The 55,836-nt window shown below is 72.8% G+C and carries 55 protein-coding genes (1 of these 55 only partly in view); 13 read left to right on the top strand and 42 right to left on the bottom strand.

Going from position 1 to position 55,836, the window contains the following annotated elements; genetic code table 11:
- The 4 genes from ACFQUZ_RS09400 to ACFQUZ_RS09385 form a co-directional block, all read right to left on the bottom strand.
- Positions 1–190, bottom strand: partial view of a serine/threonine-protein kinase gene (locus ACFQUZ_RS09400; protein WP_377440250.1) — the 5' end (the start) only. The gene continues 1,283 nt to the left of window position 1, outside the view; only the first 190 of its 1,473 coding nucleotides appear in the window; its start codon is at positions 188–190; its stop codon lies beyond the left edge, outside the window.
- 100 nt (positions 191–290) lie between these two features.
- Positions 291–869: a dihydrofolate reductase family protein gene (locus ACFQUZ_RS09395; protein WP_377440247.1), complete on the bottom strand. Its 579-nt coding sequence runs from the start codon at positions 867–869 to the stop codon at positions 291–293.
- Positions 870–997: 128 nt separating this feature from the next.
- On the bottom strand, positions 998–1,462 hold the full coding sequence (locus ACFQUZ_RS09390) for an OsmC family protein (RefSeq protein ID WP_377440244.1): 465 nt from the start codon (positions 1,460–1,462) through the stop codon (positions 998–1,000).
- A 79-nt stretch (positions 1,463–1,541) separates the two neighbouring features.
- The gene (locus tag ACFQUZ_RS09385; RefSeq protein WP_377440241.1) at positions 1,542–2,384 is read right to left on the bottom strand and encodes a LysR family transcriptional regulator; all 843 of its coding nucleotides are present in this window, start codon (positions 2,382–2,384) and stop codon (positions 1,542–1,544) included.
- A 72-nt stretch (positions 2,385–2,456) separates the two neighbouring features.
- On the opposite strand from ACFQUZ_RS09385, the gene ACFQUZ_RS09380 reads away from it, so the two are divergent.
- Positions 2,457–3,671, top strand: coding sequence for an MFS transporter (locus ACFQUZ_RS09380; protein ID WP_377440238.1), 1,215 nt, complete (start codon positions 2,457–2,459; stop codon positions 3,669–3,671).
- A gap of 66 nt (positions 3,672–3,737) precedes the next feature.
- On the opposite strand, the gene ACFQUZ_RS09375 is transcribed toward ACFQUZ_RS09380, so the two are convergent.
- Positions 3,738–5,999 carry an ATP-binding cassette domain-containing protein gene (locus tag ACFQUZ_RS09375; RefSeq protein WP_377440235.1) on the bottom strand — a complete coding sequence of 754 codons (2,262 nt, stop codon included), beginning with the start codon at positions 5,997–5,999 and terminating at the stop codon, positions 3,738–3,740.
- Between the two features lie 72 nt (positions 6,000–6,071).
- Here ACFQUZ_RS09375 and ACFQUZ_RS09370 point away from each other — a divergent pair, with 72 nt between their 5' ends.
- On the top strand, positions 6,072–6,866 hold the full coding sequence (locus tag ACFQUZ_RS09370) for a TetR/AcrR family transcriptional regulator (RefSeq protein ID WP_377440232.1): 795 nt from the start codon (positions 6,072–6,074) through the stop codon (positions 6,864–6,866).
- 65 nt (positions 6,867–6,931) lie between these two features.
- Positions 6,932–7,264, top strand: a complete 333-nt coding sequence (locus ACFQUZ_RS09365) for a YnfA family protein (RefSeq protein WP_377440229.1) — start codon at positions 6,932–6,934, stop codon at positions 7,262–7,264.
- A gap of 177 nt (positions 7,265–7,441) precedes the next feature.
- On the opposite strand, the gene ACFQUZ_RS09360 is transcribed toward ACFQUZ_RS09365, so the two are convergent.
- On the bottom strand, positions 7,442–7,924 hold the full coding sequence (locus tag ACFQUZ_RS09360; protein WP_377440227.1) for a DUF1992 domain-containing protein: 483 nt from the start codon (positions 7,922–7,924) through the stop codon (positions 7,442–7,444).
- Between the two features lie 176 nt (positions 7,925–8,100).
- Between ACFQUZ_RS09360 and ACFQUZ_RS09355 the strand changes: the two genes are divergently transcribed.
- Positions 8,101–9,264, top strand: coding sequence for a hypothetical protein (locus ACFQUZ_RS09355; RefSeq protein ID WP_377440224.1), 1,164 nt, complete (start codon positions 8,101–8,103; stop codon positions 9,262–9,264).
- 65 nt (positions 9,265–9,329) lie between these two features.
- Here the strand turns inward: ACFQUZ_RS09355 and ACFQUZ_RS09350 are convergent, their stop codons facing one another.
- Positions 9,330–10,811 carry a peptide MFS transporter gene (locus ACFQUZ_RS09350; RefSeq protein ID WP_377440221.1) on the bottom strand — a complete coding sequence of 494 codons (1,482 nt, stop codon included), beginning with the start codon at positions 10,809–10,811 and terminating at the stop codon, positions 9,330–9,332.
- Positions 10,812–11,066: 255 nt separating this feature from the next.
- Here ACFQUZ_RS09350 and ACFQUZ_RS09345 point away from each other — a divergent pair, with 255 nt between their 5' ends.
- Complete coding sequence (locus ACFQUZ_RS09345) at positions 11,067–11,408, top strand: RNA polymerase-binding protein RbpA (protein ID WP_377440218.1); 342 nt, start codon at positions 11,067–11,069, stop codon at positions 11,406–11,408.
- A gap of 70 nt (positions 11,409–11,478) precedes the next feature.
- Here the strand turns inward: ACFQUZ_RS09345 and ACFQUZ_RS09340 are convergent, their stop codons facing one another.
- The 12 genes from ACFQUZ_RS09340 to ACFQUZ_RS09285 form a co-directional block, all read right to left on the bottom strand.
- Positions 11,479–12,060: an FxsA family protein gene (locus ACFQUZ_RS09340; RefSeq protein ID WP_377440214.1), complete on the bottom strand. Its 582-nt coding sequence runs from the start codon at positions 12,058–12,060 to the stop codon at positions 11,479–11,481.
- Positions 12,061–12,133: 73 nt separating this feature from the next.
- Positions 12,134–12,928, bottom strand: coding sequence for a polyprenol monophosphomannose synthase (locus ACFQUZ_RS09335; protein WP_377440211.1), 795 nt, complete (start codon positions 12,926–12,928; stop codon positions 12,134–12,136).
- Entirely contained in the window at positions 12,909–14,606 is a 1,698-nt protein-coding gene (gene lnt, locus ACFQUZ_RS09330) for an apolipoprotein N-acyltransferase (RefSeq protein WP_377440208.1), read from the bottom strand. The genes ACFQUZ_RS09335 and lnt overlap by 20 nt, the downstream gene beginning before the upstream one ends.
- A gap of 92 nt (positions 14,607–14,698) precedes the next feature.
- Positions 14,699–15,622 carry an aminoglycoside phosphotransferase family protein gene (locus ACFQUZ_RS09325; protein ID WP_377440206.1) on the bottom strand — a complete coding sequence of 308 codons (924 nt, stop codon included), beginning with the start codon at positions 15,620–15,622 and terminating at the stop codon, positions 14,699–14,701.
- Between the two features lie 106 nt (positions 15,623–15,728).
- Positions 15,729–16,340: a dihydrofolate reductase family protein gene (locus tag ACFQUZ_RS09320; protein ID WP_377440203.1), complete on the bottom strand. Its 612-nt coding sequence runs from the start codon at positions 16,338–16,340 to the stop codon at positions 15,729–15,731.
- 73 nt (positions 16,341–16,413) lie between these two features.
- Complete coding sequence (locus ACFQUZ_RS09315) at positions 16,414–17,256, bottom strand: DUF6597 domain-containing transcriptional factor (RefSeq protein ID WP_377440201.1); 843 nt, start codon at positions 17,254–17,256, stop codon at positions 16,414–16,416.
- A 504-nt stretch (positions 17,257–17,760) separates the two neighbouring features.
- A complete protein-coding gene (locus tag ACFQUZ_RS09310) occupies positions 17,761–19,089 on the bottom strand; it encodes a glutamate mutase L (RefSeq protein ID WP_377440700.1) in 1,329 nt (442 codons plus the stop codon).
- A gap of 119 nt (positions 19,090–19,208) precedes the next feature.
- Positions 19,209–19,601, bottom strand: a complete 393-nt coding sequence (locus ACFQUZ_RS09305) for a hotdog domain-containing protein (RefSeq protein WP_377440197.1) — start codon at positions 19,599–19,601, stop codon at positions 19,209–19,211.
- Complete coding sequence (locus tag ACFQUZ_RS09300; protein WP_377440698.1) at positions 19,598–20,362, bottom strand: OAM dimerization domain-containing protein; 765 nt, start codon at positions 20,360–20,362, stop codon at positions 19,598–19,600. The genes ACFQUZ_RS09305 and ACFQUZ_RS09300 overlap by 4 nt, the downstream gene beginning before the upstream one ends.
- A 5-nt stretch (positions 20,363–20,367) precedes the next feature.
- Positions 20,368–21,927 carry a lysine 5,6-aminomutase subunit alpha gene (locus ACFQUZ_RS09295; RefSeq protein ID WP_377440194.1) on the bottom strand — a complete coding sequence of 520 codons (1,560 nt, stop codon included), beginning with the start codon at positions 21,925–21,927 and terminating at the stop codon, positions 20,368–20,370.
- Complete coding sequence (locus ACFQUZ_RS09290) at positions 21,924–23,528, bottom strand: amidohydrolase (protein WP_377440191.1); 1,605 nt, start codon at positions 23,526–23,528, stop codon at positions 21,924–21,926. Before ACFQUZ_RS09290 ends, ACFQUZ_RS09295 begins: the two co-directional genes overlap by 4 nt.
- Positions 23,529–23,532: 4 nt before the next feature.
- Positions 23,533–24,609, bottom strand: a complete 1,077-nt coding sequence (locus ACFQUZ_RS09285) for a zinc-binding alcohol dehydrogenase (RefSeq protein ID WP_377440189.1) — start codon at positions 24,607–24,609, stop codon at positions 23,533–23,535.
- Between the two features lie 314 nt (positions 24,610–24,923).
- Between ACFQUZ_RS09285 and ACFQUZ_RS09280 the strand changes: the two genes are divergently transcribed.
- Positions 24,924–26,249, top strand: coding sequence for a KamA family radical SAM protein (locus ACFQUZ_RS09280; protein ID WP_377440696.1), 1,326 nt, complete (start codon positions 24,924–24,926; stop codon positions 26,247–26,249).
- A gap of 60 nt (positions 26,250–26,309) precedes the next feature.
- Here ACFQUZ_RS09280 and ACFQUZ_RS09275 read toward each other — a convergent pair whose 3' ends face one another.
- Entirely contained in the window at positions 26,310–26,504 is a 195-nt protein-coding gene (locus ACFQUZ_RS09275; protein ID WP_377440186.1) for a CsbD family protein, read from the bottom strand.
- A 261-nt stretch (positions 26,505–26,765) separates the two neighbouring features.
- Between ACFQUZ_RS09275 and ACFQUZ_RS09270 the strand changes: the two genes are divergently transcribed.
- On the top strand, positions 26,766–27,344 hold the full coding sequence (locus tag ACFQUZ_RS09270; protein WP_377440183.1) for a histidine phosphatase family protein: 579 nt from the start codon (positions 26,766–26,768) through the stop codon (positions 27,342–27,344).
- 69 nt (positions 27,345–27,413) lie between these two features.
- Entirely contained in the window at positions 27,414–28,721 is a 1,308-nt protein-coding gene (locus ACFQUZ_RS09265; protein ID WP_377440180.1) for a serine hydrolase domain-containing protein, read from the top strand.
- Positions 28,722–28,824: 103 nt separating this feature from the next.
- Here the strand turns inward: ACFQUZ_RS09265 and ACFQUZ_RS09260 are convergent, their stop codons facing one another.
- Positions 28,825–29,301, bottom strand: a complete 477-nt coding sequence (locus ACFQUZ_RS09260; protein ID WP_377440178.1) for an Lrp/AsnC family transcriptional regulator — start codon at positions 29,299–29,301, stop codon at positions 28,825–28,827.
- Between the two features lie 125 nt (positions 29,302–29,426).
- On the bottom strand, positions 29,427–29,819 hold the full coding sequence (locus ACFQUZ_RS09255) for a MerR family transcriptional regulator (protein WP_377440176.1): 393 nt from the start codon (positions 29,817–29,819) through the stop codon (positions 29,427–29,429).
- 122 nt (positions 29,820–29,941) lie between these two features.
- On the opposite strand from ACFQUZ_RS09255, the gene ACFQUZ_RS09250 reads away from it, so the two are divergent.
- Entirely contained in the window at positions 29,942–30,982 is a 1,041-nt protein-coding gene (locus ACFQUZ_RS09250) for an aldo/keto reductase (RefSeq protein WP_377440173.1), read from the top strand.
- 47 nt (positions 30,983–31,029) lie between these two features.
- On the opposite strand, the gene ACFQUZ_RS09245 is transcribed toward ACFQUZ_RS09250, so the two are convergent.
- The 5 genes from ACFQUZ_RS09245 to ACFQUZ_RS09225 form a co-directional block, all read right to left on the bottom strand.
- Positions 31,030–32,610, bottom strand: a complete 1,581-nt coding sequence (locus ACFQUZ_RS09245; protein WP_377440166.1) for an asparagine synthetase B family protein — start codon at positions 32,608–32,610, stop codon at positions 31,030–31,032.
- 3 nt (positions 32,611–32,613) lie between these two features.
- Positions 32,614–33,546: a hypothetical protein gene (locus tag ACFQUZ_RS09240; protein ID WP_377440163.1), complete on the bottom strand. Its 933-nt coding sequence runs from the start codon at positions 33,544–33,546 to the stop codon at positions 32,614–32,616.
- A 195-nt stretch (positions 33,547–33,741) separates the two neighbouring features.
- Positions 33,742–34,380 carry a hypothetical protein gene (locus ACFQUZ_RS09235; RefSeq protein WP_377440160.1) on the bottom strand — a complete coding sequence of 213 codons (639 nt, stop codon included), beginning with the start codon at positions 34,378–34,380 and terminating at the stop codon, positions 33,742–33,744.
- Positions 34,314–35,051 (bottom strand): hypothetical protein, encoded by a 738-nt coding sequence (locus tag ACFQUZ_RS09230; RefSeq protein ID WP_377440157.1) that lies wholly within the window; start codon positions 35,049–35,051, stop codon positions 34,314–34,316. The genes ACFQUZ_RS09235 and ACFQUZ_RS09230 overlap by 67 nt, the downstream gene beginning before the upstream one ends.
- Positions 35,023–35,772: a hypothetical protein gene (locus ACFQUZ_RS09225; RefSeq protein WP_377440154.1), complete on the bottom strand. Its 750-nt coding sequence runs from the start codon at positions 35,770–35,772 to the stop codon at positions 35,023–35,025. Before ACFQUZ_RS09225 ends, ACFQUZ_RS09230 begins: the two co-directional genes overlap by 29 nt.
- Positions 35,773–36,087: 315 nt before the next feature.
- Between ACFQUZ_RS09225 and ACFQUZ_RS09220 the strand changes: the two genes are divergently transcribed.
- A complete protein-coding gene (locus ACFQUZ_RS09220) occupies positions 36,088–36,834 on the top strand; it encodes an SDR family NAD(P)-dependent oxidoreductase (RefSeq protein WP_377440150.1) in 747 nt (248 codons plus the stop codon).
- Positions 36,835–36,923: 89 nt separating this feature from the next.
- Here the strand turns inward: ACFQUZ_RS09220 and hpnH are convergent, their stop codons facing one another.
- From hpnH to ACFQUZ_RS09170, 10 genes are all read right to left on the bottom strand, one after another.
- Positions 36,924–37,928 carry an adenosyl-hopene transferase HpnH gene (hpnH, locus tag ACFQUZ_RS09215; protein WP_377440147.1) on the bottom strand — a complete coding sequence of 335 codons (1,005 nt, stop codon included), beginning with the start codon at positions 37,926–37,928 and terminating at the stop codon, positions 36,924–36,926.
- Positions 37,925–38,860, bottom strand: coding sequence for a hypothetical protein (locus ACFQUZ_RS09210; protein ID WP_377440144.1), 936 nt, complete (start codon positions 38,858–38,860; stop codon positions 37,925–37,927). Before ACFQUZ_RS09210 ends, hpnH begins: the two co-directional genes overlap by 4 nt.
- Positions 38,857–40,932, bottom strand: coding sequence for a squalene--hopene cyclase (gene shc / locus ACFQUZ_RS09205; RefSeq protein WP_377440141.1), 2,076 nt, complete (start codon positions 40,930–40,932; stop codon positions 38,857–38,859). The genes ACFQUZ_RS09210 and shc overlap by 4 nt, the downstream gene beginning before the upstream one ends.
- A complete protein-coding gene (locus ACFQUZ_RS09200) occupies positions 40,932–41,975 on the bottom strand; it encodes a polyprenyl synthetase family protein (RefSeq protein ID WP_377440138.1) in 1,044 nt (347 codons plus the stop codon). Before ACFQUZ_RS09200 ends, shc begins: the two co-directional genes overlap by 1 nt.
- Positions 41,972–43,327: a hydroxysqualene dehydroxylase HpnE gene (hpnE, locus tag ACFQUZ_RS09195; RefSeq protein ID WP_377440135.1), complete on the bottom strand. Its 1,356-nt coding sequence runs from the start codon at positions 43,325–43,327 to the stop codon at positions 41,972–41,974. Before hpnE ends, ACFQUZ_RS09200 begins: the two co-directional genes overlap by 4 nt.
- Entirely contained in the window at positions 43,324–44,208 is an 885-nt protein-coding gene (locus ACFQUZ_RS09190) for a phytoene/squalene synthase family protein (protein ID WP_377440133.1), read from the bottom strand. The genes hpnE and ACFQUZ_RS09190 overlap by 4 nt, the downstream gene beginning before the upstream one ends.
- On the bottom strand, positions 44,205–45,107 hold the full coding sequence (gene hpnC, locus ACFQUZ_RS09185; protein ID WP_377440130.1) for a squalene synthase HpnC: 903 nt from the start codon (positions 45,105–45,107) through the stop codon (positions 44,205–44,207). The genes ACFQUZ_RS09190 and hpnC overlap by 4 nt, the downstream gene beginning before the upstream one ends.
- A 164-nt stretch (positions 45,108–45,271) precedes the next feature.
- Positions 45,272–46,114, bottom strand: a complete 843-nt coding sequence (locus tag ACFQUZ_RS09180; protein WP_377440127.1) for a DMT family transporter — start codon at positions 46,112–46,114, stop codon at positions 45,272–45,274.
- Between the two features lie 7 nt (positions 46,115–46,121).
- On the bottom strand, positions 46,122–47,510 hold the full coding sequence (locus tag ACFQUZ_RS09175; protein WP_377440124.1) for a glycosyltransferase: 1,389 nt from the start codon (positions 47,508–47,510) through the stop codon (positions 46,122–46,124).
- Positions 47,511–47,604: 94 nt separating this feature from the next.
- Positions 47,605–48,003: a ChaB family protein gene (locus ACFQUZ_RS09170; RefSeq protein WP_377440121.1), complete on the bottom strand. Its 399-nt coding sequence runs from the start codon at positions 48,001–48,003 to the stop codon at positions 47,605–47,607.
- A 138-nt stretch (positions 48,004–48,141) separates the two neighbouring features.
- Here ACFQUZ_RS09170 and ACFQUZ_RS09165 point away from each other — a divergent pair, with 138 nt between their 5' ends.
- Both ACFQUZ_RS09165 and ACFQUZ_RS09160 read left to right on the top strand, forming a co-directional pair.
- Positions 48,142–49,239, top strand: coding sequence for an acetate/propionate family kinase (locus tag ACFQUZ_RS09165; protein ID WP_377440118.1), 1,098 nt, complete (start codon positions 48,142–48,144; stop codon positions 49,237–49,239).
- A complete protein-coding gene (locus ACFQUZ_RS09160) occupies positions 49,236–49,727 on the top strand; it encodes a DUF6766 family protein (RefSeq protein ID WP_377440115.1) in 492 nt (163 codons plus the stop codon). The genes ACFQUZ_RS09165 and ACFQUZ_RS09160 overlap by 4 nt, the downstream gene beginning before the upstream one ends.
- A 34-nt stretch (positions 49,728–49,761) precedes the next feature.
- On the opposite strand, the gene ACFQUZ_RS09155 is transcribed toward ACFQUZ_RS09160, so the two are convergent.
- The 5 genes from ACFQUZ_RS09155 to ACFQUZ_RS09135 all read right to left on the bottom strand — a co-directional run bounded on the left by ACFQUZ_RS09155 (position 49,762) and on the right by ACFQUZ_RS09135 (position 53,716).
- A complete protein-coding gene (locus ACFQUZ_RS09155; RefSeq protein WP_377440112.1) occupies positions 49,762–50,415 on the bottom strand; it encodes a DUF3618 domain-containing protein in 654 nt (217 codons plus the stop codon).
- Complete coding sequence (locus tag ACFQUZ_RS09150; protein ID WP_377440110.1) at positions 50,415–50,864, bottom strand: phage holin family protein; 450 nt, start codon at positions 50,862–50,864, stop codon at positions 50,415–50,417. The genes ACFQUZ_RS09155 and ACFQUZ_RS09150 overlap by 1 nt, the downstream gene beginning before the upstream one ends.
- Positions 50,861–51,922 (bottom strand): hypothetical protein, encoded by a 1,062-nt coding sequence (locus ACFQUZ_RS09145; RefSeq protein ID WP_377440107.1) that lies wholly within the window; start codon positions 51,920–51,922, stop codon positions 50,861–50,863. Before ACFQUZ_RS09145 ends, ACFQUZ_RS09150 begins: the two co-directional genes overlap by 4 nt.
- 335 nt (positions 51,923–52,257) lie before the next feature.
- Positions 52,258–53,331 (bottom strand): NAD-dependent epimerase/dehydratase family protein, encoded by a 1,074-nt coding sequence (locus tag ACFQUZ_RS09140; RefSeq protein ID WP_377440104.1) that lies wholly within the window; start codon positions 53,329–53,331, stop codon positions 52,258–52,260.
- Positions 53,332–53,527: 196 nt separating this feature from the next.
- The gene (locus ACFQUZ_RS09135) at positions 53,528–53,716 is read right to left on the bottom strand and encodes a hypothetical protein (protein ID WP_377440101.1); all 189 of its coding nucleotides are present in this window, start codon (positions 53,714–53,716) and stop codon (positions 53,528–53,530) included.
- A gap of 189 nt (positions 53,717–53,905) precedes the next feature.
- Here ACFQUZ_RS09135 and ACFQUZ_RS09130 point away from each other — a divergent pair, with 189 nt between their 5' ends.
- Positions 53,906–55,723: an acyltransferase family protein gene (locus tag ACFQUZ_RS09130; protein WP_377440098.1), complete on the top strand. Its 1,818-nt coding sequence runs from the start codon at positions 53,906–53,908 to the stop codon at positions 55,721–55,723.
- Positions 55,724–55,836: the final 113 nt, after the last annotated feature.

Here is a 55,836-nt window from a genome sequence, read left to right as displayed (position 1 = left end):
CCGCGGCCTTGGCCTCGTCCAGAATTCGCCGGCGTGCGACAGGGTCCGTGGCACCCGGGCCGGAGACCACCTTGACGGCGACACCACGATCGAGCACCACGTCGTGGGCTCGGTAGACCACGGACATGCCGCCGCTGCCGAGGGCGCCCTCAACGCGGTAACGGCCGCCGAGCAGTACGTGGTTCCGCATCGACATCAAGGGTGACAGAACGCCCGGCGGCCCGCACCTCAGCCTTTCGACCGGGACGGCCGGTGTCAGCGCGTGGTCTTCCCGGCCCGGTTCGGCGGCCTCACCCGGTCGACTCCCGCCCGTCGGGTGGACCGACCCGGTAGGTGAGGTAGGCGAACGGGCCGGCCTGCTCGGCGGCGGTGAGGGTCAACCGGGACGCGGGCAGCCGGCGCGGCAGCAACGGCGCGCCGGCCCCGAGGGTCACCGGCGCCACCCCGAGGATGATCTCGTCGAGCAGCCCGTGGTCGGCGAAGGTCCCCACCAGTTCACCGCCGCCGACGAGCCAGATGTTGCGGTCGCCGGCGGCGGCGGTCATCGCCTCATGCACCGGGCGGACGTCGCCGCTGACGACGGTGACGTCCGCACCGGGGACGACGGGCAGGTCCCGGTGGCTGAACACCCAGGCCGGGCGGTCGCCGTACCAATCCCGCCACTTCTCCGGCTGGTCGAGCAGCTTCTCGTGGTGGAGCACCCACTCGTAGGTGGTGGCGCCCATGGCGAACGCCCCGACGTCGGCGACAAACGGGGCGAACCGGTCCTCACCTCCGGTGTCGGCCTCGAACAGCCAGTCCAGCGAGTTGCGGTCGTCGGCGATGTAGCCGTCCACACTGGTCGCGGTGAAGTACTGCGTACGCGTCATGGTGGTGATCGTGGCACCGTTACCTGACATCCCATGACCGCTTTTCCGCGTTGTTCGTCGAACGAGGTCGGCCACGCCGACGGTCAGCGCCGGCTCACCCGCGGTCGGGACGGCGGTCGGCGCCCCGCTCAGCGGATGGTCGGTTCGTGGTGGACCGGGAAGTTCACCGACCTGGCGATGAAGCACAACTCGTTGGCCCGGGTGTGCAGGGCCGCCGCCCGCTCGGCCATGCCGGGCTCGGCGACGCTCACCTCGGGCCGCAGCGTCACCTCGGTGAACCGGCCGCCACCGTCCGGCGTCTGCGCCATCGTGCCCGACGCGACGTCCCGGTAGTCGGTCACCACGATCCCGTCGGCGGCGCACAGGTGCAGGTACCACAGCATGTGGCACTGGGACAGCGACGCGACGAGCAGTTCCTCGGGATTCCACCGGGCCGCGTCGCCCCGGAACGCCGGGTCCGACGAGCCGGGCAGCGCGGGTTTGTCACCGGCGGTTACCTCGTGGTCACGGTCGTATGAGCGGTAGTCGCTCGTCCCGCCACCCCGGTTGCCGGTCCAGGTGACGGTCACCTCGTAGCGGTGATTACTGGCCATCGTGTCGCCTCCCCATGAAGATCGACTTCCATAGTGGCACGGCGGGCGCGGGCCGGCGGTCGAGGCCCCCCTGCCGAACTCAGATCATTCGTCGCAGCGCGGTCTCCACGGCGTCGATAAGCGGATCACCGTCGGTGCGGGGGTGCCGGGCGAGGCCCAGTTCGACGTCCGGGAGGGTGGGCAGGGCGTCCGCGTCGTGGCGGGCCATGACCGGTTCGAGGTTCGCCGGCATGAGCGCCGCGACGCCCAGCCCGGCCCGTACCGCGGCGAGCACACCCACCAGGCTGTTGCTTTCGAACGCCACCCGCCAGGGCCGTCCGGCACGCTCCAGCGCCTCCAGCACCGAGGTACGCCAGAAGCACGGATCGGAGAACAGCACCACCGGCAGTGGATCGGCGGCCACGTCCACTCCCTGACCGATCGCCCAGACCAGCGGGCGGCGTACCGACCACCGCGGGGGGCCGGGAAGGTGCGGAACCTCGTCGAGCACGAGTTGGACGCGGCCCGTGTCGTACGCCTCCCGCATCGCGACGGTGGAGAAGGTGAGCACCTCCAGCGTCGCGCCGGGATGCAGCCCGGCGAGGTCGGCGAGGGCCTGGGCGAGTTGGGAGGCGGCGAGGTCTTCGAGCAACCCGACTCCGCAGCGGCCGGTGAGCACGCGCCCGGCCTCGGTGAGCGCCTGGGTGGACAGCGACAGGATGCGTTCGGCGTACGGCAGGAGTTCCTCACCCGCCCGGGTCGGCGAGACGCCGGACGGCGACCGGTAGAGCAACGGACGACCGACGGTGCTCTCGAGCTTGCGCAGCTGCTGGCTGAGTGCGGGCTGGGTGTGTCCGAGCGCGGTCGCGGCGCGGCTGATGCTGCCCGCCCGCACGGCGGTGACGAACGATCGCAGTAACACGGTCTCAAGATCTCTGGCCATAAGCATCCATTATGCCAAACCCAAGAAGTTGCCCACTTCCTATGACCCCCGGGGTCCCCTAACGTTCGCCGGGTGACCAGCTACCGACAGGTGCTCGCCGTGCCAGGGATGGCACCGCTGCTGGGCGTCTCGCTGCTCGCCCGCACCGCGATCACGGCCGACGTGATGGCGCTGACGTTGTATGTCGTGCTGGGTCTGGGCATGAGCTACGCGGCGGCGGGTGGGGTGGCCGCGGCCCTGACCGCCGGGCTGGCGCTGGGCGCGCCGTTGCTCGGCCGGGTCCTGGACAGGCGAGGACTGCGCACCGTGCTGCTGGTCACCGTCGCGCTGCAGATCGTGTTCTGGCTCAGCGTGCCGATGCTGCCCTACGTGGTCCTGCTGGGCGCCGCCTTCGCGGCGGGCCTGCTGATGGTGCCGGCCCAACCGGTCACCAGGCAGGCGATCGCCGCCATGACGACAACGCACCAGCGCCGGGCGGCGTTCGCGTTGGAATCGGTGCAGGGTGAGCTGTCGTACCTCGTCGGTCCGGCGGTGGTGGTCCTGTGCGCGGCGACGATGTCGCCCGGTGTGGTGGCATGGGGGGTGGGTGCCGCCATCGCGGCCGGTGGAGCCGGCATCGCCCTGCTCAACCCACCGCTGCGGGCCCTGCACGAGGCGGACGCCGGCACCGCCGGTCGGCCGCCACGTCGGCGGTGGCTGGGGACCCGCATGATCGCCGTACTGATCATGGCGTTCGGCATCACGACGCTGCTCGGCGGCGTCGACCTCGCCATCATCGCCACGCTCAGGGACGGCGGGCAGGTGTCCTGGGCGGCCGTGGTCATCGCGGTGTTCGGCGTGGCCTCCGTCGTCGGCGGACTGACCTACGGCGCGCTCCCCCGACCGCTGCCCAGTTGGCTGCTGCTCGGCCTGCTCGGGCTCGTGACGATTCCCGCCGGGCTCGCCCCCGACTGGCGCTGGCTGTGCGTGGCCGTCCTCGGCGCCGGGCTGCTCACGGCACCAGCCCTGTCCACGGTTGCCGACGCCGTCAGCCGACTGGCGCCGGCAACCGTACGGGGCGAGGCGACGGGACTGCAGTCCTCCGCACAGAACGCCGGTTTCGCGCTCGGCGCCCCGATCGCCGGGTTGGCGATCGACGTTTCCGCGCCCGCCGGCGGCTTCGCGGTGGCCGGACTGGCCGGTCTCGCCGCGGCGCTGACCGGATACCTGCTGTCCCGCCGCTCCCCTGCCCGGGTTCGCGGCCTCGTCGCCATTCCATCGGAGACGCCGGCGGGGACCCGTCGGTGACGCCGGCGGGACGTGCACCCGTGACGCCTGCGGGGAACCGGTGACGGTGCGACGAGGCCGCCGGTGTCACCGTCCCAGGTAGTCCCGCAGGTGCCGGGCCGTCAGCGTGTCGGCCGAGCCCACCAGGTCGGCGGGGGTGCCGGTGAATACCACCCGGCCTCCGTCGTGTCCGGCACCCGGTCCCATGTCGATGATCCAGTCGGCGTGCGCCATGACGGCCTGGTGGTGCTCGATCACCACGACCGTGTTGCCGGCGTCGACAAGCCGGTCCAGCAGGGCGAGCAGTTGGTCCACGTCGGCCAGGTGCAGACCGGTGGTCGGCTCGTCCAGGACGTACGTGACGGCCCGTTCGGCCATGTGGATGGCGAGCTTGAGTCGTTGCCGTTCGCCGCCGGACAGGGTGGTCAGCGGCTGGCCGAGGCCGAGGTAGCCCAGGCCCACGTCGGCCAGCCGATCCAGGATCGTGCGGGCCGCTCCGCCGGGGAAGAAGTCGCGGGCCTCGGCCACCGACATCGCGAGGACCTCGCTGATGTTCCTGCCGTGCAGCGTGTAGGTGAGCACCTCGGGGGTGAACCGCCGGCCCTGGCAATGCTCACACACCGACGCCACCCCAGCCATCATGGCCAGGTCGGTGTAGACCAGCCCGATGCCCTTGCACGCGGGGCAGGCGCCCGCGGAGTTGGCGCTGAACAATGCCGGTTTCACCCCGTTGGCCTTGGCGAACGCGGTCCGGATCGGGTCGAGCAGCCCGGTGTAGGTGGCCGGGTTGCTGCGCCGCGACCCCCGGATCGCCGACTGGTCCACGACCACCACACCGTCCCGGCGCGGCAACGAACCGTGGATGAGTGAACTCTTGCCGGAGCCGGCGACGCCGGTGACGACGGTCAGCACGCCGAGCGGGATGTCCACGTCGACGTCCCGCAGGTTGTGCAGGGTGGCGCCGCTGATCCGCAGGTGGCCGCGAGGGTTCCGGACACTGCCCCGGAGCCGGACCCGGTGGTCCAGGTGGTGGCCGGTGCGGGTGTCGGCGGCGCGCAGCGCGGCCACGGTGCCCTCGAACACCACCTGACCGCCCGCCGGGCCGGCACCGGGTCCCAGGTCGACGACGTGGTCGGCGATGGCGATGGTCTCCGGTTTGTGTTCCACGACCAGCACCGTGTTGCCCTTGTCCCGCAGCCGCAGCAGCAGGTCGTTCATCCGCGCGATGTCGTGCGGATGAAGGCCCACGGTCGGCTCGTCGAACACGTACGTGACGTCGGTCAGCGACGACCCCAGATGGCGTACCATCTTGACCCGCTGCGCCTCGCCACCGGACAGGGTGGCCGACTCGCGGTCCAGGCTGAGATACCCCAGTCCGATCTCGACAAGCGAGTCGAGGGTGCCGAGCAGGGTCTTCAGCAGCGGCGCCACCGACTCGTCGGTGATCCCGCGGACGAACGTGGCCAGGTCGCTGATCTGCATGGCGGCACAGTCGGCGATGCTGCGGCCGCTGATCGTCGAGGACAGCGCGGCCTTGTTGAGGCGGGCGCCGCCACACGCCGGGCAGGTGGTGAAGGTGACAGCGCGGTCGACGAAGGCACGGATGTGCGGCTGCAACGACTCCCGGTCCTTGCCCTCGAACATCCGCCGGACCCGGACCACCAGTCCCTCGTACGTGGTGTTGGTGGTGCCGATCTTGACCTTGGTGGCCGGTTGGTGCAGCAGGGCGCGCCACTGTTCGTCGGTGTAGTCCGCCAGCTTCGCCTCCGGGTCGAAGAGCCCGCAGGACGCGTACGCCTGCCAGTACCACGAGCCGACGGTGAAGTTCGGCACCGTGATGGCGCCGTCGTTGAGCGACAGGTCCCGGTCGACGAGCTGGTCGACGTCCAGGTCGGAGATCCGGCCGAGGCCCTCGCAGTCCGGGCACATGCCCTCGGCGTTGTTGAAGCTGAACGCGCTCGACGTGCCCACGTACGGGGTGCCGAGCCGGCTGAAGACGATCCGCAGCATGGCGTGCGCGTCGGTGGCGGTGCCCACGGTGGAGCGCGAGTTGACACCCATTCGTTCCTGGTCGACCACGATGGCGGCGCTCAGGTTCTGCAGGGCGTCGACATCGGGCCGGCCGAGGCTGGGCATGAAGGACTGTACGAACGCCGTGTAGGTCTCGTTGATCAGTCGTTGCGACTCGGCCGCGATGGTGCCGAACACCAGGGACGACTTGCCGGAACCGGAGACCCCGGTGAAGACCGTGAGCCGCCGCTTGGGGATGTCGACCGAGACGTTGCGCAGGTTGTTCTCCCGCGCCCCGCGTACCTCGATCATGTCGTGGCTGTCCGCCGCTGCCCGCATGTGCCCCCCTGATATCTTTACGCCGTAAGCGAATGGCCGGGCCACATTACTTTACGACGTAAGGAGAAGCAAGTGGTGGTGTTCGCCGCCCAAGGCGACCCGCGACGGTCGATGACGCTGCTCTGGCGGCCCCGACCCGAGCCCACGCGCAGTGCTCCCGGTCCGAAACCGGCGCTGAGCGTCGACGGGATCGTCGACGCCGCCGTGGCGCTGGCCGACGCCGAGGGAATGGCCGCGGTCTCCATGCGCGCCATCGGCGACCGGCTGGGCCGCACCGGCATGGCGCTCTACACGTACGTGCCGGGCAAGGGCGAACTGGTCGACCTGATGTACGACCGGGTGCACGCCGAACTGCCCACCCGATACCCCACCGACGCCCACTGGCGGGTCACCGTCCGCGCCTGGGCCGAGGACCTGTGGTCCTGCTACCTGCGGCATCCCTGGGTGCTCCAGGTGTCGCAGGCCCGGCCCGTGCTCGGTCCCCACGAGTTCACGATGCTCGACACCCTGGTCTCGATCCTGCGTGGCACCGACCTGCCGCCCACCCCGCTACGCCGGATAAGCGGCACGCTTGTGCAGTTCGTCCGCGCCACCGCCCAGACGGTGGCGGAGACCCGGCAGGCGCCGAACGCCACCGGCATGCCCGACGACGAGTGGTGGTACGCGCGCTCCGGCGTGCTGTCCGAGGTCGCCCCGGATTTCGCCACCCGGTTCCCGCACGTGAGCTGGCTGGAGTCCGAAGGCGCCTACCAGCTCGACGACCCCACCGTGCCGTACCTGGAGCAGGAAGCCCGGGAGACGTTCGTCGCCGGCCTGGACGCACTGCTGGACGGCATCGAGGTCGCCATCGACCGCACCGCCCGCTGACCGGCCACCTGGCCGCACCGTCCGCTGACCGGGCCACGGCGCTGGTCGCGGGTAGCGTGCCAGCCATGATGATCGTCCGGTCGATCGTGCTGTTCCTGCTCGCCGCGGTCGCCGAGATCGGCGGCGCGTGGCTGGTCTGGCAAGGGTGGCGGGAACACCGCGGGCTGTGGTGGATTGCCGGCGGCATCCTCGCCCTGGGCGCCTACGGCTTCGCCGCCACGTTCCAGCCGGACCCGAACTTCGGGCGGATTCTGGCCGCCTACGGCGGCGTCTTCGTGGCCGGGTCGCTGGCCTGGGGAATGGTCGTGGACGGCTTCCGTCCCGACCGCTACGACGTGGTCGGCGCGCTGGTCTGCCTGGTCGGGGTCGCGATCATCATGTACGCCCCGCGGGGCTGAGCGACGCCCGCGGGGCTGAGCGACGCCGGACCCGCACCCCTGCGCAGGGCTGACGCAGGCTGACCCCGAGGTGCCACTGTCCCTCCCCGCCGGTGCTCCCGTCATCTGCCCGACGTTCAGCGGGAGCACCGGCCGACACCGCGAGCCGACCCGGTGCCGGCGGAGCAGAATCGGCACTCAGCCGGGCCGCCGGCGGAACGGGTTCCACCGGCGGCGCCGCCCGGTCGGCGCCACGGTGCCCGGCCCGGCGCTGTCCGGGGCCGCCGGGGCCGCTCGGCGGGCCGCCCAGTCCCGCACCACCTGATCCACGTCGAGCGGGCGCAGCGCGACCGGCGGGCCGGACGGCATCCGCAGCCAGGCCCGGATCTCGGTGTTCAGCGCGTCGATCATCTCCCGCACGGCCGGCTCGCCGGCGAGCCGATCCAGATCGGCGGGTAGTCGCTCGATCCGCCGCCGCAACCGCAACGAGGCGGGCAGCAACGCCTCCGCGGGCAACCCTTCCCGGCGGACGTAGTCCTTGATCCACCACATGTCGTCCTCGGGGCTGTGCCGCTTGGGCAGCGGCTTGCCGGCACCCGGCAGATTGTCGAACTCGCCCCGCTCCTGCGCCTGCCGGATCTGGGCCTCGACCGCCCCCTCCCAGCGGTACGTGCCACCCATCGCGCCTCCTCCCACCCGGAGATCCTCCCAGCCTAGCCCTCGAAGCCCTGAGGCTCCGAGGTCGCCCGGGTGGCGGCGACCCGCGACGCAACGACCGGCCGACGGGGTGGCCGGGTGGCTGGTGTGACCGGGTGGATCTTCGGGCCGCCCCCGCGCAGCGCCTAGACTTCGCCGCCATGGACAGCGAGCCGACCACGGCGGAGACCCGCCCGTGCGCGCACTGCGGCCAGCCGGTGCCGCAACGGGCGGCGGCCGGACGACCGTTCCGCTACTGCCGGGACAACGACGGCGCCTGCCAGCGGGCGTCCCGGGCGACCCGGATGCGCCACCGCAACGCCCCCGGGCTCGCCGGCCAGGTCGCCCGCACCTGGGAGATCGTGGACCGGCTCGACCAACTCAGCGGCACCCTCGCCGAGGCGCTGCACGCTGAACTCTCCCCCGCGGGTGTGGAACGGCAGGTCGCGGAGGTCCGCGCCGAAGCGGCCGCCGCGGTGGCCGCCGCCCAGACCGAACGCGACGAGGCCCGCCACGAAGCGGAGACGGCCACCGCCGCCGTACGCGAGGCCCAGGTCGCGGCCACCACCGCCGCCGCCGACCGGGACGCCGCCCGCCGCGAGGCCGACGCCGCCACCCGCGCCGCCGCCGACGCCGAGCGTGCCCGAGGAGCCGCCGAGGTCGAGCGGGACGAGGCCCGCCGGGCGCTGGCTGCCGCCGAGGCACTGAGTACCCGGGCCGAGCAGGACCGGCACGCGGCCGTTCGGGAGGCCGGGCAACTCCGCACGGCCGTGGAAGTCGCCGAACGGGCGGCCGAGGCCGCCCGGCGGTCGGTGGCCGACGCCACCCGGGACCGCGACGCCGCCCGTGCCGACGCGACCCGCGCGACCCGGTCGGCCGCGGAGGCACTGGGCCAGGCCGACCGGTTCCGCGCCGACCTGGAACAGGCGCGTGCCGACCTGCGACGCGCCGACGAGGAGACCACCCGAGTCCGGGCCGAAACCGCCCGGCTCGCCGCCGAACTGGAGCGGGCCGAAACCGACCGGCTCGCCGCCACCGACCGGGCCGACGCCGCCGAGCGGGCCGACGCCGCGGTGCGCGCGGACCTGGACACGGTGCGGCGGGACCTGGAGAGCGCCCGCCGGGACCTGACGGCCGCGCGGGAACGGAACGCGGTGGCGGCCGACGAGCGGCGGCAGGAGCGGACGGCGCTGGCGGACCTGACGAGCCGGCTGTCCGCCGCGCTTGCCGACCGGGACGCCGCCCGGGACCGGGTGGCCCAACTCAGCGGCCAGGTCGGCGAGCTGGCCACCACCCTGGCGCGCCTCGCCACCCCCACCACCTGATCATGAGGTTAGCGTGCCTTTGATCTCCGTTTCGCGCTAACTTCATGATCGACCGAGGGATGGGGTCAGTGGATGCCGGCCATCAGGGACCGGATGTGCCGGCTGACCATCACGGCCGCCAGCCCCAGCACCACGGAGGCCAGCCCGAAGGTGAGGAAGTACGTCACCTCCGACCAGGCGGCTGCCAGCCGCGCCACCTGACCGCCGATCGCGTCGCCGACCGCGGTGGCCAGGAACCACAGACCCATCACCTGGCTGGCGTACTTCACCGGAGCCAACTTCGTCGTCACCGACAACCCGACCGGGCTCAACGACAACTCCCCGGAGACCTGGATCGCGTACACGGCGACGAGCCACAGCGGTGAGACGCCGCCACCACCGACGGCAGCCTGCGCGGCGGCGGCCATCAGCACGAACGACAGGCCGTTGAGCACCAGGCCCACCGAGAACTTCACCGGCGTCGACACCCGGTGGCCCAGTTTCAGCCACAGCACGGCGAACAGCGGCGCCGCGATGATGATCAGAATCGGGTTGACCGACTGCAGCCAGGAGGCAGGGAAGGTGAACCCCGCCACGTCCCGGTCGACGCGTTCCTCAGCGAACGTGTTGAGCACCGAACCCGCCTGGTCATAGATCAACCAGAAGGCCGCGGCGAAGACGAACAGCCAGGCGTACCCCTTCATCCGGCTGCGTTCGGTGCCGCTGATCTGCCGGTCGGTGAGAATCCGGGCGAAGTAGCCGACCGTTATCAGCACCGTGGCCGCGGTGAGCAGGTTGACCACGACATCGACCGTGAACAGGTCGGCGACGGCCAGCACCGCGACAACCAGCACCACCGCGGCGGTCACCAGACCGATCCGAACCAGCGCCCGCCGGCGCTGTTCACCCAGCAGCGGATCCGTCGGCCGCTCACCGGCCCGCCCGAGCTTGCGCCGGCCCACCACGTACTGGATGACGCCGAACGTCATGCCGATCGCGGCCGCCCCGAACCCCAGATGCCAGTTGATCTTCTCCCCGAGGAAGCCGGTGATCAGGGGAGCCAGGAAGGCACCCAGGTTGATCCCCATGTAGAAGATCGAGAAGCCGGCGTCACGGCGTGGGGAGTCCCGCTCGTACAGGTCGCCGACCATCGACGAGACATTCGGCTTGAGCAGCCCGGTGCCCAGCACGATCAGCGTCATCCCGGCGAACACGCTCCACCGCGTCGGGACCGCCATCACGTAGTGGCCGCAGGCGATCACCACACCGCCCCACAGCACGCTGCGCCGGGCCCCCAGCAACCGGTCCGCGACCCAGCCACCGGGCAACGCCATCAGATAGACCATCGCGTTGTACGTGCCGTAGAGCGCGTTCGCGGTCGAGTTGCCCATCCCCTGCCCACCGTCGGCCACCGCGGCGGTCAGGTACAGCACCAGGATGGCCCGCATGCCGTAGAAGCTGAACCGCTCCCACATCTCGGTGAAGAACAGCGTCGACAGGGCCCGGGGATGGCCGAAGAAGGACCGGTCCCCGGACGCCGCGTCGGCAGTCGGCACCCCGCTGGTCATGCGCTACCTCCGAACGGGCTCACCGGTACGAGCGGCCCCCACGGTCACCTCAACGGAAGAAAACAAACCTCGCGAATCACAACGAAACAACTGTAAATCGCCGGGCGGGACCGGTGAGCCCGATCACCCGTCCCCGGAGCCGGCTACCCTCGATATGGCTTCCCGCCCCGTCCCTCCACCCGAGGGCGGGAATCGCGGGCCCGACTCACGTCGTTAGCAAGAACAGACAAGCGTCAACCGAGGGGAAATTCGATCATGGGCGAGCGCATGCTGCGCGGAAGCCGGCTAGGTGCGGTCAGCTACGAATCCGACCGCAACACGGAACTGGCACCCCGCCAGACCCGCGAGTACCTGTGCGCCAAGGGACACCAGTTCGAGGTGCCGTTCGCCGTGGACGCCGAGGTCCCGATGACCTGGGAGTGCAAGTTCGACGGCAGCGTCGCGCGACTGGTCGACGGCAGCGAGCCGGAACAGAAGAAGGCGAAGCCGCCACGCACCCACTGGGACATGCTCCTGGAGCGCCGCTCCGTCGCGGAACTCGAGGACATCCTGGCCGAACGGCTGCAGGAGATCCGGACCCGCCGCGGCCGCGCCTGAACCACCCGCCCCGTCAGGCAGAACAGGGCCCCGTTCCGCACGTCACACGCGGAACGGGGCCCTGGCGTCGTCAACGATCGACGATCTCACCCTCGACCACACCTCCCGACGGACGGCCGTCCGGACCGGCGCCACCACCCGGCGCCAACGGACCAGCCGGCCCCGACGTGGACGTCGGACCCGCCGCCGTCGTCGGCCCTGACCCGGGTGGGGCCGACGACGGCGCACCCGGATACACCCGCACCCGACGCGGCCCGAACATCTGCCCGGCCATCATCGACGACACCCGCCGCTCGGCCCCCCGCTGCACCAGCACCCGCGCCGCCCGCCGCACCGGCGGCACCACCAGCAACACCCCAACCAGGCCACTGACCAGCCCCGGCATCGCCAGCAACAACCCCGCGAACAGACCCACCAGCCCCTCGGTCACCTGCCGACCCGGCGGCTGCCCCGCCTGCGCCGCGTCCCGGAACCCGCGCCACGCCCGCATCCCCTCGCGACGCAGCAGGAACAGTCCCGCCACCGACGCGACCAACACCAGCAGCAGCGCCAGCCCGAACCCGACGGCACGGCCCAGCAGCACGAACACCACGATCTCGACGACCGCGACGAGCAGCATCGCCAACGGTACGTACCTCAGGCGTAGGGGCATCTCACCTCACCAGCGAAACGGGTGACAACGGCCGGCACCCCAAGCATGACACGCCCCCGCCGCCCACCAACCGCTACGGCCACCGCACCTGCCCGCTCGCCGTGCCATTCACCACCCGCCGCACCGCCTGCCGCCGATCCCGCACCGCCCACGTCGTCACCCGCCACAACGCCTCACCGATGATCGTCGGGCTCATCTTGCTGTCCCCGTTCTCCCGCTCCGCGAAGGTGATCGGCACCTCCACCATGCGCAAGCCAGCCCGATGCGCCCGCCAGGCCAACTCCACCTGGAACGAATAGCCATGCGACGACACCGACTCGAAATCGATCTTCTCCAGCGCCGCCACCCGGTAGACCCGGAACCCACCGGTCGCGTCCGAGACCCGCATGCCCAACGCCGCCCGGGTGTACAGATTCCCCACCCGGGACAACACCAGCCGGTGCCACGGCCAGTCCACCACCCGCGCCCCAGGCACCCACCGCGACCCCAGCACCACATCAGCCTCGGCGGCCGCCATCAGCAACCGGGGCAGTTCCTCCGGCGCGTGCGAACCGTCCGCGTCCATCTCCACCACGACGTCGTACCCGTGATCACGAGCCCAGCCGAACCCCGCCACATAGGCCGCCCCGAGCCCCTGCTTACCGGGCCGGTGCAACACATGCACATGATCATCAGCCGCCGCCAGCCGATCCGCCACCGCCCCGGTGCCGTCCGGACTGTTGTCATCGGCGATCAACAACTCGGCCGCCGGCACCGCGGTCCGCACCCGCTGCACGATCCCGCCGACATTGCCCGCCTCGTTGTACGTCGGGACAACGATCAACACCCGGCCCACATCAGCGCGGCCGTCACACCCGAGATCGCTCACCAACTCGCCGGTCCCCCACCTCTGCCGCGTCCCGAGCGCCCACCGGACCCTCCCGCCGACGACGCGCCACGACCGCCGCCGCCAACCCGGCCACAGCAAACGCCACCATGACCGCCTCCGGCCACACCCCCAACCGGGTGGCCACCGTACGACCCTCGTACAGGCGCATATCCCGGACCACCACCGCGGCGGTGAAGAATCCGGTGGCACCATCTACCCGCCCATCGGGGGTAACGAACCCGGACACCCCGACCGTGGAGGCCATCAACGACGCCCGGCCATGCTCCACCGCCCGCACCTGCACCATCTGCAACTGCTGCCGCGCCTCGGCCTCGTTGAACGTCGCGTTGTTCGTCTGCACCACCAGCGCCTGCGCCCCACCGGCGACCGCGTCCCGGACCAGCCCGTCATAGGCCACCTCAAAGCAGATCACGTCACCGATCACCACCTCACCCGTCCGCACCACGCCGACCCGATCCCCGGCAACGAAGTCGGACCGCACCCGGTCCACCTCCTTGCTCACCCGACGGGCGATGTCCCGCAACGGCACATACTCGGCGAACGGCACCGGATGCCGCTTCACGTACAACTGCTCCAGATCCGGACCCGTCCCCGGCCGCCACAACAACCCCACATTGCGCACCCGACCCGCACCCGGCCCGATCAACACCGCACCCACCAGGATCGGCGCCCGGATCGCCGCCGCCGCGGCCGAGATCCGGTCCGCCGCGTCCGGATTACGCAACGGATCGATGTCGCTGGAGTTCTCCGGCCACACCACCAACACCGGCTGCCGCTCCCGACCCGCCGCCACCCGCTCGGCCAACGAGATCGTCTCCCGCACGTGGTTGTCCAGCACCGCCCGGCGCTGATCGTTGAAATCCAGACCCATCCGCGGCACGTTGCCCTGCACGATCGCCACCGTCACCAGCCGCCCCGAGCCCGCCCCGACCGGCACCGCCCACCCGACCACCGACACCCCCACCGCCGCCACCACCAACCCGGCCGAGACCACCCGGCGGCCCGGCCGCGCCGCCGGAGCCGCCCCGGCCGCCAGACCCGCCGCGACCCCCGGCTGCCACAGCCACCACACCGCCGTCACCAACAACCCACCGGCCAGCGCCACCACGAACGTCACAAGCGGCGCACCGCCCACCGCCGCGAACCGTACCGTCGGCGCGTCGCCCTGACTGAACGCCAACCGGCCCCATGGGAAACCCCCGAACGGGGTACGCGACCGCAACGCCTCCTGCGCCACCCACAACACACCCGTCAACACCGGCCACGACCACCGCCACCGGTCCGCCACCCGGCTCGTCACCGCCCCCGCCAACCCCAGCAGCGCCAGGTACCCCGCCTGCAGCGTCGACAGCAGCGCCCACGGCAGCACCCCGATGTCGACATCCGTCCAGCTCAACATCGGGACGAACAGCACCAGACCGGTCACCATGCCCAAACCCGCACCGGCACGCGCCCGCCGCCGATGCACCGCGGCGGCCAACAGCGCCACCCCCAGCGGCGCTACCCACCACCACCCGTACGGCGGAAACGCCACAAGCAACGCGCCGCCGGCCACCACCGCGAACCCCGTCGACAGCCACCACGGCAACGCCCCAGCCGCCCGACCAGCCACGGCAGCCGCAGGCGCCCCGCCCGGCCCGTCCGCCCTACCCACCATCCCAGTCCATCCGTCCGTCACGGCCACCCACCAGCGGGACGACCATCCCGCCGAAGGCTACCGGCCGCACGCCCTCCCCCGTCCTGTGGTGATCACCGCAGCTCCGGCCACAACCGCGACGCCACATCGACCGCCCGGGTCCGCGCCGGCCCGCCGTCCGAGACCGTCCACACCTCCGACAACACGGCGGCACAGAACCCCCAGGCGACAACCCGGTCCCGGTCCATCACCAACCCCTCCGCGAGCTGCTCCACCCGGGCCGGCACCAGATCCAGCAACGCCGGATCCCGATCATCCGGCTCCGGGTTGTACAGCAGCGGACCCACGTCGAAGCCCGGGTCACCGACCACCCCGTGCGGATCGATCGCCAGCCACGGCTCCCGCTCCGCCCGCAACACGTTGTCGTGATGCAGATCGCCGTGCAACACCACGGTCCGCGGCGCCGAATCACACAACTCGTCGAACAACCCGAGCGCCCGCACCACCAACCGCCGCGGCACCGGCCCGTCACCCGGCCACCGACGCAGGTGGTCGACGAAGAACCGGCGGTAGCCGCGCAGCGGCGGCACCGGCGAATCCGGCGGCGGCGGCGCATCCGGCGGCGGCGGCACATGCAACCGCCGCAGCACCGCCACCACCGCCTCCGTCGCCTCGGCATCCCGAGCCGGCACCAACTCCCGCGCCATCGCCCCCGGAGACGCCCGCTCCAGCAACAACGCGCCCCGGTCCAGGTCGGTGGCGAGCAACCGCACCGCACCCCGACCAGCGAAGGCGCGCAGGGCCGCCGCCTCCACCGCCAGATGCTCCTGCCCCGGCACGCCCAGCTTCAACACCACCGGATCACCGTCCGCCGACACCGCCGACACCACCCAGTGAAACGTGAGCCGGAACGTCCCACCCAGCCGCAGTCCCCAGTCCTCGGCCACCGCCGCGCTCAACTCCGGCAGCTCGGCCAACCAACGCCGGCCCTCCTCGCCCCACTCCGCCACCACGTTGCGCGCGAACTCGGAAGACACCGGGACCGTCATTATTCGATCTTCTCAGCACCCGCCCGCCGGCACCGGCCCACGTCCTGCCCACCACCGCCCCGCCCTGCCCCGCCCGAGGATCGATGACGCGGGCCTACCGGCGCACCGAGAACCTCAGGTGCAGCACACGCTCGCCCTGGACCACCAGGTGCGGATCCTCCAGCAGACGCTGACCAGCGAGGCGACCGAAGAACCTCTTGCCCGACCCGAACACCACGGGCACCACGTCCATCGCCACCTCGTCCACCAGACCGGCCCCGAAGATCTGGCCACCCACATCGCCCGCGGTCACGGCGACATCCCGCTTCCCGGCAAGCTTCCGGGCCCGGCTCACCGCGTCGGTCACGTCATCGACGAAGTGGTACGACGCTTCCGGGTGCCAGCCCTCCGGCTTTGGCCGGTGCGACACCACGACCACGTGGTCCCCCGTGGGCGGCTGCCCCTCCCAACCGTTCACCAGGTCGAACAGGTGCCGACCCATGACAATCGCGCCGATGCCGGCCCACATCGTCCGGACGTACTCCGCCGACGCGCGGGAGACCTTGAACCCGTTTCCGGTTCCGGAATGGTCGTACCGCTGGTCCGCGGCCTCGGCGATCGGCGTGTCCCCGTTGAAGTACCACTCGTGCAGGGGCCCGACATCGTCCGCCTCGTCGGCGATGAAGCCGTCGACCGACACCACGTTGTGCATGATCACGCTGCCCACGGTTCTCCTCGAATCTCCTCGTTCGTTGGCCTCCCGACCTTGTCGGACCACGGCTGACCGAGCTTGTAAATAATCAAACAGCGGGCATCGGACCGCTGTCCGGCGGGAACCCCCGCTGCGCCGGGAACCGGCGCCGCAGCGCCAGGTACGCCGTCGGGGTATGACCGGTGAAGTCCTTGAACTCCCTGATGAAATGGGCCTGGTCGAAGTAGCCCGCCGCGTGGGCGAGCCGCGACCAGTCGACCGGACGCCGTGCGTCGACGGACAGGATCAGCCGCGCGAACCGGTAGATCCGCGCCACCCGCTTCGGGGTCACCCCGACGTACGTCCTGAACTGCCCGGCAAGATGAGTGCCGCTCACCCCGGCCTCCTGGGCCAACGTACCGACCGGGACCGCACCGTGGATCGTCTCCAACCTCCCACCGGCGTGCCGCACCAGGTCGAGACCACCCGTGGGAATCTCAGCGAGCCGCGACAGCAACTCCCTCTCCAGCGACCGCAACGCCTCCGAGGCCGAAGCGACGTCGCCGACATCGTCGCGAATCCGGTCCACGGACCGCTGCCAACCGACCCCGACCGGCACCCACCGGTCCCGCAGCTCGGCCGCCGGGATGTCGACGAACGGTGACATCCCCCAAGGCTTGAAGTGCACCCCAACGATCCGCACGCGACTCGGGTACTCGATGAGGACTCGCCGGGTCCATACACCCGTGAACCACCCACCCGTGAACAGTGCCGGCGGCACCGATGGATCGGAATCCCACACCTGGATGGGTTCGCCTAGGTTGACGACCAGGTGCGCCGAGGGCATCGGCGGGACGTTCATGCGGCGATATCGCGGGGGCCCGGCCAGGCAGTAGATGTCGTCGACGAACCGGTCGAGCGGCGGGGCTGGCACCAGGCTGACGTACTCCACCGACTCAGTGTGGTGGACCACGCTGATGGGCGGCACCGGACAGACCGCCGCGCCAGCGGCTGGTAACCGTCACGGGATGGCCGGCCACCGGAGGCGAAAATCGGGGCGCGACCGGCATGGCCGCGCCCCGATGCTCCCAGGCCCCTCCCGGCCGGTGCGACAGGCATGGCCGCGCGACCTTCGGACCGACCGGACGCGAACTGGCTGTCCCCGCCCACCCGTTGTCTACTGGCCGCACGCACCACCCTGTCCCGACACCGGTAACCGCGGCCGGTTCGCGCCGCCCCGCCGACCCCCGCCCGCTGGACCTGGCCGTTGCGGCAGACACCGCTCGGCCAGCGGGCGAAGGGACGAAGCGAACAACAGCCGCTTCCCGTTGTAGGACTCAAAGACGGTACGCGGTGCACCCCGCACGCTGTCAACCCACCCCCGGCCAGTCGTCGCGATCACCTTCGGCGTGTCGGATCGAGGACTTGTGCGAAGCGTCACCACCTCTAAGTCATCCTAGGAAGCTAGGTGGTGGCGGAGTAGCGCCGTGGCCGCTACGGGATGTTCCTCCGCCAGCAGACCACCCGCCGCCAGGACGTAGTCCACGTCCACCGCCGCCCGGGCCGCTCGCGGCACCGGCCAGCCGCCCGAGTGGTCACCGAGCACTGCGGCGAGCACCCCGGTCGCCTCGTCCGTCGCCGCGTGCCGCAGCACCCCACCGGAACCAACCACTAACCGGACGTCCCGCAGGTCGCGGCCGGCCCGCTCCCCCGTCGCCCCGCCCCGGGCGTGCCGGCGCACCGCCACCACCGCCGCCAGCGCCGCGATCCGCGCGTCGACCGCCCGCTCCGCCGCGTCCACCGGCAGGAACCCCGGCTCCGCCGCCCGCGCCTCGGCGCGTACCGCCAACTCCTCGGCCTCCCCGGCGGCGAGCAACCGCTCCTCCGCCGCGGCCCGCACCACCCCCGGTGCGCTCCACCGCATCCCCAGGTCCCCCTCGACCGTGCGGGCCCGCCACAGCGGCCCGGCCACCTCGCGGCCCGGCCCGGTGGCCCGCTCGTCCGGCGTCAGCACCGAGTACACGTCGGTGGTGGCCCCGCCGACGTCCACCACCGCCAGGTCGCCACCCAGCGCGTCGGCCAGCAGCTCCACCCCGGTCAACACCGCGTCCGGGGTGGCCGCCCGGATCAAGCGGGCGAACCGGGTCCCCCGGGACAGCCGCTTACCACCGATCACATGCCGCAGGAACACCTCGCGGATCGCCGCCCGGGCCGAGGCAGGCGCCAGCACCCCGATCCGGGGCAGCACGTTGTCGGCGGGCGTCACCGGGACACCCGCCGCACCCAGCAACCTCGCCAGCTCGTCCCGCGCGTCCACATTGCCGGCCAGCACCACCGGCACCCGCCAGCGCGCCCGCGCCAGGCGGGCCGCGTTGTGCGCCAACACCTCGGCGTCCCCGCCGTCGGTGCCTCCGACCAGCAGCACCACGTCCGGCCGAGCGGCCCGCAGGGCGGTCAGCTCCGCCGCGCCCAGCCGACCGGCGGCGACATGCACCACCCGCGCCCCCGCCGACAACCCGACCCGGCGCCCCGCCTGCGCGGTGACCAGCTCCTCGTAGCCGACCACGGCCAGCCGCAATCCACCCCCGGCCGACGAACAGACGTACCAGGACGCACCCCGCGCCGGCAGCCCGGCGGTGGCCGCGCCGACCGCGGCGTCCAACCCGCGCAGCACGTCCGTGCCGACCGTGGTGGGGGCGGACGCGGCGCCGACCAGCCGGCCGGCCACCAGATCCACCACGGCGACCTTGGTGTACGTCGACCCGACGTCCGCGCAGACCGCCAGGGCCGGCGGCGAGGCCCCCGAACCGGCCGGGACGGAGTCCCCGCGGCGGCCGGCGACGCCACCGGTCGTCGGTTCGGCCCGGCGAGAGCCGGGCCGGGCCTTCGACACCGGCCCCGGACTCACGCCGGAGCGGGAACGACGACCGTGCCGGTCGCGGTGACCGCCACGATCGGCGGATCCAGCACCTCGGCCGCCGACTCGCCCCTGTCGGGCCGGCCCCGGCACACCACCGCGCAACTCAACTCCAGCGTCCGGCTGCGGCTGCCGACCCGCACCACCGAGGCGGTCACCTCCACCACGTCGCCGGCCCGGACCGGGGCGCTGAACCGCACGTCCGAGTAGCCGGCGAACAGCCCCTCGTCACCGTCGGTACGGATGCACACCTCGGTGGCCACGTCACCGAACAAGGCCAACGCGTACGCCCCGTCGACCAGGTTGCCGGCGTAGTGCGCGTGCGAGTACGGCACATACCGCCGGTGCGTCACGGTCAGTCCCAGCCGGGCATCAGTCACGACTTCTCCCTCTTACTGATCAACTCGTGCACCAGATAACTGGCCACCTCGCCGGGGGTGGTGCCGCGCCCGAAGATCCGGTCCACGCCCAGCTCGGCGGCCATCGACTCGTCGAACCGCGGACCGCCGACGATCAGCAGCGGACGTCGCCCGGCCGGAAGCGCCTCCCGGAACGCCGCCGACATCTCCCGGGTGTTGTGCAGGTGCGCGTCCCGCTGCGTGACCACCTGGGACACCAGCACCGCGTCAGCCTTCGCCGCCCGGGCCGCCTCGACCAGCTCCGGCACGCTCACCTGGGCGCCCAGGTTGGTCACCGACAGCTCCCGGTAGTACTCCAGACCCTTCTCCCCGGCGATGCCCTTCACGTTGAGGATCGCGTCGATGCCGACCGTGTGCGCGTCCGTGCCGATGCACGCCCCCACCACCGCCAGTTTGCGCCGCAGCCGCCGCTTGACCAGGGCGTTGACCTCCTTGGCGGACAGCAGCGGGAAGTCCCGCTCGACCACCTGCACGGCCGAGACGTCCACCAGGTGCCGCACCCGGCCGTAGACGACGAAGAAGGTGAACCCGTCGCCGATCGGCTTGGCGTGCACCAGCAGCGCCGGGTCCATCCCCATCTTCGCGGCCAGTTGCAGCGCCGCCCCCTCGGCCCGCTTGTCGTGCGGGACCGGCAGGGTGAACGACACTTGCACCATCCCGTCGCCGGTGGTGTCCCCGTACGGCCGGACGATCGTCTTCCCGGCCGCCGCGTTCCCGACGATGCTGGTCACGAGCGGTCCCCTTCCAGGATCTCGGTGGCCGGGTTGTAGTAGCCCGGCTCGTGCGCGGCCACCCCGGCCAGGCCCTTCCCCCGGTCCGCCGGCCGCTTCATGATCCCGAACGTGCCATCGGCGATGGCGGTGAGCAACGAGTCGTCGACGATCTTCTCCAGCAACTCCACGGCCTCGGCGAGGACCTGGTGCGCGCGGCGCTGGATGAACCCGCCGGGTGCCGGCACGAAGTCCTCGTGCAGCCCGCCGGCGGCGCCCAACACGTACCGGACGTTCTGCAGGGCGATGTCCCGGTCCGACAGCCACGGTGTCACCACCGCCTCGGTCATCATGCCGACCAGCAGGATGTCCTGGCCCGTCATGGTGCCCGCCAGGTTGAAGAAGCCGTCCAGCAGGTTGCCCCGGAACACGTCCCCGGTCATGTGCTTGGTCGGCGGCATCCACTTCAGCGGCGCGTCCGGGAACAGCTCCCGGGCCAGCAGCGCGTGCGCCAGCTCCAGCCGGAACGACTCCGGCACATCCGGGTTGATCTCGAACGCGTGGCCCAGCCCCAACTGCGGGTCGGCCAGTCCCGCCTCGTGCGCGAAGTACTCGTTGAGCAGCTGCGACACCGTCACCGTGTGCGCCTCGTCCACCGCGTCGGCGGTGGTCAGGTAGTTGTCCTCACCGGTGTTGATGATGATCCCGGCACGGGCGTGCACCTGCCGGGAGAACCGCTGGTCGACGAACGTGCGGACCGGGTTGATGTCGCGGAACAGGATGCCGTACATCGAGTCGTTGAGCATCATGTCCAGCCGCTCCAGCCCAGCCAGGGTCGCCATCTCCGGCATGCACAGCCCGCTGGCGTAGTTGGTCAGCCGGATGTAACGGCCCAGCTCCTTCGACGTCTCATCCAGCGCCGCCCGCATCAGCCGGAAGTTCTCCTGGGTGGCGTACGTGCCGGCGAACCCCTCCCGGGTCGCCCCCTCCGGCACGTAGTCCAGCAGGGACTGCCCGGTCGACCGGATCACCGCGATCACGTCCGCGCCCGCCCGGGCCGCCGCCTGCGCCTGCGGGATGTCCTCGTGGATGTCCCCGGTCGCCACGATCAGGTAGATCCACGGCCGCCGCTCCGGATCCCCGTACTTCTTGATCAGGCGGTCCCGCTCGACCCGGCGGCGGTCGATCGCCCGGATCCCGGCGCCGACGGCCCGGCGGGCGGCCCGACGCGCCGCCGTGGCGGCCTTGCGCTCCGGCACGGCGAACCGCACCGACCCGGCCGCCGCCTTCTGCGCCAGCAGCGTCACGTCGCTGATCTCCTCGCGCGCGAGGGCGTCGAACACCGGCAGCGCCACCCCGTGGCCCAACCCCACGTCCGCCACCACCGCGTCGACCAGGCGGTTGACCCACGGGATGCCCTCCGGGTCGGCGCCGGCCACCCCGGCCAGGCGAAGCACCGCCCGCTCCACCGACACCGTGGTGTGCCCCCGGGCCAGGTCCACCACCGGCCGACCGGCCCGCGCCGCCAGTTCCCGGGCCCGGGCCACCACCCGTTGATCCAGGTCCAGCTTCGTCACGGCGTTCCCTCCTCGTAGATCACCTGGCCGCGCAGCACGGTACGCCGGCACACCGGCAACGGCGTCGGGTCGTCCGGGCCCCACACCTGCGGATCCTCGGCCAGCAGCACCGGCAGCCCGCGCCGCGCCCCCGCCGGCGTCGACCACACCGCGAACGTCGCGGCCGCGCCCCGGGCCAGCACACCCTCCGCGGCCGACCCGCGCGGCGGCGCCGGCAACGCCGACCAGCCACCCCGGGCGTGCGCCGCGAACGCGGCCCGGACGCTCATCCGCTGGGCCGGATTGCGGTGTGCCGCCGCCGCCCGCACCGAACCCCACGGATCCAGCGGGGTCACCGGCGAGTCCGAACCGAACGCCAGCGTCACCCCGGTGCCGTGCATCGACCCCATCGGGTTCGACTCCAGCGCCCGGGCCACCCCCAGCCGGGTGGCGTACATGCCCTGCTCGCCGCCCCACAACCGGTCGAACGCCGGCTGCATGCTCGCCACGATCCCGTACTCCACGAAACCGGCGATCAGTCGCTTGTCCATCAGTTCGGCGTGCTCCACCCGGTGCCGCCCCGCCCGCAGCCGGTCCACGCCCAGCGTGCCGGCGGCCGCAGTGAACCCGGCCACCACCGTCGACAGGGCCGCGTCGCCGATCGCGTGGAAGCCGCCCTGCACGCCGTGCTCGGCACAGTCCAGCAGGTGGTCCCGCACCTGCTCGGCGGTCAGGTAGCCGTGCCCCCGGCCGTGCTCGCCGTCGAGGTAGTCCGCCGAGAGGTGCGCCGTCCGGGACCCCAGGGCGCCGTCGGCGTACAGGTCCCCACCGGCACCCACCGCGCCCAGGTCCCTGGCCTTCGCCGCGCCCAGCAGCTCACCCCAGTAGCCGTACACCTCCGGCAGGCCGGCACCGGAGAGCGCCAGCACGCCGGTGAAGTCGGACTCGTCCGAGGTGCCCGGACCGCCGCACTCGTGTACGGCCGCGATGCCCAGCGCGGCGGCCCGACGGAGCGCCGCCCGCTGCGCCCGGGTCCGCTGCCCGGCGGTGATCGACGCGAACGCCGCCGCCCGCACCACGTGGTGCGCGTCCCGGCGCACCCAGCCCGACTCGTCGTACCCCTGCGTCGACCTGATCTCCGGCGCGGCGGCCAGCATCGCCGACGACACAAGCGCCGAGTGGATCGACGCCTGGGACAGGTACACCCGCCGGCCGCCCGCCGCCCGGTCCAGCTCGGCCGCGCCCGGCAGCTGCGGGACCGGCCAGGACGATTCGTCCCAGCCGTGCCCGAGCAGCACCGCGTCCGCCGGCAGGCCCGCCGCGAAACCGGCCACCCGGTCCAGGACCTCGGTCGCCGAGCGGGCGGCCGACAGGTCCAGCCCGGACAGCGCGAGCCCGGTGTCGGTGCAGTGCACGTGCGCGTCGACGAACGCCGGGGTGACAAGCGCGCCGGCCAGGTCCACCACCCGGTCGGCGACCGGCGCGTCGGCGTCGGTCCCCAGCCACTCGATCAGCCCGTCGCGCACCAGCAGCGCTGTCGCCGTCGGGTCCGCCGGGCAGTGCAGGTGTCCACCGCGGTACAGCGTCGATGGCGGCCGGGCCGTCGAGGGGTTCGTCGTCATGGGCTCAGTCTGCCGCGAGCCGCGCCTCGAACAACGCACGCACCCCGGGAACCTCCCGCAGCAGCCCGACCGCCAGGTCGGCGTGACCCGGCAGGTAGCCGTTGCCGACAAGCATCGTCACATCGGCGGCCAGCCCCTCCGCGCCCAGCGCCGCCGCCGCGAAGCTCGTCGCCATGGAGAAGAAGATCACCGTACCGCCGTCCGCGGTGGCCAGGATCGCGCCGTGCTCGCAGCCCGGCACGTCGACGCAGACCACTGTCACGTCCGCGGGCGCACCCAACGCGCCGGTCACCGCCGCCGACAGCGCCACCGGATCGCGGGCGTCGGCCAGCACCACCTCGTCGGCCAGGTCCGCCGCGACCAGCCGGTCCCGCTCCGCCGGCACCGGCACCACCCCGACAGTACGGGTGGCACCCGCGCGCCGGGCCGCCGCGAGGGCCAGCGACCCGCTCTTGCCGGCGCCTCCGATCACCGCCACCGACACGTCGTGCCCGCCCCGTCCGGGCTGCCCGGACGCGGACCGCCCATCCATCCGGTGGCGTTCCACCACCCGGGCGGTCAGCGCCGGCGCGCCGCACACATCCAGCACCGCGAGGCTCAGCTGCGGATCCAGGTCCTCGGGCAGCACCGCCGCGATGGAGCGGGCGAACAGGATCGCGTGCCCGGCGCAGGGCACCTGCTCGCCGCGGCCGTCCCAGCCGGCCAGGCCGTCGGTCACCGCGAGCGGGGTGAGGGTCAGCGACACCAGGGTGGCCACCCGATCGCCCGGCTTCAGCCCGAGCGGGGAGTCCGGTCCCACCTCGTCCACCGTGCCGATCAGCATGCCACCGGAGCCGGTGACCGGATTGTGCATCTTGCCGCGACTGCTGATGATCCCCAGCACCTCGGCGCGCACCGCCGCACCGTCCCCGCCGTGCTTGCCGGCCAACTGGCGGAAGCTCGCCGCGTCCAGGTTCAGCCGCTCCACCCGTACCCGGACCTCGTCCGGTCCGATCTCCGGCGACGCGTCCAGGCGGGTGGCCGCCTGCGGCAGCACTCCGGTCGGTTCGAGGACGCGGTGCAACCCCACCGGTGACGTCATGCGGACCTCCCTCAACCCCTCGCACCTCGTGACGCGGTATGGCACACACGGCACAGCACGGCGCCGCACGACACGGCGCCACAGGAAAACTTACGGCAGAATAGTTTCTAGTCCGAATATTTTCCAGTAGCCTGCGAGGCTTGGCCGCCACCGACGAGGAGGAAGACGTGACCCAGACGGAACCGAGGACCGCCCTCCCCCCGACGCCGGGCCAGCCCGTTCCGGCCGCCCGCGCCAACGAGGCGGCACCCGCCGCCGCGCACCTCACCGAGGCGCCGGACGGGCGCACCACCCTCGCCGGCGGACAGCCGTACGTGTACCGGCGCCGCCCTCTCGTCGAGCCCGACTGGACCCGCTTCCCCGGCTGGCGCGACGTCACCCGGGAGCAGTGGGAATCCGCCCAGTGGCAGCGGGTCAACTGCGTCAAAAACGCCAAGCAACTGCGCCGGGTGCTCGGCGACCTGGTCGACGAGACGTTCTACGCCGACCTCGCCGAGGACCAGGCCGCGCTGGCCACCATGTCCATGCTCGTGCCGCCGCAGATGGTCAACACGATGGTCCCCGACGCGCCGACGAGCACCGAGGCGTTCTACGCCGACCCGATCCGGCGCTACATGATCCCGGTCGCCTCCGACCGGCGTACCGACTGGCCGTCGCACCCCAACGCCAGCCGCGACTCCCTGCACGAACACGACATGTGGGTGGCCGAGGGGCTGACCCACCGCTACCCGACCAAGGTGCTCGCCGAACTGCTGTCCACCTGCCCCCAGTACTGCGGGCACTGCACCCGGATGGACCTCGTCGGCAACTCCACCCCGGCGGTCGACAAGCTCAAGCTGACCCTCAAGCCGGTGGACCGGTACGACGCCCACGTCGCGTACCTCAAGGCGCACCCGGGCGTACGGGACGTGGTGGTCTCCGGCGGCGACGTGGCCAACATCCCGTGGCGCAACCTCGAGTCGTACCTCATGCGGCTGCTGGAGATCGAGACCATCCGCGACATCCGGCTGGCCACCAAGGCCCTGATGGGCCTGCCCCAGCACTGGTTGCAGCCCGATGTGGTGGAGGGCCTGGAACGGGTCGCCCGCACCGCCGCCCGGCGGGGGGTCAACCTGGCCATCCACACCCACGTGAACCACGCGCAGTCGCTCACCCCGCTGGTGGCGCGGGCGGCGCAGACCGCCCTCGAGGTCGGGGTCCGGGACGTCCGCAACCAGGGCGTGCTGATGCGCGGCGTCAACGCGACCGCGCCGGACCTGCTCGACCTCTGTTTCGGGTTGCAGGGCGAGACGGGCATCCTGCCGTACTACTTCTACATGTGCGACATGATCCCGAACGCGGAGCACTGGCGGGTGCCGGTGTGGCACGCCCAGCAGCTCCAGCACGACATGATGGGCTACCTGCCCGGCTACGCCACCCCACGGATCGTCTGCGACGTGCCGTTCGTCGGCAAGCGGTGGGTGCACATGGTGACCGAGTACGACCGGGAGCGCGGCATCTCGTACTGGACGAAGAACTACCGCACCTCGATCGAGGCCGCCGACGGCGAGGCGCTCAGCCGGCACTACGCCTACTACGACCCGATCGACACCCTGCCCGAGGCCGGCCAGCGTTGGTGGGCTGAGCAGGCGAACGCCTGACCCGGACACGCGGCGGGGCCCGGACCAGATCTGGTCCGGGCCCCGCCGCGTACGGTGGCGTCAGCCCTTGAAGGCGTCCCGCACGTCCCGGCCGGCGTCCTTGACGTGCTCACCGGCCTGCTTGGTGTTCGCCTCGGTGCGATCGGTGGCACCCTCGGCTTCCAGCCGCTCGTTGTCGGTCGCGGCGCCGGTCTTCTCCTTGCCCTTGCCCAGCATCTCCTGGGCCTTGTTCGAGACCTTGTCGGCGAAGCTCATCGTCGCGCTCCTTCGGTGTCCGCATCCTCGGGTGGTACCGGTGGAATGCCCGGCCTCCGCCGCGTGGAAACGTGGCCGTCGTTCCCGTGAGGATTGGCACATGCCTCACGCATCCTAGGATGCTAGCGTGCTGGATGGCCTTGGGGGGCGGCGGTGCGCCGAACGGCGGCGCCTCCGACAAGCCGATCCGGCGCGGCTACCTGGCCCCGCCGGCCGGCGGGAGCGGGCCCCGGAACATCCGCCCGGTGGTTGACTGGGCCGATGGGCGAGATCATCCTGGTGCGGCACGGCCAGACCGAGTGGAGCGCGGCGCACAAGCACACCTCGTACACCGATCTGGAGTTGACGCCCGAGGGCGAGCGGCAGGCCCACGCGCTCGCCGCCGACCTCGCCGGCCGCCTCTTCGCCGCCGTACTGTGCAGCCCGCGCCGCCGAGCCCGGCAGACCGCACGGCTGGCCGGCCTCGCCGTCACCGCCATCGACGACGACCTCGCCGAATGGGACTACGGGCGGTACGAGGGCCGAACCACCGCCGAGATCCGCCACGAGCGCCCCGGCTGGGACCTGTGGACCGACGGCTGCCCGGACGGGGAACGCCCCGACCAGGTGGCCGCCCGGCTGGACCGGGTGATCGACCGCGTCACCGGGCTGCTCGACTCCGGGGACGTCGCGCTGGTGGCGCACGGCCACAGCCTACGGGTGGCGGCGGCACGCTGGATCGGGTTGCCCGCCGCCGGTGGCGGCCGGTTGCGGTTGGACACCGGCACGCTCTCCAGCCTCGGGTACGAGCGGGAGCGGCGGGTGGTGCTGCGCTGGAACGCGCCGGTGAAGCCGCTCTGAAACGGCACCCTGCTCCCCTGGTGACGGCAGGTTGGCTCGTTGTGGTCATCGTCCGAATGAGGGAGAGCTGTGGTCGCCAGGCGAGAACTACTGAGGGGTACGGCAGCGGTGGGCGTGTCGGCGGTGACCGGTGGCGCACTGGCCGGCGGGCCGGCGGCCCCGGCGTCGGCCGGCGGGGAAAGGCGTCAGACCTGGCGGATGGGGCTGTCCCGGCTGCACGACGCCATGGCGGCCCGCGTCGCGCAGGGCAAACTGGTCGGGATCGTCTACCTCGTTGCCCACCGCAACATGGTGCACGTGGGCACCATCGGCACCCGGACGCTGCACGGTCCCGAGCCGATGCGGCGCGGTACGCCGTTCCGGATCGCCTCCATGACGAAGCCGATCATCGCGTCGGCGGCAATGATGCTGGTGGAGGACGGCAGGCTCGCGCTGCACGAGCCGGTCGACCGGTTGCTTCCCGAACTGGCCGATCGACGGGTGCTCAAGCGCGTCGACGGGCCGCTCGACCAGACCGTTCCCGCGGCGCGCCCGATCACCGTCGAGGACCTCCTGACGTTCCGGGCGGGCCACGGCATCATCTTCGAGCCGAGCTTCCAGCCGCCGTACCCGGTGATCGAGGCCGCGAACAACCTGCGGCTGGCGTTGGCGGAGCCGGACCCGCGCACCCCACACGAACCGGACGAATGGATCCGGCGCTTCGGCAGCCTGCCGCTGATGTACCAGCCCCACGAACGCTGGCAGTACAACACCGGCTCGCTCGTGCTCGGTGTGCTGATCGCCCGAGCCTCGGGTCGACCGCTGGAAGACTTCCTGCGTGAGCGGGTGTTCCGGCCGCTGGGCATGCGACGCACGGGTTTCTCCCTGCCGGCCGCCGACGCACTCCGGATGCCCGGCCTCTACGCGGCGGACCCGCGGACCGGCGGGCTGCGGCAGCAGCCGTTCTCACTGCCCCAGGAGTGGACCCGACCGCCCGCATTCCCGTCCGGCGCCGCCGGGCTGGCTTCCACCGTCGACGACTACCTGGCGTTCAGCCGGATGCTGCTCCACCGGGGAACCCACCACGGCCGACGCCTGCTGTCGGCGGAATCGGCGCGGCTGCTGACGACCAACCATCTGACGCCCTGGCAGCTCGCCAGCGCCGGGCCGTTCCCGCTCACCGGACGCGGTTGGGGCTACGGCATGGGTGTCAGCGTCGTGCCGGACGCCATTTCGGAGCCGGGCCGGTACGGCTGGGAGGGTGGTTACGGCACCTCCTGGTTCACCGACCCGAACCGGGAGCTGACCGCGATCGCGCTGACGCAAACCGTCGACTTCCTCTTCGACGGTGGGTCCGAGGAGTTCCAACGGCTGGCGGCCGCCACCGTCCGGCGTTGACGGAACGACATGCCGGCGGGGTGGGGGTCAGGCCGGGCCTTCGATCCGGGTCCGCCCGGCCCCGCGCTGGCCGGTCGGTCCTCGCCCAGCCTGTGTCACACCCCTAGTCGTCGACCACCGGGCGGTCCTGCTTGGTGGGCCGGAGCCGGGGCGGGCGGCCCTCGTACGGCGTGGACAGCACCACCGTGGTCCGGGTCGTGACATTCGCCGCGGTACGGATCTCCTGGAGCACCCGTTCCAGGTCTCCCGGTCCGGCCACCCGGATCACCAACAGGTAGAAGTCGTCCCCCGCCACCGAGTAGCAGGACTCGATCTCCGACAGGTGCGCGAGCCGCTCGGGCGCGTCGTCGGGTTGGGAGGGCTCGAACGGGCGGATCGCCACGAACGCCGTCAGGGCCAGGCCCACCGCCTCGTACCGGATCCGGGCGGCGTAGCCGCTGATCACACCGCGCTGCTCGAGCCGGCGGACCCGCTGGTGCACGGCGGAGACGGACAGCCCCACCCTTTCCGCGAGGTCCGTGTAGGACAGCCGCCCGTCGGCGGTCAACGCGGCGACGATGGCGCGGTCGGTGTCTTCCACGCGGACGAACCCTACCGGCGAAAGTGCCCGCGCGGGACACGGAAAACGCCGGGAGGCCGCCAACCCCCTCCCCGTCGATCTAGGGCGAATGGTCGTAGGTCGATCTCCGATCGCGACCATCTGCCCTAGATCGACGGAGAGGGGTCCAGGGCGTCCTCGTACACGCCGACCTTGTAGCTGATCAGGTCCAGGCACCTGTGCAGCTGGTCCATCTGGTGCTCGACCCGCCGCCGGTGCTCGCGCAGCAGGGCCAGCCGCTCCGCCTCGTTGCCCCTACCGGCGCGGACAAGTTCGGTGTAGCGCCGGATCTCCGGCACCGGCATCCCGGAGGCGCGCAGCACCATGCAGACGGTCAGCCAGTCGACGTCGGACTCCCGGTAGAGCCGCCGGCCACCAGAGTCCCGGCGGATCGGCTCGGCCAGGATGCCCTCCCGCTCGTAGAACCGAAGCGCGTGCACACTGAGCCCGGTGCGCTCGGCCACCTCGCCGATGCTCAGCGGCGCCGTCGTCTCGGACATGGAGGTCAGCCTACGGGTTGACCTAGAGCGGACTCTAGCTCCTAGGGTTTCGGACCACGGGCGGCCCGGAGCGGGTCACCGCACGGATACCAGCACCACGACCACCAGAGGGAGAGCACCGCATGCGTTACCGCGTCCTCGGCCGCACCGGCATCGAGGTGAGCGTCCACTGTCTCGGCACCATGATGTTCGGCTCGGTGGGCAACGACGACCACGACGACTGTGTACGGATCATCCACGCCGCCCTGGACCGCGGCGTCAACTTCGTCGACACGGCGGACATGTACTCGGACGGCGAGTCCGAGGAGATCGTCGGCAAGGCGCTGCGGGGCCGCCGGGACGATGTGGTGCTCGCCACCAAGGTGCACTTCCCGATGGGCGAGGGCCGCAACCGGGGCGGCAACTCGCGGCGCTGGATCGTCCACGAGGTCGAGGAGAGCCTGCGCCGGTTGGGCACCGACTGGATCGACCTCTACCAGGTGCACCGGCCGGACCACACCACCGACATCGAGGAGACGCTGTCGGCGCTTACCGATCTGGTCCACCAGGGCAAGATCCGCGCGTTCGGCTGCTCGTCGTTCCCGCCCAGCCAGATCGTCGAGGCGTACCACGTCGCGGAGCGTCGCGGGCTGCACCGGTTCCGCACCGAGCAGCCGCCGTACTCGCTGCTCGCCCGGGGCATCGAGGCCGAACTGCTGCCGGTCGCCCAGGCGTACGGGATGGGGGTGTTGACGTGGAGCCCGCTCGCCTGGGGCTTCCTGACCGGCCGGTACCGCAAGGGGCAGCCGGTGGACCTGACCAGCGGCCGGCCGGCGCTGAACCCGGGCCGGTTCGACCCGTCGCGGGAGGAGAACGTCCGCAAGCTGGACGCGGTGGAGCGGTACGTGGCGCTGGCCGACGACATCGGCTGCACGCTGCCGGAACTGGCGATGGCGTTCCCGGTGGCCCATCCCGCGGTCACCTCCGTGATCATCGGACCGCGCACCATGGACCAGCTCGACGCCGCGCTGAAGGGAGCCGCGCTCACCCTGGATGACGCCGTGCTGGACCGGATCGACGAGATCGTCCCGCCGGGCGAGGATCTGTACGCGGCCGACGGCGCCTGGCGCCCGCCTGCGCTGGCCGACCCGACCCTGCGCCGCCGCCCACCCCATCTCCGTTGATCTAGGGCAGATGGTCGCGCGTCGATCTCTAAACGCGACCATCTGCCCTAGATCGGCGCTGGGGGGAGAGTGCGGGGCGGGTGGGGGAGGTTGTGGCGGAGCGCGCCGGCCAGGTCGCGGAGCCGTTCGGCCAGCGTGTAGTCCTGCCGGGCGACGCCCTCCGCGATCGCCCGCTCCAGGTCGTGGTCGCAGGACATCAGCAGCGTGTCGAAGTCCCGCCGGACGGGTTCGGCGAGGTCGTAGCCGAACCCGCGGTGCAGCCGGGGGAACCACGGCTTGAACAACCGGGCGCGGTCGTGCAGGCCGGTCGAGTAGGACAACCCGTTCTTCGGCCGGCGCCGGATGTAGTCCGGCAGGACGTCGGCGAACGCCTCGCGGAGCAGCCACTTCTCCTCGTCACCCCGGGTCTTCAGCTCGACCGGGATGCGCATCGCCAGCTCCACCACGGACGGGTCGAGGAACGGCACCCGGGCCTCGACGCCCTGCCCCATGCTCACCCGGTCGACCCGCTGCAACTCGGTGCGGCCCAGGTTGCGCAGCTTGTGCAGGAACAGACCCCGCGCTCGTTCCGGCCCGACCTCGTGATACATGGGATAGCCGCCGAACAGCTCGTCCGACCCGTCGCCGGTGAGCACGACCTTCACGCCGCACTCCCGGACCCGGCGGAACAGCGGCACCGAGACGATCGCGTTGATGATGTCGCCGTACTCGGTCAGCTCGCCCATCCGCACGGCCTCCCGCACGTCGGTGAGCCGGATGTCGCGCGGTCGCAGCTCGACGACCTCGTGCGGCACGCCGAGGTCGGCGGTGAGTTGCCGGGCGTACGCGAGGTCCGCGCTGCCCGGAGCGCCGATCGTGAAGGCGACGCAGTTCGGATGCGACTCGCGCACGGTGAGCAGGGTGAGCGAGCTGTCCAGCCCGCCGGAGAGCACCACGCCGACGGTGAGGTCGGTCTCCACCCGCATCCGGATGCTCTCCTGCACCACCATCCGGACCAGCTTCACCGCCTCGTCCGGATCGGTCACCGGCGGCTGGTCCCGGCCCAACCGGCGCAGGTCGAGGTACGGCGACAGGTGTGGCCAGGCCGACTCGCCCGCCCAGCCGTGGTGGCCGGGTGGCACCTCGCTTACCGGTTCGCCGACCGGCACCAGCGCCTTGATCTCGGAGGCCAGGTGCAGCCGGCCCTCCCGGCGGGACCAGTACAGCGGCTTCACGCCCAGCGGGTCCCGGGCGAGGTAGACCCGGCGGGTGGTCCGGTCCACCACGGCGAACGCGTACTCGCCCTGCAACCGGTCGACCACCTCCTCGCCCCACTCCAGGAACGCGGCCAACACCACCTCGGTGTCCCCGCCGGTGCGGAACCGGTGCCCGCACGCGGTCAGCTCCGCCCGGAGTTGCCGGTGGTTGAAGACCTCGCCGTTGTAGCAGAGCAACCATCGACCGTCGGCCGACAGCCATGGTTGGACGGCGTGCTCGGGATCCACGATCCGCAGCCGGCGGGTGCCGGCGAGCAGGCCGTCATCGGCCAGCGTCTCGGTGACCTCGCCACGCGGCTCCAGGGTGTCCATCATGGACGCGAACAGGGCGGGATCGGCGCCCGTGCCGACAATGAGGGCGATGCCGCACACGACTCAGCCCGCCACGGTCGCGTACTCGCGGGTCAGCGGGCCGACCGCCGCCGGGCCGACGCAGACGTGCCATGCCTGCCCCTCGTCGATGACGTTGATGTCGCCGGCGCGCTGGCGTTCCAGCAGCAGCATCGACAGCGCGGTGTCGGCGCCGGTGCGTCGGTACCAGGCCATCTCCACGTCGACCGCGTAGCCGCTGCAGTGCGAGCTGGGCAGCAGCGCGGTGTAGCCGAGGGTACGCAGGTGCAGTTGGTGCTGGAGGCTGCGGACCAGGCTGGTCACCCAGAGCGGATCCGCGGACCGGGGCGCCCGGGCGGCGAAGTCGTCGGCCAGCTGGTTCAGCAGGGCAATCATCGCCGGTCGGGCCTGGGCGAAGCGCAGCCCCGCGGTCCGCGGCTGCCGATCCGGCAGGAGCCGGCGGCCGACCGACCGGACGGCACGACCGGCGAGGCCGTCGGCCTGCCGACGATAGCGGAAGCGGAGCAGTCCCCGGCGGCGCAGCGGGTCGAGGTCGACCAGGTCCGGCGCGCGGCGCACGTCGATATCGGTGAGGTATGGCGGCACGTCACCCCACCACAGCACGTCGATCCGGGACAGCAGGAAGATCCGTACCATCGCCAGCAGGTCGGTTGCGGAACTGCGCGCGTTCGGCCGGTAGTCGGCGATCTCGCGGAGCAGCCGGTCGACCGCGTCGTCGGGACCGTCCGGGGTGGCCCGCAGCACCGCGCGCAGTTCGGGATCGGTCGCCCGGGCCGCCACCAACGCCGCGGCCCGCCGGTGGTCGCCGTGCGCGGCGACCCGGCCGAGTTCGGCGAGCAGGTCCGCCACCGCGTCACGGTAGCGGCGCAGATCGACCTCGGGGGGGAGGGTGGTCGACACCGCGGCCGAGCCGCGGGCGGGCGGGCGGAATCCAACACCTTGACCAGGCGTACGCATGGGCAAAGCTCCTTCACCGTCACGGGCGCTGCGCCGGATGCTCATCCCGACCCGCTCGGCCCCGAGCAGGTCTCATGATTCGGACGTTAACCGCCATCAGTGAGGAAGATTCTTCTTCACCTCGATGTCACCCGAACGGGGCACTTCGCCCGTCGACCGTGTGGGCGAGGGCCAGGAGCCTGACGAAATGCCTGGTCAGGCAGGTGGACGGCGCTGGTCCACGATCCGGCGCATCTTGCCGAGCGACCGCTCCACCCCGTCCGGCTCGATGACCCGCACGTCGACGCTCACCCCGATGGTGTTCTTGACCGCCTCGGCGAGCGCCGCCCCGGCCCGCTCCCCCGCCCCGCGGTCCGCGCCGGCGCGGCGTTCCACCCGGACGGTCAGCGCGTCCAGCCGACCGTCGCGGGTCAGCACGCACTGGAAGTGCGGGGACAACGCGGGGGTACGCAGGATCAGTTCCTCGATCTGGGTCGGGAAGAGGTTCACGCCGCGCAGGATGATCATGTCGTCGGTGCGCCCAGTGATCTTCTCGATCCGGCGCATCGGCCGAGCGGTGCCGGGCAGCAGCCGGGTGAGATCACCGGTGCGGTAACGGACCAGCGGCATAGCCTGTTTCGTCAACGAGGTGAAGACCAGCTCACCGTGTTCCCCGTCGGGAAGCACCGCGCCGGTGGCCGGGTCGACGATCTCCGGGTAGAAGTGGTCCTCCCAGACGTGCGGCCCGTCCTTCGTCTCCACGCACTCGCTGGCCACCCCGGGCCCCATCACCTCGGACAGGCCGTAGATGTCCAGGGCGTGCAGGCCCGCCCGCTGTTCGATCTCGGCGCGCATGTCCTCGGTCCACGGCTCGGCGCCGAAGATGCCGACCCGCAGCGAGGTCGACCGGGGTCGACGCCCTGGCGTTCCATCTCGTCGACGATGGCCAGGAAATAGGTCGGCGTCACCATGATGAGGTCCGGCTCGAAGTCGCGGATCAGCGTCACCTGCCGTTCGGTCATCCCGCCGGAGACCGGGATGACCGTGCAGCCCAGTTCCTCGGCGCCGTAGTGGGCACCCAGACCGCCGGTGAACAGACCGTACCCGTACGCGACGTGCACCCGGTCGCCCGCCCGGCCGCCGGCCGCGCGGATCGACCTGGCCACCAGCCGGGCCCAGGTCGTCAGGTCGTCCGCGGTGTAGCCGACGACGGTGGGCCGCCCGGTCGTCCCGGAGGAGGCGTGCAACCGCGCCACCCGCTCCCGGGGCACGGCGAACATGCCGAACGGGTAGTTGTCTCGCAGATCGCTCTTGCCGGTGAACGGGAGGCCGGCGAGGTCGGCGGGCTCCCGGAGGTCGTCCGGGCGCGCGCCGGCCGCGTCGAACGCGCTCCGGTAGTGCGGCACGTTGTCGTAGACGTGCCGCATCGACAAGCGCAGCCGCTCGACCTGCACCGCGCGCAGCTCGTCCACGGAGGCCCGCTCGATGGGCTCCAGCTCATCCGGTCGTGGTCCGCTCTCCCGCACGCTCGTCCTCCCGTCGGCTGGTTGACCCCGCGTCGGCTTCGCCGCCGAGCCTGCCACGGCGGCCGGGCGTCGGCCACCGGGCCGGAACCGCCGCCCACAGCACCGTCGCGAGCCACGCCATGCCGGCGCCGACCAGCACACCGTGCCCGATGCGGACCGGCGCGGCTGTGTAGAACTGCGGGACCCACAAAACGAACCCGGCCGCGAACGGCACCCCGGCGAGGCGCGGCAGGACGCCGGAGCGCCAGACCGCGACGGCGGTCAACACCGCCGCGACACCGAGCGCCAGTAGGCCGATCAGGAAGGTAGCGGCGGCCGCCGGCTGGAACCGCACGGCCTCCACGAGTCCGAGCAGGTCGGTCGGGCCGTCGCCGCCGACCTCGGCGGCGATAGCGTGCAGACCGAAGTCCTCGGCGCCGTAGTAGGGCAGGGTCAGACCGGTCCCGAGCAGGCCCACCGCGACCGCAGCGAAGGCGACCGGCTCGGCGCGGGTGGCCGCCAGCAGGTCGCGGACCGCGAGCAGACCCAGCGGGACGAGGAGGAACCCGATCATGGCGAACAGGTGCGACGCCACCCAGGCCGGGGACGCCATGGCGGCGGCGGCACCGGCCGCCGTGAACTCGTCGGTCCACGGCCGGACGGCGGGATAGAGGACGAACAGGGCGGCGGCGATGGCGAGGGCGGCGGCGCCGAGGCGCGGCCGCGCGGGGGCTCCGGACATGGGGTTCCTCCAGACCTGCGGCTACTGTCACTAGCTGTTTAGCTAATGACACTAGCCCACCGGTCAAGGCCCCCGTCGACCCGCGCGGCGCCGGCACCCACCTCCAGGTCCAGCACGCTCCCGCACGACGGTCGACGCCACCATCCGGCTCCGACCCCGCCGCCCGATTCGTCCGGCGCCCACAAACCGGTACGACATACCCGTCCATCCCCACTCGTCCATGTCGCCTTGATCTCGCGAGGTGCCGGTAAGGATTCTTCGTCGACGAAAAGCGGCACCCAGGGTCCCTTCCTTGCCGACAATCGGGGAATGTGGATGGATGGCACGGTGGCGCTGGTGACCGGCGGCTCGTCGGGGATCGGTGCCGCGATCGCCCGACGCCTTGCCGCCGGTGGCGCCCGGCTGTACGTGACCGGGCGGGACACCCGGCGGCTGGCCGAGGTGGCCGGGCACCTCGGCGGCACGCCGCTGCCAGCGGAGCTGACCGACCCGGCCGAGGTGCGCGGCCTCGCCGACCAGGTGCTGGCCGACGCCGGCCGAGTTGACGTGCTGGTGCACAGCGCCGGCCTGGGCTGGGCCGGCCGGTTCGCCGACATGCCGCCGGACCGCGTCATCGATCTGGTGGCGCTGGACCTCATCGCGCCGATGCTGCTCACCCGGGCGGTGCTGCCCGGCATGCGGCAGCGCCGCCGCGGACACATCGGCTTCGTCGGCTCCATCGCCGGCCGGCTCGCCGTGGGGCAGGAGGCCGTCTACTCGGCGGCCAAGGGCGGCCTCGGGATCTTCGCCGACAGCCTCCGCCAGGAGGTGCGCGGCTGCGGCATCATCGTGACCGAACTGGTCCCGGCGGTGGTGGACACCCCGTTCTTCGCCCGCCGAGGCCGCCCGTACCACCGGACGGTGCCCCGTCCGGTGCCGCCCGATCGGGCGGCGGCGACGCTGCTGGACGCCATGTTCGCGGGCCGGGACGAGGCGTACCTGCCCCGCTGGATGCGGTTACCGGTAGCCGTCCGCGCCCTCGCCCCGTCCACCTACCGCCGCCTATCCACCCGCTTCGGCTAACCCCTCGTTCCCGCCCGTTGATCAAGAGGTGTGCGGGCGGTTCGATCTCTCCAACGCCCACACACCTCTTGATCAACGCGGCTGGAGGGTCAGCCGGCGCGGACGGCGCGGAGGGACTCGCGCAGCGAGGACATGGTGGCCAGGACCGCGGTGGGCTCGTAGCCGCAGTGCGCCATGCAGTTGTTGCACCGGGTGTCCCGACCCCGCCCGTACGCCGACCAGTCGGTGGTCTCGATCAGCTCGCGGTAGGTCTTCGCGTACCCGTCACCGAGCAGGTAGCAGGGCCGCTGCCAGCCGAACAGCGAGTACGACGGGATCGCCCACGCCGTACACGGGAAGTCCACCTTCCCCTCCAGGAAGTCCAGGAACAGCGGCGAGTGGTTCAACCGCCACCGTTTCCGGCGACCGTCGGCGAACGCCTTGCGGAACAGCGTCCGGGTCTCCGTGACGCCGAGGAAGTGGTCCTGGTCGGGCGCCTTGTCGTAGGCGTACGCCGGAGAGATCATCATCTGGTCCACGCCCAACTCGTCGTTGAGGTAGTTGAGCACCTCGATGACCGTCTGCGGCGTGTCGGTGGAGAAGAACGTCGTGTTGCTGGTGACCCGGAACCCGCGCCGCTTGGCCTCCCGCACTGCCGCCACCGCCTGGTCGAACACGCCCTCCTTGCAGACCGAGGCGTCGTGCCGCTCCCGCAGCCCGTCCAGGTGCACCGCGAACGCGAAGTACGGTGACGGCCGGAACCTGTCCAGCTTCTTCACCAGCAGTGCCGCGTTGGTGCACAGGAACACGTATTTCCTGCGGCGGACCAGCTCGGCGACCAGCACGTCGATCTGTGGATGCATAAGCGGTTCACCACCGGCGATGGAGACCATCGGTGCCCCGCACTCCTCGATGGCGGCCAGCGCCTGGTCGACCGGCATCCGTCGCTTGAGGACGTCGGCCGGATGCTGAATCTTGCCGCAGCCGGCGCAGGCGAGGTTGCAGGCGAACAACGGTTCGAGTTCGACGATCAGTGGGAAGTGCCGCCGCCGGCGCAGCTTCTGCCCGACGAGATACCGGCCGACCCGGATGCTCTGACGCAACGGCATGCTCATGGGGTGGTGACCTCCAGAGGAAGGGTGGACGGGACGGTCGGGTCCGGGCGCACCTCCTTCGCGCCGAGGCCGCACAGCGCGGCGAGGACGCCGGCGACCAGCCCCGGCCGGGTGGTGGGACCGGCGGCCACGCCGACGACCCGGGCCCCGGCCAGCCAGCGCGGGTCGAGCCCGGCCGGGTCGCAGACGCGATACGCGGGTGGCCCCGCCCAGCCGGTCGCCGCCGGTCGGGACGGGGAGTCGGGCGGGCCGGGCAGCAGCCACACGTCGGCCCCGGTGGCGGCGAGCGCCGGGTCCGGCCCGCCGAGCAGCACCTGGCGTACCGTGGTCGCCGCCGCCCAGTCGCGCAGCGCCGGCCCGACCGGGTCGAGCGCCCGCAGCGCGGCCCGCAGCCGGACCAGCGTCGCCGGGCGCAGCAGGGGGTACGGCGGCACGTCGGCCACCGCCCGGACGCACACCCGCGGACCGGTGGTCGCGGCCAGCCAGGCCGCCGACTCGGTGTCCACCACCAGCGCGCCGGTGCTGGCGAGGCGGTCCCGGTGCCCGGGGTCGCGCACCAGGCGACGGGTGGTCAGCACTGGTCCCAGGTGCACGCGGCCGCCCCGGCGGCGCAGCGCGGCGGCGAGCAGTGGGGCCGAGGGGCAGTCCAGCACCGTGCCGTCGGGACCGCGTATCGCCGTGGCCACCACCAGGTCGCCGGGGCTCAGCCGGGCGGTGAGCCCGCCGCCGACACCGGCCGCGGCCACCGGGGCTGACCCGCCGCCGAACCGCGCCGCGGACCTTGTCGCGGCGGCCAGGCCCATCCCGGTACGCCGCACCGGCGGGCCGTCCGGCAGCCCACGGCGCAGCCGGCGGGCCTCGGTGCGCATGGCCGCGTACACGATTAAGCCGGCGGGGGCGTCCGGGCGGAGGTCGCCGACGGGCCCGGTCATGTCGCGTGGTCCTCGCGCAGCAGCCGGCCCAGCGCGCTGACCGGGAAGACCACCCGGTACAGGTGGTAGTTGATGTAAAAGGCGCCGGGGAATCCGGTCCCGGTGTACAGATCCTCGTCCCACCCGCCGTCCGGCCGCTGCCGGTCGACAAGCCAGCCGATCCCCCGCCAGGTCCAGTCGGTCTCGCCGAGGCCGGCGGCGTGCAACGCCAGCAGCGCCCAGGCGGTCTGCGAGGCGGTGGACGCGCCGCGACCGCGCCAGCCCGGCAGGTGGTACGAGCGGATGTCCTCTCCCCAGCCGCCGTCCGGGTTCTGCACGGCGAGCAGCCACGACACGGCCCGCGCGATCGCCGGGTGGGCGGCCGGCAGGCCGGCGGCGATCAGCGCCGGCACCACCGCGCCGGTGCCGTAGACGTGGTTCACGCCCCACCGGCCGAACCACGAGCCGTCCGGTTCCTGCGCGCGCAGCAGCCAGCGCACCCCGCGCCGGACCGTCGGCGAGTCGGCCCCGCCCTGCACGCTCAGCGCCTCGACCACGTGCGCGGTGACGTCGGCGCTGGGCGGATCGATCACCTCGCCGAAGTCGCAGAACGGCAGCTCCCGGGCGATCTGGCGGGTGTTGTCGGCGTCGAAGGCGGCCCAGCCGCCGTCGCGCGACTGCATGCCGCGCAGCCACCGGTGGCCGCGGCGGACCGCACCCGGCAGGCGTTCCGTGACCGACGTACGACCCAACGCCAGCAGCACCTCGGCGGTGTCGTCGGTGTCCGGATAGCCGTCGTTGTCGAACTCGAACGCCCAACCGCCGCCGGCCGGCAGGTCCGGACGGCGCACCGCCCAGTCGCCGGGCACCCGGATCTCCTCGTCCAGCAGCCAGTCGGCGGCCCGGCGCAGCGCGGGATGGCCGACCGGCAGCCCGGCGTCGGCGAGGGCGGTGACCGCCAGCGCGGTGTCCCACACCGGGGACTGGCAGGCCTCCAGCCGACGGATCTCGCCGCCGCCGGTCGTCTCGGTGATGGTGAACCGGTCGAGGCCGGCCAGGCCGGCCCGCAGCACCGGGTGGTCCAGCGGGTATCCGAGCAGGTGCAGGGCGATAAGCGAATAGACCCAGGGCGGCTGGATGCCTCCCCACGAGCCGTCCGCCTCCTGTCGCGCGATGATCCACTCGGCGGCCCGGCGCAGCGCGTCGCGGCGCAGCGGAGCAACCGGCCGCCGCTCGTAACCGCGCAGCAGCCCGTCCAACCGGTGCAGCCAGCCGGCCCGACCGCGCAGCGACGGCGCCGGCGCCGGGCGCCGGCCGGTCCGCAGCTCGGCCAGCGAGAAGCCGAGCGGCCGCACGGGCCGCAACGACCGCACGACGGACAGCGGCACGATGGTCTGCCGCGCCCAGCAGGCGAAGTCGTAGACGTTCAGCGGCACCCAGGGCGGCAGGAGAACCACCTCCGGCGGCACCGCGGGCAGCCGGTGCCACGGCCACTCGCCGAACAGAGCCAGCCAGATCCTGGTGAACACCCGGGTGTTCTCGATCCCGCCCTCGGCCAGCACGAACTGCCGGGCCCGGCGCAGGTGTTCAGCGGCCGGCGCATCACCGGCCAGGCGCAGTGCCGCGTACGCCTCCACGGTGGTGGACAGGTCACCGGGCCCGCCGTGGAAGGTGGCCCAGCTCCCGTCGGCCCGCTGCTGACCGCGAATCCACCGGGCGGTGGCGGCCGTCTGATCGGCGGTGCGGATGCCGAGGAACTGGCGCAGCAACAGGTCCTCGGCATCCATTGTGACGTTGGTGGCCAGCTCGCCCTGCCACCAGCCGGCCGGCTGCTGGCCGGCCAGCAGGTGGTCGCGGCCTCGGGCGAGCGTGCCGAGCGCCCGGGCCCTGAGTACGGCGCGATCGGGCGGCGCGGCGGCGGCCGGCACGGCCGGCACCGGCGGGGCAGCCGGCACGGCCGGCACCGGCGGGGCGGCCGACACCGCCGGGGACAGCGGTGTGATCAGGTCGCCGACCGCCCCCGGGGGAGCCGACGCCGCCCCCACGGGAGCCGACGGGGTCGCGTCCGGCTTCGGCGAGAGCAGGTCGGCCATCAGTGGTCCCGCCCCGTGACGAACTGCGCGATCGCCACCAGGTCGGCGTGCACGCCGCCCAGTCCCGCGTCGGCGGCCGTTCCGGCGAGACGACCGCCCCCGGCCAGCTCGTCGAGTTCGGCGAGCGCCTGGTTGAGCAGCCGATCGGCCCGCTTCCCGGTCCAGTCCCGGGCGCCGGTCTCCTCGATCAGTTCGGCGGCGAGCAGCAGGTCCGCGTCGGCCAGCTCGCCGGGCCGGCCGTACAGCTCGCGCAGTCGCTCGCTCGCCGGACCGCCCGCCGTGAGCGCCCGGACCACGGGGACGGACTTCTTGCGGGCCCGCAGGTCCGCAAGCACCGGCTTGCCGGTGACCGCCGGCTCACCCCAGATGCCGAGCAGGTCGTCGGCGAGCTGGAAGGCGAGGCCGAGCAGTTCGCCGTACCGGGTCAGGCCCCGACACAACTCCGCCGGTCCGCCACACAGCACCGCGCCTACGGTGCTGGCGCAGGACAGCAACGCGGCCGTCTTGCCGCGGGCCATCGTCAGGCACTCGTCAAGGGTGACCGTGGGCCGCCGTTCGAACGCCATGTCGGCGGCCTGGCCGTCGATCAACCGCCGTACCGCGTCGTGCAGGCAGCGCAGCGCCGCCGGGCCCTCGGGCGCCGGCACCTCGGCCAACACCTCGGAGGCCAGCGCCAGCAACGCGTCACCGGCCAGGATGGCCGGACCCACGCCGAACGCGGCCCAGGCGGTCGGCCGGTGCCGGCGCTCGGCGTCGCCGTCGATGACGTCGTCGTGCAGCAGGGAGAAGTTGTGCACCAGCTCGACCGCCACGGCGGCCGGCACGCCGACGCGGGCGGTGGCCCCCGCCGCCCGCGCCGACAGCAGCGCCAGCGCCGGCCGCAGGCCCTTCCCACCACCACGGCTGGTCGGTCGGCCGGTCGCGTCCCAGAAACCGAGCTGGTAGCCGGCGGTCCGCCGGGTCCGCTCGTCGATGCGGTCCAGCGCCTCCCGCAGCGCCGGCCGGACCAGATCGGCCACGTCGAGGTCTCCCGGCATGGTCATGTCAGCGCCTCCGTCGTCGGTGTCCGCGCACCGAGGTGGGCGAGCACGACGTCGGCGGCCCGCTGGCCGCTGCGTACCGCGCCCTCCATCGTGTCCGGCCAGCCGGTGGCGGTCCACGCGCCGGCCAGGGCGAGCCCCGGCAGCCGGGTCTGCGCCGGCGGGCGTACCGCCCGGGTGCCTGGCGACTGCCGGAACGTGGCCCGCGGTTCGCGCGTCACGAAACAGTCCCGCAGCGGGGTGCGTCGGGCCGGCGGGAACAGGTCGGTGAGCGCGGCGAGCTGTTCGGCGATCAGGTCGGCGGCCGGTCGACGCAGCAGCCGGTCGGCGGCGGACAGCGAGACCACCAGGTACTGGCCGGGGACGGTGGCCGGGGTGCGGTCGAACACCCACTGGACAGGGCTGTCCAGGACGGCCGCGAACGGCAGGCCGGTGACCCGGCGGGCGTAGTGCAGGTGCACGTTGACGATCGGCGTGGCGCCGAGCCGGCTCCACCGGTCCCGATCCGGGGCGGCCGGCGCCGGCACCAGCCCCGCGGCCTCCCGGTGCGGCACGGCCAGCACCACGGCGGCGGCCGGCAGCCGGCCGGCGCCGGTGCGGATCTCGAAGCCGCCGTCGCCGGGCACGATTCCCCGGACCCGGACGCCGGTGAGCACGGTTCCGCCGAGGTCGGCCAGCGCGGCACGAGCCGGACGACCGTGCAGGTCCAGCAGCGGAGCGGCGGGCAGGCCCAGGTCGGCCGCGTCGGCGGCGTCGAGCAGGCCGGTGCGGAACACCCGGGCGGCCAGCGCGAGCGACGCCTCCGCCGCCGGCGCGTTCAGCGCCGCCACGCAGATCAGGTCCCACAACCGGCGTACGGTGTCGGCGTCCTGGCGATGGCTGGCCAGCCAGGCACCGAAGCTCGCGTCGTCGGCGCCAGGATCGTCCGGGTCGACGGACCGCAGCGCGGCTGCCGCGCGGATCGCCCCCAGCCGCCGCGGCAGCGGCAGCGCCCGGTACCGGGCCAGGGTGGGCAGCAGGTGGGCCGGCGCGGGCAGCCGCCGGCTGCGGGCCAGCACCAGCGGCCGGGCTCCGGGGGCCAGCACCGGAACACTGAACGCGTCCTGCTGGACGGTGTGCCGCGCGGAGCCCAGCCGCCGCAGCAGCCCCCGGTACGCGGCGTAGCAGCGCAGGAAGACGTGTTGCCCGGTGTCCACGGTCAGGTCACCACGGCGGAACGAGTAGGTGGCGCCGCCGAGCCGCGGACGGGCCTCGACCAGGGTGACGGGGACACCGGCGTCAGCCAGGCGCAGCGCAGCCGCGATGCCGGCCAGGCCACCGCCGACGACGCAGACGCGGTCGCGGTCGCCGGTCACGCACCGCTCCGGGTCATCGCCCGGGCCGCCACGTACGCCTTCTCCCAACCCGGCAGCGTCACCCGGCGCCGGGTCACCGCCAGTGGGTCGGTGAACATCCGGCCGAGCAGCCGGTGGTAGATGCCGGCCATGGCAGCGACGCAGGCGGCGCTGCGCCGGTCGAGCATCGGCAGCAGCCCCAGCCCGGCCCGGTAGTAGGTCTCGGCCCGCCGGGCCTGGAACCGGATCAGGTCGGCGAGGGCCTGCGGCGGGTCGGTCAGGGCGCCGCCCGGGCCGAGCCGCAGTTCGCAACCGAACCGGTTGAGCTCCCTCGCCGGCAGGTAGACCCGGCCGGCCGCCCGGTCCTCCACGACGTCGCGCAGGATGTTCGTGAGTTGCAGGGCGATGCCTAGCGTGTCGGCCAACCGGCTGGCCACCGCCCGGTCGGCGCGGGGCCGCAGGTCGAACACCCCGAGCGAGAGCCGTCCGATGGAGCCGGCCACGCATCGGCAGTAGTGGACCAGGTCGTCGATCGTGTCGTACCGGGTGCCCCGGACGTCGGCGACGCACCCGTCGATCAGCTCGTCCAGGGCGTCGATCGGGATCGGCAGCCGACCGGCGGCGTGGGCGACGGCGACCAGGACCGGGTCGTCGTCCACCGCGGGCAGCCGGTGCACCGCGGCGCGGACCTGGTCGAGCCGGGCGAGCCGGGTGACCGGGGGCAGGTCGCCGTCGCCGATGTCGTCGATCCGCCGGGCGAGGGCGTACACCGCGCTCAGCGCCGCCCGCCGGTCCGGGCGCAGCAGCCTGATGCCGTACGAGAAGTTGCGCGCCTCGCTGCGGGTGATCCGCTCGCACTCCCGGTACGCGGCGACGATCGTCGGCGGGGGGATGACCGTCATCGGGCGGCTCCGAGCATCGCCAGGAGCCAGTGCCGGGCGATACCGAGCCGGCGGGTCCGGGGTGGACCGGGCAGCGGGTCGTAGCCGGAGCGGCGCAGCGCGTCCAGGGCGGCCCGGCCGCCGGCCAGGTAACCGGCCACGGCCACCCGGGACCAGCCGGGCAGCTCGCGCAGCAGCGGGGCGCCGGCGTCCAGCAGCGCGGCCACCCGCTGAGCCTCGAAGTGCAGCACCGCGCGCAACGGTCCGCTGGCGTGCCGGGCGGCGAGTTCGTTGTCGCAGACGCCGAACCGGACCAGGTCCTCGGACGGCAGGTAGACCCGACCGCGACGGTAGTCCTCGCCGACGTCCTGGAGGTGTTCAACAATCTGCAACGCGGTGCATACGCAGTCGGACAGCGCGATCCGGTCGGGCGTCGCCGCCCCGAAGACGTGCAGCACCAGCTCGCCGACCGGGTCGGCGGAGGCGTGGCAGTACGCCAGCAGGTGCTGGTAGGAGGGGCAGCGGTCGACGAGTTGGTCGGTGCGGTTCGCCTCGACGAGCCGCAGCAGCGGGGCCGCCGGAAGGTCGCACTCCCGCATCGTCGGAGCGAGTTGAGTGAGCACCGGGTGGCTGACGGGCCGACCGGCGGCGAGGTCGCGTACCTGGTCGGCGAAGGCGTCCAGGGCGGCGAGCCGGTCGGCGGGGCGCACGGGTCGGCCGTACGGGTCCGGCTCGTCACCGAGGTCGTCGACGTACCGGGCGTAGCGGTAGAGCGCGAGCAGGTGGCCGCGGTGACGCGCGGGCAGGACGCGCAGGGCCACCGGGAAGTTCTCGGTGGCCACGACGCTGTCCGGCGGTCGGGGAATGTCGGCCGTCGACGCCGGGAACTCCCCGCGGTCGGCCGGTGTCAGATCGAGCACGGATGTGCTGCCTTTCGCCGGAGCGCCGCACCGCCCGCGCCGACGCCGCCGGTCCGGTCGCATCCTTATGTAGTCAGGTCCTCGCTGTCAGTAATCGACCCGAGCCTACCGAACTTCCCGGACGGGTGGGTCTTTCGCCCGGAATCTGATGCTCCCAACCCGGCTCACCGGGACCGGGTGGTGCTGGCCAACCAGATACACACGCTCATCACCAGGCCGGCGACGATCTGGATGGTCAGTCGGGGCGCGTCGGTCGAGATCCGCTCCTCGAAGGCGGTGACCCCGATGAGCACCCCGACGAGCGGGTCGAGCAGCGCGATGGCGGTCAGCGGCGCGGCGATCGGACCGGCCTGGAACGCGTTCTGGGTGAGCGCGAACGCCGCGAACCCGATCACCACGATCGCGTAGAGCTGCCAGTGCCGGAACACCCCGAACCGGTGCTCGACGATGATCGCGGTGAGGGACTTGAGCAGCGCGGCGGTCAGCCCGAACAGCACCCCGGTGGCGACCCCGAGCAGCACCCCCCGGGCCGCGTCCCGCAGCCGCCAGGCCAGCACCAGGCAGGTGGCGAACACCACGCCCACCGCGGCGGCCACGCCGAGCCAGCTCGACACCGCCGGCTCGGCGATGCCGGCCCGGGGATTCGCCGCCATCAGAAACGCGGTCAGCCCGACCACCCCCACCGCCACCACCACGGCGTCCCGCCGGTGCGGGCGGCGCCGCTCCAGGGCGGCCTCCAGCGGGATGGCGATGAAGACGCCACTGAGCAGCAACGGTTCCACGAGCGCCAGGGCGCCGACGCCGAGCGCCACCGCCTGCAACCCGGTGCCGATCATGTCGGGGACCCAGCCGAACAGCCAGAGCGGCCGGCGGAACAGGCGCAGCAGCAACCGCGGATCGAGGGTACGGGTCTCCCGCTCCCCCTTCGCCGCGTGCTGCTCCAACGCCGAACTCAACGCGAAGCAGGCCGCTGAACCGACCCCGAGCAGCACCGCGAGGCCGGTCACCGACGGGTCAGCGGCCCGGCCGCACGGCCCGCGACGCCGGGTGGCGACCGGCCCTGGCGACCGGCGGCCGGGTCCCCCGCACATAACCGCGCCACGCCAGCAGTCCCGCGACCACCGTCGCCGCCATCGCGCCGGTCCGCCGGCGGTGCCGGCCGATCGGCAGCATGCGGGCCGGCGGCACCGGCGGAGGCGGCACCGGCTGCCCTGCCCGGACCACCCGTCCGCATGGTGCGGGTTCGGCCGTCCGGGCCGGCGTACCGGCCGGCCGGTCGGGATCGCGCCGGATCGGCGGGACGCCGGCCAGTTCGGCCAGCACCGCCACCGGGTCGGTCCGGAACAGCGCCAGGCCGGCCGCGCGTTGACGCCGGCCAGCCCCGCCGTCGGCGAGCGCCAGCAGCGCCGGCCCCAGGGCGGACCGGCGGCGGATCCAGGTCGCCACCCCGGCACGGTGCATCGCCGCCGCGTTCGCCCGGCCGTGCCCGGGGATCGAGCGGTACGTCGCCACGGGCAGACCGATCGCCATCGCCTCCAGCGCCGTCAGCCCACCGGCGTTCTCCACCAGGACGTCCGCCGCCCGCATCAGGTCCGCCATGTCGTCGACCCAGCCCAGGACGTACCGGATCCCCCGGCGGCGCAGCCGCCGCCGCAGCCGTTCGTTGTGCCCGCACACCACCACCGGAGTGGCCCGACCGGTCCGGGCGATGTCGGAAGCCGCCCGGGCCACCCGTCCCACTCCCCACGAACCCGCCACCAGCAGCGCCAGCCGCTCCCCCGCCGGGAGGCCGAGGCGGATCCGGGCCCTCCCCCGATCCTCCGGCGTACCCGGGCGGAACCCGTCGTCGACCAACCGGCCCGCGACCCGCACCCCGGCGGCGCCCAACGCGCACGCCTGCCGGCGGGTCACCGGATGCCCGGCGCAGTGCAGGTCCACGCCGGGGGACACCCAGATCGGGTTGACCGCGAAGTCGGTCAGGTAGGTCGCCACCGGCACCGGCAGCGCCCCCGCCGTACGCAGCGGACCCAGCACCTGGCTGACCACCGGGTACGTGGAGACGACCAGCCGGGTGTCGGGCGGCAGGGCGCCCAGCGTGCGCGACCGGACCGGACGCAGCAGCGCCCTGGTGCTCGCCCCGGCGCCCGGGAACGCGCCGCCCATCGCGAACAGCAGACCGTAGATCCACGGCGCGCGGTTCAGCATCCGCCGGTACGTCCCCTGGAGCAACCGACCGATCCCGAGTGGGAAGAGATCGGCCAGGTCGAGGCAGTCGACGGCCAGCCCGTGCCCACGCAGACGCTGGGCCAGCACCCGGCTCGCGCCGTCGTGACCCGCCCCCGCGCTCGCCGAGATGATCACCACACGGCCCGTTCGCTCACCGGACCCGGTATCGGTGCTCATCCGGCCATCTACCCGGGGAAAACAGGAAGATTCCTCGGGTAGAGGTGCCTTCTTCCCGCGCCTCGGCGCGGGAGCAGCCACTCCGCGCCGGCGATCAGCTCCGAGCGTCGCGGGTGCTGCGGTTGTTGGCCTTCTGGATGGCGTCCACCAGTTGGGCCTTGGTCATCCGGGAGCGTCCCCGCACCTCGAGCCGCCTCGCGACGTCCATAAGGTGCTCCTTGCTGGCGTTGGCGTCCACCCCACCGGCCGTCCTGCCCGGCTTGGACCGGCGGCCACGGGCCGCCTGCTTGTCGCTGGGACCCTTGCGGTCCTTCGGCTCCCAGTGGTCGCCGACCTTCTCGAACGAATGCTTGACGGCGGAGAAGGCCGTGCGGTGGGCCCGCTCCCCCTCGCCGTACGACTCCACGGCCGAGTCGTGTGCCTTGACGTACGTCTCCTGCGCCTTCTTCGGCGAGCGTCGCAGCGTGCTCGGCATGTCTTCACGAGCCGGCATGCCAACCTCCTCGGATCGCTGTTACCGGAACTCCTGCCCTGGTCGGCGACCGGGTAAACGACCGACCCGGTGTCGCCGGACGCGAACGGGGTATGAGCGGCCACAGCACCGCAAGCGGCGCGGACAGGGGGTACCGGCATGCCGACGACCGTGCTGACCGTGGTGGCCGGGTCATCCAGCCTGCACCTCGGCTACGTCCGCGACGGCGAGGTCGGCGAACGTCTGGACCGGTCCGATCCCCCGGGCTCGCCTGAGGCGGCCCGCGACGTGCAGGCGTTCCTCGACCAGCACGGCGCGCCGGACGCGGTCGGTCACCGGCTCGTCCACGGCGGTGACCTGGTCACCACACCCCGCCCGGTGGACGACCGGCTGCGGGCCGCGCTGGACGCGTTGGTCACCCTCGCCCCGCTGCACCTGCCGCCGGCGTTGCGGTTGCTCGACCAGATCCGGGAGCGGCTGCCGGACGTGCCCCAGGTGCTGTGTCCGGACACCGGTTTCCACGCCGGACTGCCCGAGCACGCGGCCACCTACCCGCTGCCCGCGGCGTGGCGGCACCGCTGGGGGCTGCGCCGGTACGGTTTCCACGGCCTCTCCTACGCGTACGCGTTACGGCGTACCGCGGAACTGTTGGGCCGGCCGGCCGGCGAGTTGCACGTGGTGCTGGCCCATCTCGGTGGCGGCGCGTCGATCTGCGCCGTCCGGGACGGGCGGAGCGTCGACACCTCGATGGGCTTCACCCCGCTCGACGGGATCCCGATGACGAAGCGGTCCGGGGCGGTCGACCCCGGCATGCTGCTCTGGCTGCTCGACGACGACCGGCTCAGCCTCGCGGAGCTGACCGAGGGCCTGAACCGGTCCGCCGGTCTGCTCGGCCTCTCCGACGGGCGCTCGGACGACACCCGCGACCTGGTCGCCGCCGCGCCGGACGACCCCGCCGCCGCGCTTGCCATGGCCGTCTTCACCCACCGGGTACGCCGGGAGATCGCCGCCGCCGCGACCAGCCTGGACCGGTTGGACGCCGTGGTGTTCACCGGTGAGATCGGCTGGGATCAACCCGAGGTGCGCCACGACGTGTGCGCGGGACTGCGGCTGCTCGGTCTCGTGCCGCCCATCGGCGGCAATCGGGTGGACGACGGACCGGTGTCGGAACCGGAGGCCGCGGTGCCGGTGCTGGTGGTCGAGCCGCGCGAGGAGCTTCAGGTGGCGGCCGAGACCGAGGCGGCGTTGAATCGGTGAGCTGGGTTCTCGCGCCGGACCGGGAGCCCGACCGGTTCGCGATCCGGCGCCTGCTCACCGCCTATCTGGTGCAGCGCGGCTCGGCCGAGTCGAAGCCGCCCGATCGCAAGGATCGGGCCGAGGACTACTCCGACCGGGCCAGCCCGGCCAGCCTCCCCCTGGCCGGTGCGACACGGCGGCATCCACTGGTTGTCTACCGCAACAGCCTCTGCATCGCACTCTTGTTGATCTCCGGTGGTTCATTCGTGGGGCATCTGGTGGCGGGCACCGCGGAGTACAACGAGCAACGCATGTTGCACGGCGGTGAGCCGCCCGTCGGAGTGGCGGACTTCCTGGGCACGAGCGACTTCTGGGTCCAGTCGATGCAGAACTGGCAGAGCGAGTTCCTGGCCATGGGCGGGTTGATCGTGTTGAGCATCGTGCTGCGCCAGCACGGATCCCCGGAATCCAAGCCGGTCACCGCCACTCACGCGACGACCGGCGGCTGAGCCTCCAACCGCCGGTCGTCCTCGGGTCGTACGGTCAGGACCGCACCTCGTCCCGGGCACCCCGGGCCTGGTCGCGGACATCGTGCGCCGCGGACCGGCCCTCGCCCTTGACGTTCCGCACCGCCTCGTCGGCGGTCCGCCGCACCGACTGGGTGGCCTGCTGCGCGGGCTCCCGCAGGTTCTCCTTGACCTCGCTGGCGACTTCGCCGGCCTTCTCCTTCACGGTGTCGCTGTGCCGGCTCGCCTCCTCCTTGAGCCGGGCCGCCGCCTGCTGCTCCTTGTCGTTGGCTGGCAGCAGTGACGAGACCAGCCAACCGACGCCGAACGCGATCAGGCCGGCCGCCAGCGGGTTGCCCTGCGCCTGTCGGCGTACCGCGGTCGGGGCCTGGTGCGCGGCGTCGCGCACGGTGGACGCGGCCGAGTGGGCGGTGTCGCCCACGCTGGAGGCCGCCGAATGCGCCTTGTCCGACACGGTGCCAGCGGCCGAACCACCGGCGTCGCCGACCTGGTGGGCACTACCCATGATCTTTTCCTTCACGCTGGTCAGGGCGCCCCGCGCCCGCTGCTTACGGTCCTCGACGATCCGGTGCGGGCTGGCCTTGTAGGCCAGCGCGTCGACGTCCTCGCTGAGGTTCCGGCGGGTCCGCTCGATCTCCCGCCGGATCTGGTCCGGGTCCGTGTCCGTCATCAGTAACCTCCCGTGTCGGGCTTGAGCGCCTCCGGCACCTGCTTCACCGTCTCGCTGGTGCGCCTCAGGCCACGCACCTCGCCGAGCTGGGTCCGTGCCCGGCTGTAGAGCACCGCCGCGGCGGCGGCCCAGAGGACCGCGACGATCAGTGCCGCCCAACCCTGATCCATCACGTTGGCCAGCCCCCACCACAGGGCATGGGACAGGAACAGCAGCACCAGGAAGCCCGCGACGCCGGCGGCGCCGAACATGCCGGCCGCCTTGCCGGCGCGGGTGCCCTCCTCGCGCAGTTCGGCCTTGGCCAACTCGACCTCCTGGCGCACCAGGGTGGACAGGTCGCGGGTGACCTCACCCATCAGGTCGCCGAAGGAACGGCCGTGCACCTCCGGCGGCGGGTCCGCGTATCCGGTGCCCTCACCGGGACCGGTCCGGTTTCCGGCGGCGCTCATGCCCGCCGGCCCTCGTCACGCGCCGACTCGTCGGGCAGCGGCGGCACGACGGCACCGTCCGGCGTGCCCTGGTACCCGGCCGTCGTCTCGTAACCCGGGGTCGTCTGAGCGGGCACGGTCTCGTACCCCGTGCGCGTCTCGTAGCCGGAGGTGGTCTGGTGGCCCGGGGTCCGGGTGGTCTCGTGGCCACCGGGAGCGGGCGGCTCGTACCCGGTGCCGGTGTCCGTGGTGTACCCGGCTCCCGCCGTGTTGGACGAGTAGAGGCCGCCGCCGGGCACCGGCTCCTCGTAGGTGGGCGTGGGCACGGCGGCACCGGTTCCGCCGTAACCGGCCGTCCCGCTGGCGTAGCCAGATCCGCCGTAGCCGGCGGTGTCGTAGCCGGCGGTGTCGTAGCCAGCGGTGTCGGCCGCCCGGGCTCCGTTTCCGCCGGAGTGTCCCGGCCCGTTGTCGCTCGTCGCCGCGGCCACTCCGCGGGTCAACCGTCCGGCGAGGACGCCCAGGGCGGCCGCGCCGGCCAGGAACGCCACCGGATGCCGGCGCGCGTATCCCCGGACGTCCTCGACCAGGTGACCCGGTTCGCGGCTCTCCAGCCAGCCCGCCACGTCGTCGATCCGGCCGCTGGCCTGCCGGACCAGCTCGGTGGCGGGGCCGGACTGCTCACCGCGGCCGGCCATCGAGCGCAGTTCCTCGCCGATTCCACGCAGCCCGGAGGCGGCTCGCCGCTGCTGACTGCGGGCCTGGCCGTGGAGCTGGCCGCGAGCCTGGCCGAGCAGGTCACGGGCCTGCGTACCGGCCTCGCGCGCCACCCGGTGGCCCTCCTGCTGGGCGGTCCGGGCGACCTCGCCGCCGGCGTCCCGGGCGTGGTGGCCGACCTCACGGCCCTGCTCGGCGACCTTCTCCCGGGTCGAGGTGGCCCCAGCGGGCGAGTGGGATCCCAGGGTCGAGTCGGTTGCGGTGGTGTCCGTCGGGTCGAGGCTGGGCGCCGGTGACGGATAGCCGGTGCCGGCGGGGTAGTCCCGGTTGGTATGGGTCGACACGGGAACAGTCGGGTCTGTCATCGGCTCTCTCCGCTGTGGATTCGGGCTCCGCTGTGGCTTCGGACCGGGCCACCGGATGTGGCCCGCCGCTCCTCCCACTGCCCGCAACGGCGAGGTCCATTCCTCTTTCGTCGAATTTCCATCCGTGAGATCAGCCGATCGCCGCCGGGCTCGCGTCGCTGGTGCGGCTCCGGTGGTTCTGGCGTACCCGGGCAGACGTCATGGTCGACTCGATGTCGGCGCACCAGGGGTTTCCCACCAACCCTGATCCCCTTGATCGCCGATCTTGGGTTGATCATGGGTCGCGCCGGCGGTCAGGAAGCGTTGTCCTGCCGTCGGGGAGGTCATGCGGCGGGTCAGGCGGGGTCGCGGTGGCCCGCTGGGCTGCCCGCCCGCAGTCGGCCGACCGCGCCACGGGCCGGACGCAGCGCCGCGCTACCGGTGCCCGCCCCGGCTGCCATACCGGAGAGCAGGTCCCGCACCGCGTGGCGGGCGTCCACCGTAGGCCGCCAGCCGAGGACGGTCGCGGCCCGGTCGGTGTTCATCAGTGGCGCCGACGCGGCCAGGTCCAACCAGCCGGGTTCGGTGGGCTGCAACCTGGCGTGCCAGGCCGCGCTCGCGAACAGGCGCAGTGCCGGCAGCGGCACCGGGACCGCTCGGCCCCGCAGCTCCGCGGCCAGGGCCGGACCGTCCAGCACCGGATCGGCGGCGATGTTGAACGCCCCCGCCACGTCCCCGCGCACCGCCAGCAGGTACGCCTCGGCCGCGTCATCGGCGTGCACCACCTGGGCCCGCAGCCGGCGGTTGGCCGGCACCACCGGCACTCGACCCCACCGCAGCAGGGACACGGGTGCCAGCGGGCCGAGGAAGTAGCGGGCGATCTCCGCCCCGGCGTCCCGCTGGAAGACCAGCGCCTTGCGCAGCCGGACCACCCGCAGCCCCGGGTCGTCCCGCTCGGCCCGGTCGAGCAGCCGCTCGACGGCGACCTTGTCGACGCTGTAACCCGATCGGGGTACCCCGGTCGTCGGCCAGTCCTCGCCAACCAGGCGGTCCTTGGGACCGGGCGCGTAACTGCCCACCGACGAGGCGTAGACGAGCTTCGGTACGCCGGCCGCCCGCATCGCGGCCAGCAGGTTCGCGGTGCCGGTCACGTTGGTCCGCCGCAGCCGCGCCCGGTGCTGGCTCGGCTGGATCTGCCAGGCCAGATGCACGACCGCTTCGACCCCGGCGAGCCAGCCGCTCAGCTGGTCGACAGCGCCCGCTTCCCCGATGTCCACGGCGTGCCACCGAATCCCGTCGTAGGGGTCGCCCGTGCCAGGCACGGGTGGCCGGCGGGCCAGGCCGATCAGGTCCAGATCCGGTTCGGTCGCCAACCGACGCAGGAGCGCGGTGCCCATGTTCCCGGTGGCCCCGGTGATCGCGATACGCATGGTGAGCCGGTACCCCGGGGGATCCGCCGTATGCGCCGGCTAATCCCGGTAGGGTTTCGACCTTGACGGACCCTTTTCACCGTAATGGACGAGGAGAGCGAGATGCGGGGGGTTGATCTCGGCCGTCCGGGTGGTGGCCTTGGCCGCACCCGCTACGCCAGCCGGGAGGACCGGTCGGCGGTAGCGGGTAGGCTCGTTACCGGCGTCGCCGCCGCCAACGGGAGGTCCGGCGGGGCCGGATCGTGTCGGCCATCTGCTGGAGCAGGCCGCTCGCCCGGGAGGGTCCGCGCCGCCGTTCGATGGCGCGGCTCAGGCCCCGGGCACCGGCCGCCGCCAGCGGCACGGCGACCGCCGTCACCGCCCACCTCTTGACCATTCGCTTCATCACGTCACCGTCCTCACCGGTTACTACTGGTCCGCCGAGTTTCTACCCCCGACGAGGAGAGTCCATGCCCGGGTCGGCTACCCCACCCGCCGCGGCACCCCCGCCGTGCCGGCGGACGGTCGCGGCCCGGGCAGGTTTCTCCGGGTACGGGCGCGGGCACTCCTGTCCGCGACCGCTCGGGAGGCTGGCATGACGGTGGACACGGCCGCGCCGCCGGTCGGGCGTGCCGACCAGTCTGCTCCCGCCGCGCCGCCCCGGGACAGCTACCTGGATCTATGGCGGGCGGCCGCGCTCGTGCGAGTGGTCGTCTACCACGTGTTCGGGTGGATCTGGCTGACGGTGCTCTTCCCCGCCATGGGGCTGATGTTCGCCCTCGCCGGCTCGCTCATGGCCGGTTCGCTCGACCGCACCGGAAGCTCCGCCGTCCGTCGCCGCCTCCGTCGGCTGCTCCCGCCGATGTGGGCGTTCGCGGTGATCGCCCTACCCCTGCTGCTGCTCACCGGGTGGAACGGCGCCCCGGCGACGCCGCTGCACTGGGGAGAACTGGTCTGGTGGCTCTTCCCGGCCCGCACGCCGCCGGTCGGCGGGCAGTCCTGGGCCTGGGCGTTCAACGTGGTCCTCTGGTATCTGGTCACGTACCTCTGGCTCGTGCTGCTCTCCCCGGCGCTGCTGGCCGCTTTCCGGCGGTGGCCGTGGCGCACCATGGCCCTGGCTCTGGCGCTTCCGGTCCTGGCCCGGTTCGAGATCGTCCAGCTCGGCGGATACCTCGCCGAGCAGTTCACCAACGTGGCCAGCTACCTGGCCTGCTGGCTGCTTGGCTTCGCGCACCACGACGGTCTGTTGCGGCGGATACCGGCCCGCCGGTACGCCACCGCGGTAGTGGCGCTCGCCGTCGCCGGGGCCGGGTGGATCGTCGTGTTCGGAGCCACCACCGGGACCTGGGACGTCAACCGCGTCCACGGCGGAAACACACTGTGGTCGGTGGCGTTCGTCGCCACGGTGTTGCGGTTCCGACCGACCCTGGCCTGGTTGCACCGGGTCCGCCCGGTGGCCCGGACGGTGCATCTGCTCAACGCCCGCGCGGTGACCGTCTACCTGTGGCATCTACCCGCCGGCATGCTCGCGGCGCTCCTGCTCACCCCCGTCGACACGCACAATTACGCGGCCAATGTGGTGCTGCGGCTGCTGGTCGTGGTGGCGCTCACCGCGCTGCCCGTACTCGCGCTCGGTTGGGTGGAGGATGTCGCCGCCCGCCGCCGACCGAGGCTGCTGCCGGTCCCGCCGGCCCGCCGCGCCCCCGCCCCGGGTCCGCGACCCACCACCGCCCGACGACCCAACCCGGCCGTACTGCCAGTACCGGCACCGGCACCGGCACCGGCGCGGGCCGTGCCGGCGACGGAGAAAACGGCACCGGACCGGAATCCGGCGTCCGTCAGGCGACCCGGCCGATCGTCGGGCAACCGGTGGCACCGGGCCATGGTGGCGACTGTGCTGGTCATCGCCGTCGGCCTGGCCGGTGGCGCGCTGCACCTCATCCCAGGTCTGCCCCGGCCCCCCGGGCCCGCGGCCACGGGGGCGCAGGCCGCCACGCCGCGCTACCTGAGTGACCAGGTGCTGCTGCTCGACGACGCCGCGGCACCAGGTCTGGTGCCACTGGAGGGCACGGCTCCGGGCGCCGAGGCGACCGAGCCCGGCACGGCACGCAAGGCCGCGGCCGTCGTGACCCGGACACCCAGCCGGATCCGGGTGCACCCGCCGGCCGGTTGTGAGCGCCTCCGCGCGGTGACCGAGGTCGGCCAGGCGGACGACCTGGCCCAGGTCCGGTTCGCGGTCCAGGCCGACGGCGCCACGGTGTTCGATTCCGGGGCCCGGACCCGCGACGACGGGCCGGAGCAGGTGGATATTCCGCTGTCCGGCGCCACCGCCGCCGTGGACCTGGTCGCCACCAGCACCGCAGGTGCCGCCTCCGCGGTGTGGGCCGACGCCCACTTCCTCTGCGCAGAGTGACACTCCCCGTTACCCCCACCCCCCGCACGCCGCGCCCCCACGCCCCGCGCCCGGCGCCGATCTAGGGCAGATGGTCGTGATTGGAGATCAACTGGCGACCATCTGCCCTAGAT

Origin of the sequence: Plantactinospora sp. GCM10030261 (genome assembly GCF_042666615.1) — a bacterium.
Lineage (GTDB): Bacteria > Actinomycetota > Actinomycetes > Mycobacteriales > Micromonosporaceae > KBS50.
The sequence above is the reverse complement of the archived record's forward strand: the minus strand, read 5'-3'. Positions and strand labels throughout refer to the sequence as shown.

What these genes read in the sequence shown, in the direction of transcription:
- ACFQUZ_RS09395 (WP_377440247.1), bottom strand. Translation starts at nt 869, where the DNA reads ATGACGCGTACGCAGTACTTCACCGCGACCAGTGTGGACGGCTACATC.
- ACFQUZ_RS09390 (WP_377440244.1), bottom strand. Translation starts at nt 1,462, where the DNA reads ATGGCCAGTAATCACCGCTACGAGGTGACCGTCACCTGGACCGGCAAC.
- ACFQUZ_RS09385 (WP_377440241.1), bottom strand. Translation starts at nt 2,384, where the DNA reads ATGGCCAGAGATCTTGAGACCGTGTTACTGCGATCGTTCGTCACCGCC.
- ACFQUZ_RS09375 (WP_377440235.1), bottom strand. Translation starts at nt 5,999, where the DNA reads ATGCGGGCAGCGGCGGACAGCCACGACATGATCGAGGTACGCGGGGCG.
- ACFQUZ_RS09365 (WP_377440229.1), top strand. Translation starts at nt 6,932, where the DNA reads ATGATGATCGTCCGGTCGATCGTGCTGTTCCTGCTCGCCGCGGTCGCC.
- ACFQUZ_RS09360 (WP_377440227.1), bottom strand. Translation starts at nt 7,924, where the DNA reads ATGGGTGGCACGTACCGCTGGGAGGGGGCGGTCGAGGCCCAGATCCGG.
- ACFQUZ_RS09355 (WP_377440224.1), top strand. Translation starts at nt 8,101, where the DNA reads ATGGACAGCGAGCCGACCACGGCGGAGACCCGCCCGTGCGCGCACTGC.
- ACFQUZ_RS09350 (WP_377440221.1), bottom strand. Translation starts at nt 10,811, where the DNA reads ATGACCAGCGGGGTGCCGACTGCCGACGCGGCGTCCGGGGACCGGTCC.
- ACFQUZ_RS09345 (WP_377440218.1), top strand. Translation starts at nt 11,067, where the DNA reads ATGGGCGAGCGCATGCTGCGCGGAAGCCGGCTAGGTGCGGTCAGCTAC.
- ACFQUZ_RS09340 (WP_377440214.1), bottom strand. Translation starts at nt 12,060, where the DNA reads ATGCCCCTACGCCTGAGGTACGTACCGTTGGCGATGCTGCTCGTCGCG.
- lnt (WP_377440208.1), bottom strand. Translation starts at nt 14,606, where the DNA reads ATGGTGGGTAGGGCGGACGGGCCGGGCGGGGCGCCTGCGGCTGCCGTG.
- ACFQUZ_RS09290 (WP_377440191.1), bottom strand. Translation starts at nt 23,528, where the DNA reads ATGACGACGAACCCCTCGACGGCCCGGCCGCCATCGACGCTGTACCGC.
- ACFQUZ_RS09285 (WP_377440189.1), bottom strand. Translation starts at nt 24,609, where the DNA reads ATGACGTCACCGGTGGGGTTGCACCGCGTCCTCGAACCGACCGGAGTG.
- ACFQUZ_RS09275 (WP_377440186.1), bottom strand. Translation starts at nt 26,504, where the DNA reads ATGAGCTTCGCCGACAAGGTCTCGAACAAGGCCCAGGAGATGCTGGGC.
- ACFQUZ_RS09270 (WP_377440183.1), top strand. Translation starts at nt 26,766, where the DNA reads ATGGGCGAGATCATCCTGGTGCGGCACGGCCAGACCGAGTGGAGCGCG.
- ACFQUZ_RS09255 (WP_377440176.1), bottom strand. Translation starts at nt 29,819, where the DNA reads ATGTCCGAGACGACGGCGCCGCTGAGCATCGGCGAGGTGGCCGAGCGC.
- ACFQUZ_RS09250 (WP_377440173.1), top strand. Translation starts at nt 29,942, where the DNA reads ATGCGTTACCGCGTCCTCGGCCGCACCGGCATCGAGGTGAGCGTCCAC.
- ACFQUZ_RS09240 (WP_377440163.1), bottom strand. Translation starts at nt 33,546, where the DNA reads ATGCGTACGCCTGGTCAAGGTGTTGGATTCCGCCCGCCCGCCCGCGGC.
- ACFQUZ_RS09235 (WP_377440160.1), bottom strand. Translation starts at nt 34,380, where the DNA reads ATGCGCGCCGAGATCGAACAGCGGGCGGGCCTGCACGCCCTGGACATC.
- ACFQUZ_RS09225 (WP_377440154.1), bottom strand. Translation starts at nt 35,772, where the DNA reads ATGTCCGGAGCCCCCGCGCGGCCGCGCCTCGGCGCCGCCGCCCTCGCC.
- ACFQUZ_RS09220 (WP_377440150.1), top strand. Translation starts at nt 36,088, where the DNA reads ATGGATGGCACGGTGGCGCTGGTGACCGGCGGCTCGTCGGGGATCGGT.
- hpnH (WP_377440147.1), bottom strand. Translation starts at nt 37,928, where the DNA reads ATGAGCATGCCGTTGCGTCAGAGCATCCGGGTCGGCCGGTATCTCGTC.
- ACFQUZ_RS09210 (WP_377440144.1), bottom strand. Translation starts at nt 38,860, where the DNA reads ATGACCGGGCCCGTCGGCGACCTCCGCCCGGACGCCCCCGCCGGCTTA.
- shc (WP_377440141.1), bottom strand. Translation starts at nt 40,932, where the DNA reads ATGGCCGACCTGCTCTCGCCGAAGCCGGACGCGACCCCGTCGGCTCCC.
- ACFQUZ_RS09200 (WP_377440138.1), bottom strand. Translation starts at nt 41,975, where the DNA reads ATGACCATGCCGGGAGACCTCGACGTGGCCGATCTGGTCCGGCCGGCG.
- ACFQUZ_RS09190 (WP_377440133.1), bottom strand. Translation starts at nt 44,208, where the DNA reads ATGACGGTCATCCCCCCGCCGACGATCGTCGCCGCGTACCGGGAGTGC.
- ACFQUZ_RS09175 (WP_377440124.1), bottom strand. Translation starts at nt 47,510, where the DNA reads ATGAGCACCGATACCGGGTCCGGTGAGCGAACGGGCCGTGTGGTGATC.
- ACFQUZ_RS09170 (WP_377440121.1), bottom strand. Translation starts at nt 48,003, where the DNA reads ATGCCGGCTCGTGAAGACATGCCGAGCACGCTGCGACGCTCGCCGAAG.
- ACFQUZ_RS09165 (WP_377440118.1), top strand. Translation starts at nt 48,142, where the DNA reads ATGCCGACGACCGTGCTGACCGTGGTGGCCGGGTCATCCAGCCTGCAC.
- ACFQUZ_RS09155 (WP_377440112.1), bottom strand. Translation starts at nt 50,415, where the DNA reads ATGACGGACACGGACCCGGACCAGATCCGGCGGGAGATCGAGCGGACC.
- ACFQUZ_RS09150 (WP_377440110.1), bottom strand. Translation starts at nt 50,864, where the DNA reads ATGAGCGCCGCCGGAAACCGGACCGGTCCCGGTGAGGGCACCGGATAC.
- ACFQUZ_RS09145 (WP_377440107.1), bottom strand. Translation starts at nt 51,922, where the DNA reads ATGACAGACCCGACTGTTCCCGTGTCGACCCATACCAACCGGGACTAC.
- ACFQUZ_RS09140 (WP_377440104.1), bottom strand. Translation starts at nt 53,331, where the DNA reads ATGCGTATCGCGATCACCGGGGCCACCGGGAACATGGGCACCGCGCTC.
- ACFQUZ_RS09135 (WP_377440101.1), bottom strand. Translation starts at nt 53,716, where the DNA reads ATGAAGCGAATGGTCAAGAGGTGGGCGGTGACGGCGGTCGCCGTGCCG.
- ACFQUZ_RS09130 (WP_377440098.1), top strand. Translation starts at nt 53,906, where the DNA reads ATGACGGTGGACACGGCCGCGCCGCCGGTCGGGCGTGCCGACCAGTCT.